Raw genomic sequence first — 55,951 nt, 5'->3', positions numbered from 1 at the left:
TCTGGCATCCGCTCAAACCGAGCACACTGGCCACCGCGGCGGCAACGCCGAGCCGGGGGATGAGGGAAATAGAGGCTGGCGAGGCCATGGCAAAGCTCCTGCGGGAGGGGGTGGCGGCAATAAAGGCGCTACGTTAGTGAGCAGGAAGGGGGCGCGCAAGCGGGGGCGAGGGTTATTTGTTGAATTGGCGACAAAACCCCGGCTCCGGGTAATCTCTCTCGCTCGAAGGCTTGCCTGTCGGGAGGCGGTGATGCTCAAGTGTGGAAACTCAATGACGCGCAAGAGGATACCGGTATGGGGCTACAGAACAACGCAGCGCTGATTCTCATCGATCAACAAAAAGGCATCCTTCACCCCAGGCTCGGCCCTCGCAACAACCCCGAGGCAGAACTGCGCATGCTCGAGCTTCTGGCTTTCTGGCGGCACACGGTGCGACCGGTGATCCATGTCCACCACTTGTCCCGCTCGCCGGATTCGGTGTTCTGGCCGGGGCAGTCGGGTGTGGAGGTCCAGCCACGGTTCGAGCCGATGGCCGGGGAGTGGTTGATTCAAAAACAGGTGCCGGATGCGTTCAGTGGCACGCCCCTGGAAGAAGACCTGCGCAGGGCAGGCATCGGGCAACTGGTGATCGTCGGCGTGGCGACGCACAACTCGGTGGAGTCCACGGCGCGTACGGCCGGCAATCTGGGGTTCGACACGTGGGTGGTCGAGGATGCCTGCTTTACCTTCGACAAGACCGACTACTTCGGCAATGCCCATTCGGCTGCCGAGGTGCATGCCATGTCCCTGGGCAACTTGCATGGCGAGTATGCGACGGTGGTCGGCGTGAAGCGGATTCTTGAGGCGGGCTGATAGACAGGCATTGAAAATGCCGGCCTCATCGCGAGCAGGCTCGCTCCCACACTGGATTCTGCACTGATCATGGAGTATCGCTTCACCGCAATGCCCTTGTGGGAGCGGGCTTGCTCGCGAAGAGGGTGTGTCAGGTTAATCAATGCCAACTGACCCGCCACATTCGCGAGCAGGCTTGCTCCCACAGAAGTCGGTGGTGAGCCCCGGCCTTACGAGCGCCGCAAACCCCTGTGGGAGCGAGCCTGCTCGCGATAGCGATTCAACAGGCGAAGATTATCTGCGCCCGGCCCCTCAAGCCCCGTGGCACTTCTTGAATTTCTTGCCGTTGCCGCATGGGCAAGGGTCGTTGCGGCCGACATCCTTCAGGGCGTTGCGCACCGGTTCGTGGTGGGCGTGGCCGCAGTTCGGGCCGTGGACGTGGCCGTGGTCATGATCGTGATGATGGTCGTGATCGTGGTTGCAATCAGGGCCGTGGACATGGGGTTGCTGGGTCATCGGGGTTACTCCGCAATAAAATCGGCGGCGATTATCACGCCATTGCGCTCAAGGTGCACGTAGTGGGCGATGAATAATCCGGTTTCCAGCTCACCTTCCAGACGATAGGGGATCTGTTCCCGGGGTTTCTCCAGCAACTTCACCACATCCCGCACCTGCGGCCACAGACAGGTTGGTGCGGATCGGCACCTTGAAGTAGGCGCTGTGTCTGGGGCGTACGGTGAACCAGTGTTCGTGCTCACCTTCGGTCAGCAACAGGTCGCCCAGGTGGATGCGATACGTCAGGCCGCGAACGGTCAGGTCGCTGTCACCGGGGTTGTCGACGCGAAAGTGCAGCATGAACTTCTGTTCCAGCAGCCGGGCCCGCACCACCTCGACCTTGACCAGATGCACTTGTGGCTCAGGGGCTTCTTCACCCCACCAGGACGCGCAGCCGCCGAGCCCGACGAACAGCAGCAGGCAGGTGATGCGCAGCAAGAGTGATGGTGGGGTCATGTCCGTGCCTCTGGTTTATCCCCAGTCTAGCCCTATGGGCCGATGGACGGGCGTCGGACGTTTGCGAAAAATCAGCGATTGAAGTAGCCGGCGCAGCACTTCTTGAATTTGTGCCCGCTGCCGCACGGGCAGTTGTCGTTGCGGCCAGTCTTGACCGGCACGGTCGGGTCGATGAAGTACCAGCGCCCGTTGTTCTGTACGAACGAAGATTGTTCACGGTGGCTGTGCTCCCCCTGGCCGTCGTGCCAGCGCGCCGTGAACGTGACAAAGGCGTGCTCCGGCTGCCCGCCGAACACTTCGCTGCTTTCCACCTGCAGCCCCAACCAGGTGCTGTTGGCGCTCCACTCGGCGATCGACTGGCGATCGAGCCCTTGCTGCTGGGCGGGCAGGGTGGTGGCGACCAGATAATCCACCAGGCCCAGCACGTAGGCGCTGTAGCGCGAGCGCATCAAGGCTTCGGCGCAAGGCGCCGGGTGACCGTCGTGGTAATGGCCGCAGCAGGCGTCCAGTGTGTTGCCACTGCCGCAGGGGCAAATGGGTGTGTGCGGGCTTGTGTTCACGGCTACCACCAATATTTTCCAAAGTTTTCCGGGTTGGCCCAAAAGCGCGAGTTGAGCCAGTCGGGGACTTGCTTGTATTCAAGCAGATCATAGGTAAACAGGGTCAGCACCTGGTCTTCGCGCTGGAATCGCTCGCTGGCTTGCAGGGCCAGGGAAAAAAAGTCGGTCTCTTGCCAGCCGCAGGCGTTGAGGTCTGCCAGCACGGCGATACGGCTGGCGTTGAGATTGCGGATGCCGCCCAACAGGTTCAGACCGTCGCGCTTGGGCAAATGCTCCAGGCAATCGAGCGCCAGGGCCAGGTCAAAACGTCGCGCCGCCACGTCCGCCGGCAGCGCGCCTGGGCCGGAATGGACCACTTCGGTGTCGGGGTGGGCCTGCTGGAACGCTTCGAGTGCGGGGAAGCCACTGGCACCGATCAACAGCAGTTTTTGCGGGGCATAACGGTCAAGCACGGCCGCCAGGGCTTGCTGGGGCGTACGCGAAGAAATGGCAACGGTCATCGAAGTTCCTCAGTCAGAAGCATCACGATAGCCTGCCTGGACATCATGGCCTAGAGCGGTTTGTCCCTGAACGTGCGGAATCTTCGCAAACATGGGGCGAAAACCCGCGATTGCTCAGGCTGGCGCAGATTCGAAGACGGGTCTTTACTCCCCTGAATCGGCGCAGAGCCGATCCCACAAGGAGAAACCCGATGAGCATAGTTCGGACAGCGTTACCCCTGGTTCTGCTAACCAGTGTGTTGACTGGTTGCGCAGGTTTGCAGAAAACCGACTGGCCGATCTGTGCGGCCACTGGTGGTGTGGTCGGCGCGGGATTGGGCGCCATCGAAAGCAGTTCCTGGATCGGCCCGGGAGCGCTGGTGGCCGGCACCGTGGCGGCGGGCTGGTGCTGGGCCCATGGCGATGGCGACGAAGACGGCGATGGTGTGCCGGACAGCCGCGACAAGTGCCCGGGCACACCGAAGGGCGTGCAGGTCGATGCCGACGGTTGCCCACCGCCCGCTCCAGCGCCGGTGGTTGAAGAACCCGCAGTGGTCAAGGAAGAAACCATCGTGATCCGCGATGTGCACTTTGAATTCAATAAAGCCACGTTGACCCCGGGCGACAAAGAGGTCCTGAGCACGGTCGCCACCCGGCTGAAACAGGAAACGTCCACCGCGCAATTGCGCGTCACCGGCCATACCGACAGCGTCGGCAGCGATGCCTATAACCAACGCCTGTCAGAGAAACGGGCCAATTCGGTGGTGAACTACCTGGTCGATCAAGGCGTGCCTCGCGCCAGTTTCGTCTCGGTGAGTGGTGCCGGGGAAAGCCAGCCAGTGGCCGACAACAAAACCGCCGACGGACGCGCCCAGAACCGTCGCACGGAAATTCGGATAAACCGCTAAAGCCCTTGCCATCCGCGGCTTGTAGAGTTGCGGATGGCAGTCTTTACTCCTGTGTGACCGGTATGGGCCGGTGACACAGGAGCCTTCACCATGAACGTTCTTATCAAGGCCGTCTTACCGGTGCTGCTGGCCAGCAGCGTGTTGTCCGGTTGTGCCACGCACAGCGACGGCAGCGCCCCCCTCAATCAACGCACTTGGCCAATCTGCAGCCTGATCGGCGGCCTTGTCGGCGGCGGGCTGGGAGCCATCGAAAGCAGCGGCTGGGCCGCCGGTGGCGCCGCGTTGGGGCTACTGAGCGGTGGCTTGATCTGCTACGCCCAGGATGGCGATGAAGACAGCGACGGTGTGTTCGACCGCCGCGACCGTTGTCCCGACACGCCGGCCAATACCCCCGTCGAGCATCACGGCTGCCCGCTGCCGCAATACCCGGCCAGCGCACCGCCGGTCGAGCCTGAAGCACCGGCTAGCGAGGTCATCACTCTCAACGACGCCGGCAAGGTGCTGTTCGATTTCGACAAGTCCGATCTCACCGCAGAAGCCCGAAGCCAGCTCGATGGGCTGATGGGCAAACTCAGCCATGCCAATGTCGCCAGCATCCGGGTGGTGGGGCACACCGACAGTGTCGGCACTGATGCCTATAACCAGGGGCTGTCCGAGCGTCGGGCCAGCAGCGTCGTCGAGTATTTGCTGACCCAGGGGCTGGCCCCCGACAAACTCACCAGTGAAGGCAAGGGCGAAAGCGAGCCGGTGGCTGACAATGAAACCGACGAAGGGCGGGCACAGAACCGTCGGGTCGAGCTGCATATCCAGCGTTGAGCCCTGAGCCAGAGCCGTCGGATCGCGAGGAGGGCGGTTCGACGGTCGCTGGCCGGCGGTAAATTAAATTTGCCTTGCCCTCTGGCTTATCCTGCGCGCAAGCCGTTACTGTGCGGCCAAAGAATAATACTCATCGGGGGGCGTATGAAGGTGTTTTGGGGGCTGGGGCGTTTACTGACCCTACTGTTCTGGTTGGTGGTGCTGGTCAACCTGATCATGCCGTTCGTCCATCCGTTGCATCTGCTGGTCAATTTCGCCGCAGCGTTTTTACTGGCGCTCCATCTATTGGAACTGCTGGTGTTCAGGGCCAGTTTTCGTGGCCGTCCCGCGCCTGGCCGCGATCGCCTCAGAGTGCTGCTGTTCGGCATCTTCCATCTGCAAACCCTCCCGACCGCGCCAGAGGCTTCCCATGCGTAAATTGTGTCTGCTCGCCGCACTCGTATGCCCATGGGCTTCGGCCCAGGTGGTCCAGGTCGAAAGCCATTCATTGATGCGTCTGCCCAACACCACCAGTACCCTGACCCTGGAGCGGCTGGACGTGGCCGACTACGGCACGCTGCTGGTGCCTTCCAATGTCACGGAACTGACCGTCGACCAATTGCACCTGGGACGTGAAGCACGGATCGCCATCGTGCCGGCGCAGCAAGTATTGGAAATGAAAGTGGCCCAGGCCGAGTTGGCCGAGGGCAGCCAGATCACTTCACGCGGCGCACCGGGTACCTACACCAAGGCGGCGCGGCCGGGGCGGGATCTGAACCTGCGCTTCAATGCCTTGAATGCGCCGCTGTTGTCGGTGGATGCCCGTGGTGGCACCGGTGCGCCGGGTTTCGTCGGCCTGGACGGCGCCAATGGCAAGGCTCCGGGTTGCACCTGGGGTTCGGCCGGTCGTGGGGCCGATGGCAGCAACGGCAGCGATGGCCAGCCGGGTGCGGCCGGTGCGCTGGTACGCCTTGAGCTGCCCCGCGCCTATCCTGCCGAGCAGATCAAGGTGACGGTGGACGGCGGCGCCGGTGGCGCGGCTGGGCCCGGTGGCAAACCCGGTGCCGGGGGCAAGGCCAAGGGTTGCCTGGTCTATACCGCTGACGGCGGCAAGAGCGGCCGTCCGGGCGCCGATGGCCAGCCGGGACCTGCCGGAGCGGCGGGGGCGGTGACGGTACAGCGGTTCTAAGCGTATGGCGGATCGAATGTGGGAGCGGGCTTGCTCGCGAAGAGGGCGTATCAGGTTAGTCAATGCTGACTGACCCACCGCCTTCGCGAGCAAGCCCGCTCCCACAGGTTTTGTGCCATTGCTTCAGAACATCGGCCGCGCCGCGCCAATCGCCACCACCAGCAGCCCGATCAGCAAATTGATCCCCACCAGTTTGCGAATTCTCCCCAGCACCGCCGCACCCGTCGGCCAATCCTGGGCAGTCACAGCGTTACGCAACGAAGGCAGTTGCAGGCCCTGGATGCGGATAAACAGCGCCGCCATCACCACATACAGGCCCATCATGACCTGCACGTAACGCGGCGCGGTTTCGAAGCCGGCGAAGCGCACGTGGATCAGGCCTACACCGCTGATCGGCAAAAGCACCACCGCCACCCAGACCCAGACGAAAAAACGTTGAAACACTTCTACCCACAATTTGAGCCGGGCAGGGCCCTCAAGTGCCGTCATTGCGGCGGGGCGCAGGATCATCCAGGCGAAGAACATGCCGCCGACCCAAACCAGGGCCGCCAGCAAATGCAGGGTGTAGATAAGGGCAAAGGGTGTCATTGGGTTACTCCGTTCTGCGCAGGATTCATTAGCGGGGTATGATAGCCGCCGATCCGAACCACTGAAAATTTATCCAGCGTTTTTAGCGCCCGACCATTCATGATCAGCACCGAACTCAAAACCACGATCCAGGGCGCCTATTCGCGTTTTCTCGAAGCCAAGAGCCTCAAGCCGCGATATGGCCAGCGCCTGATGATTGCCGAAGTGGCAAAAGTCCTGGGTGACATCGACACCGATGACGAAGGCCGGCGCAGTGGCGAGCCCGCCGTCGTGGCGGTGGAGGCCGGCACCGGTACCGGCAAGACCGTGGCCTACAGTCTTGCGGCGATCCCCACCGCCAAGGCCGCCGGCAAGCGCCTGGTGATTGCCACCGCGACCGTCGCCCTGCAGGAGCAGATCGTCTACAAGGACCTGCCCGACCTGATGCGCAATAGCGGCCTGAACTTCACGTTCGCGCTGGCCAAGGGCCGTGGGCGCTACATGTGCCTGTCCAAGCTCGACATGCTGCTCCAGGAAGGCCAGGCGCAGACCGCCACGGCCCAGCTGTTCGAGGAAGAAGGCTTCAAGATCGAAGTCGATGAGGCCAGCCAGAAGCTGTTTACCAGCATGATCGAGAAACTGGCCGGCAATAAGTGGGACGGCGACCGCGACAGCTGGTCCACGGCCCTGGAAGACGCCGACTGGTCGCGCCTGACCACTGACCATAGCCAATGCACCAACCGCCATTGCCCGAACTTCGGCCAGTGCGCCTTCTACAAGGCCCGCGAAGGCATGGGCAAGGTCGACGTGATCGTCACCAACCACGACATGGTCCTGGCCGACCTGGCCCTGGGCGGTGGCGCGGTGCTGCCGGACCCGCGCGACACGATCTACGTATTCGACGAAGGCCATCACCTGCCGGACAAGGCCATCGGCCATTTCGCCCATTACACCCGGCTACGCTCCACCGCCGACTGGCTGGAAACCACCGCCAAGAACCTCACCAAACTGCTGGCCCAGCATCCGTTGCCGGGTGACCTGGGCAAGTTCATCGAGCAAGTGCCGGAGCTGGCGCGGGAAATCAAGACGAACCAGCAGTTTATGTTCACCGCCTGCGAGCAAGTGGCCGACTTCAAGCCCGGCGAAGACGTCGAGGGCCGCGAGCGGCCACGCCATCGCTTCGTCGGCGGGGTGATTCCTGAACACATGCGCGAAATGGGCATCGAGCTCAAGAAAGGTTTCGCCCGCCTGACCGATCTGTTCACCCGCCTGACCGACCTGCTCAAGGAAGGCATGGACGGCGAGGTCAACATCGGCATCGCCAGCAACCAGGCCGAGGAATGGTATCCGCTGTTCGGCAGTCTGTTGTCCCGCTCCCAGGGCAACTGGGAACTGTGGACGGCCTTCACCGCCGAAGACCCGGAGGACAGCCCGCCGATGGCGCGCTGGCTGACCCTGGCCGAGAGCGGTTCGCTGTTCGACATCGAGGTCAATGCCAGCCCGATCCTGGCGGCGGAAATGCTGCGTCGCAACCTGTGGAACGTGGCCTACGGCGCGTTGGTGACATCCGCCACGCTGACCGCCCTGGGCACGTTCGACCGTTTCCGTATGCGCGCCGGCCTGCCGAAGAAAGCCGTGACCGCCGTGGTCCCGAGCCCCTTCCATCACGCCGACGCCGGTGTGCTGCGGGTGCCGGATCTCAAGGCCGACCCACGGGATGCCGCCGCCCACACCGCGGCGATCATTCGTGACTTGCCGGAACTGGTGGAAGGCTCGCGGGGCACCCTGGTGTTGTTTTCCTCGCGTAAACAGATGCAGGACGTGTTCGATGGGCTTGACCGTGACTGGCGCAAACAGGTGTTCATCCAGGGCAACCTGTCGAAGCAGGAAACCCTGAACAAGCACAAGGCGCGGGTCGACGGCGGGGACTCCAGCGTGCTGTTCGGCCTGGCGAGTTTTGCCGAAGGCGTGGATTTGCCGGGTGCCTATTGCGAGCACGTGGTGATCGCCAAGATCCCGTTCTCCGTCCCCGACGACCCGGTGGAAGCAGCGCTGGCCGAGTGGATCGAAGCCCGTGGCGGCAACCCGTTCATGGAGATCTCCGTGCCGGACGCGTCGCTGAAACTGGTCCAGGCCTGTGGCCGTTTGCTGCGTACCGAAGAGGACCGCGGCACTATCACCTTGCTTGACCGGCGGTTGGTGACCCAACGCTACGGCAAGGCGATCCTCAATGCGCTGCCACCGTTTCGGCGGGAGATTTCCTAGATTCCGATGATTTTTGCTTGACGGGGCCAGTGCCAGTCCGGTCAGCCGTCTTGCGACGGTTCCCAAAAGCCTGAATGGCTGAAACAATGCCAGCACTTTAAAAAGTGTTTGTTTCAAAGGAGTTGCGGGTGCAGATTCAAGGCCATTATGAACTTCAGTTCGAGGCGGTGCGTGAAGCCTTCGCGGCGCTGTTCGATGATCCCCAGGAGCGTGGCGCCGCGTTGTGCATTCAAGTGGGTGGCCGGACCGTGGTCGATCTGTGGGCCGGTACCGCCGACAAGGATGGCAGCGAAGCCTGGCACAGCGACACCATCGCCAATCTGTTTTCCTGCACCAAGACGTTTACCGCTGTCACCGCCCTGCAACTGGTGGCCGAGGGCAAGTTACAGCTGGATGCCCCGGTTGCTCGCTATTGGCCTGAGTTTGCCGCGGCTGGCAAGCAATCCATCACCCTGCGCCAGCTGCTTTGCCATCAGGCTGGATTGCCGGCGCTGCGTGAATTGCTGCCGCCGGCAGCGCTGTATGACTGGCAGGCCATGGTCGATGCCCTGGCCGCTGAAACCCCTTGGTGGACGCCGGGCGAAGGCCATGGCTACGCGGCGATCACCTACGGCTGGCTGATCGGCGAACTGCTGCGCCGGGCCGATGGACGTGGCCCGGGGGAGTCCATCGTGGCTCGGGTTGCCAAGCCATTGGGTCTGGATTTCCATGTCGGCCTGGCCGATGAGGAATTTCATCGCGTGGCCCACATTGCCCGTGGCAAAGGCAACGTTGGTGATGCAGCGGCCCAGCGCCTGCTGCAGGTGACGATGCGCGAGCCCACGGCCATGACCACCCGGGCCTTCACCAACCCGCCGTCGATCATGACCAGCACCAACAAGCCGGAGTGGCGACGCATGCAGCAACCGGCGGCCAACGGCCACGGCAATGCCCGTAGCCTGGCCGGGTTCTACGCCGGTCTGTTGGACGGCAGTTTGCTGGAAGGTGAAATGCTCGACGAACTGACTCGCCAGCACAGCCTCGGCGAGGACAAGACACTGTTGACCCGGACCCGTTTCGGCCTGGGTTGCATGCTCGACCAGCCGGACGTACCGAATGCGACCTATGGCCTCGGCCCACGGGCATTCGGTCATCCGGGGGCAGGAGGCTCCACCGGGTTTGCCGATCCGGAACAGGATGTGGCTTTCGGCTTCGTGACCAACACACTCGGGCCTTATGTGTTGATGGACCCGCGCGCGCAGAACCTGGCGAGGGTGCTCGCCACTTGTCTGTAAAACGCCATTGAAGGCAGCGGACACCGGAACCTCGTGTCCTTTTCAGTTTCCAAGCGTCTGTTTATGCGGCCCGAACATGGCCTTTTGTTTTTTCATTCAGATCATTTTGTGGATATCCAATGTCATCGAATAAAACCCTCGCTCTGGCGCTGTGCTTCGCTATCACCGGTTGCGCACAAACCCCACAAAATGATGCCGAAGGCGGCAGTAGCTGGTGGCCGTTCGGCTCTTCCGACAAGGTTGCGGCCAAGGACACGACACCGGCGGCGCCCCTGAAACCGGCGGCCGTCGCCCCGCAAGCCAAGGCCGAGAGTGCCACGCACTGGTGGTGGCCGTTCTCTTCCGATGACGCTGCTGACGTCGCGAAGAAAGATGATGTCAAGCTTCAAGACAAGCCTGAAGCCAAGGCACCGGCCGTTGCCAAGGCCGAAGCCGAAAGCAACGGCAAGTGGTGGTGGCCTTTCGGCGGCAAGGACCAGGAGACCGCCAAGGCGGTACCGATGCTCGACCCGAAAGTCACTCAGGCCTGGCTCGACGACTACGAACCGAAGCTGCGCACAGCCATCCAGGACAGCAAGCTCGAACTCGAACGTCGTGACAACGTGCTGGTGGTCATTGCGCCCGTGGACGGCTCCTTCAACCCGGATCGTCCGGCCATGCTGCTGCCCGTGACCCTCGGCCCGTTCACCCGCGTGGCGAAAATCCTTGAAGCCGACCCGAAGACCGCCGTGCTGATCCTCGGCCACGCCGATACTTCGGGCGCCGCGCCTGCGAACCTGAAGCTCAGCCAGGAGCGCGCCCAGTCCGTGGCGGCGATTTTCCGTCTCAGCGGCCTGCAACGTGATCGCCTGATGCTGCGTGGCATGGGCGCAGTGGCACCTCGCGCGGCTAACGACAGCGTGGAAGGCCGTGCCTTGAACCGTCGCGTGGAACTGCTGGTCACGCCGGCCAACACCATGGTTGCGCTGCTGAGCAAGTACAACATGCCGGCCCCTGCGCCGGTGACGCTGGTGGCGGCCCAGGACGTGAAGCCTGTGCCTCCGGCCCCGGCGCCTGCAGCTAAAAAAACCGTGACCTCCACTGCCAAGAAAGCCCCGGCCAAAAAAGCCGCGGCCAAGGCTCCAGCGAAAAAAGCTCCAGCCAAGGCCACTACGGCGGCGAAGAAACCCCAACCGGCCAAAGCCGCCACCGATACCAAGAAAGTCGCGGCCGCCGATACCCCCAAGCAGTGATGGGCTAACCACAAGGAACGCGCCATGACCCAACCGCTGGCTGATATGCGCCGCGACTACACCCGCGATGGCTTGACCGAGGCACAAGCCCCGGCCGAGCCATTTGCACTGTTCCACCAATGGTTCGCCGACGCGGTGAAAACCGAGCAGGCCCCGGTGGAGGCTAATGCCATGACCCTGGCGACGGTGGATGCACAAGGGCGACCGCACTGCCGGATCCTGCTGCTCAAGGGTCTGGATGCCTTGGGCTTCACGTTCTTCACCAACTACGACAGCGCCAAGGGCCAGCAACTGGCCGCGAATCCATTTGCGGCCATGACGTTTTTCTGGCCAGCCCTGGAGCGTCAGGTGCGCATCGAGGGGAAAGTGGTGAAGGTCACGGCGCAGGAATCGGACGCCTATTATCAGGTTCGCCCGCTGGGCAGCCGTCTCGGCGCCTGGGCTTCACCCCAGAGCCGGGTGATTTCAGGGCGCGCTGAGCTGGACGACTTGCTCAAGGCCACCGAACAACGTTTCAGCGACAGCCAACCGCACTGCCCGGAACATTGGGGTGGTTATCGTTTGTTGCCCGAGCGCATCGAGTTCTGGCAAGGCCGTCCGAGCCGCCTGCATGATCGCCTCAACTATCGCCTGCAAGAGGCGAACTGGATTCGCGAGCGCCTGGCGCCTTAGCCGCGATAACCTGCCGCAGCGGTTTGAAGCCATTGCGGCAAGTCCCGGCGCTTGATGCCTTGCTCCCGGGCGCGGGCCAGTTGTTGCAGCATGTAGGTCTTTTTCCGTTCATCCCGCCCCGCCAGGGACAGCGCCAGGTCGCGGTCCATCCAGCGTTTGATCCGCACGTACAACCACCAGTGGAAGTACAAGCCGGCCACGGTGATCGCGACGATAATGAAATAATCCATGAAAAATCCCCGGGTTGATGACGCAGGTTTCGGAAATTGGCGCTACTGTTGGGTGAATTTTTCGGGTGTGCCTGTATCCCACCTGAATGAAAACAATTTTATCCCGGCGAGACCGTGACAGGCGTCAAGTCGCGGAGTTTAATGAATCCCTGTCTTTTGGAGTTGATGCTATGCGTAAGTCTGTTTTGCTGGTTGCTTCCTTTTCCACGATGGCGATGTTGCTCACTGGCTGTCAGTCGAGCCTGACCGGTGACTCCTACTCCCGTGACGAAGCGCGTCGCGTGCAGACGATTCGCATGGGGACCATCGAAGCCCTGCGTCCGGTCAAGATCGAGGGCACCAAGACCCCAATCGGCGGTGCCGCCGGTGCCGTGGTCGGCGGTGTAGGCGGCAGCGCCATCGGTGGTGGCCGTGGCAGCATCGTCGCCGCGGTGATCGGCGCCGTGGCCGGTGGGCTGATCGGCTCCGCCACTGAAGAAGGCCTGACCCGTACCCAGGGCGTGGAAATCACCGTTCGTGAAGATGACGGCAGCATGCGCGCCTATGTGCAGCAGGTGCAGGAAAACGAGGTGTTCCGTGTGGGTGAGCGGGTTCGTATTTCCACTGTGGATGGTACGAGTCGCGTATCCCACTAAGCTGGAATTGTTTGAGAAAACGGCGCCTTGTCCTGGACGGAAGGCGCCGTTTTTTTATGGCTTTGTTTCCGGGGGCGGGGCGGTGTACATATCCGTTTCTTCGGTAACGGCTGCTTATGGTTCCGCTCTTACAGCGGGTCACTTTTGAGAAGCGCAAAAGTAACCAAAACGCTTTTGCCCCACCACTCGGTGCCTCGCCTGGGCTCGGCATGCCTGAACGAAGGCATTGCTCCGTGGGGCCGCCGCGAAGGGCCATCCATGGCCCAGCGCGGCTAACCCGGCATCCATGCCGGGTTGCCCACTGCGCAATGCCTTCGTTCAGCCAGCGTGGTTAACGGGGCGCCGAAATCTACGTCCAACGCGAGGCGGCCTGATAGCCGACCTGGTTCTTGGTGAGACCGCGTTTTTTCCTGTGGGAGCGAGCCTGCTCGCGAAAAATCAGAAGGCGAATAAAAAAATACCAATGAACACAGGGCCCTCTGTGGCGAGGGGATTTATCCCCGCTGGGCGCGAAGCGGCCCCAAAACCGAGCAACCCTGTTGTATCAGACAGATTGAGTTACCTGCCCAGGGGCTGCTGCGCAGCCCAACGGGGATAAATCCCCTTGCCACAGGACTGTGGATAGCTTGATGCAATGAGTGCCAGCCTCATCGCGAGCAGGCTCGCTCCCACAGTTGGATCGGAGTACGACCGGGAGAGCCAGGTCGGCTATCAGGCCGCCTCGCGTTGGACGTAGATTTCGGCGCCCCGTTAACCACGCTGGCCGAACGCAGGCATTGCGTAGTGGGCAACCCGGCATGGATGCCGGGATAGCCGCGCTGGGCCATGGATGGCCCTTCGCGGCGGGCCCACGGAGCAATGCCGGAGTGAGGGCATGCCGAGCCTAAGCGAGGCACCGAGTGGTGGGGCATAAAGCGTTTTGCTTACTTTTGCGCTCTTCAAAAGTGAGCCGCCGTAAGGGCGGAACCCTAAGTAGCCGTTACCGCAGCAATGGATATACGCACCCCTCAGGCAACCAGGAATCAGCCTGGCAATGCAGGCTGCTTGCGACTGGCCGCCGCCGTCACCGCATAACCCAGCACCGCCGCCAGAATCGACCCGGTGAGAATCCCCATCCGGTCCATGCCCGCGTAGTCGCTGACACCCGGCTCGAACGCAAGAGAGCCGACAAACAGGCTCATGGTGAACCCGATGCCACACAGGATCGCCACGCCCAGCACCTGGCCCCAATTGGCCCCGGCGGGCAGGCTGGCGATGCCGATTTTCACGGCCAGCCAGGTCAGGCCGAAGACACCGACGGTCTTGCCCAGCAGCAGGCCGATCGCGATACCCATCGGTACGTGATGAGTGAAGCTTTCGACGGTGACGCCGCTCAGGGACAGGCCGGCGTTGGCGAAGGCGAATAGCGGCAGGATGCCGTAGGCCACCCAGGGATGCAGTGCATGCTCCAGGCTCAGCAGCGGTGAAGATTCGGCATTCTTCGTGCGCAGCGGGATGCAGAACGCCAGGGTCACCCCGGCCAAGGTGGCATGGACACCGCTCTTGAGTACGCAGACCCAGAGGATCAGGCCCACGACCATGTAGGGCCCGAGCTTGACCACGCCCATCCGGTTCATTGCCACCAATGCGGCGATGCAGGCAGCTGCCAGCATGAGCGACAAGGTCGACAGTGCGCCGGAGTAGAAGATGGCGATGATGATGATGGCGCCCAGGTCGTCGATGATCGCCAGGGTCATCAGGAACAGCTTGAGCGACACCGGCACCCGCTTGCCGAGCAAGGCCAGCACGCCGAGGGCGAACGCGATGTCGGTGGCCGTCGGAATCGCCCAGCCGGCGAGAGCGGGGGGATTGTCGCGGTTGAGGAACCAGTAGATCAGCGCCGGCACCACCATGCCGCCAATCGCCGCCGCGCCCGGCAGGACGATTTGCGAAGGCTTCGACAGTTGCCCATCGAGGACCTCGCGCTTGACCTCCAGGCCAATGAGCAGGAAGAACATTGCCATCAGGCCGTCGTTGATCCATAGCAGCAAGGGCTTGGCGATCTTCAGCGCGCCGACCTGGGCCACCACCGGAGTGTCCAGCAGGCCGTTATACAGCCAGGACAGCGGCGAATTATTGATGGCCAGGGCCAGTACGGCGGCAGCGATCAGCAGCAGGCCACTGGCAGCCTCCAGCTGGAAAAAACGTGTCAGAGAATTACGTAGAGCCACGATCGCTCTCCATTCATCGAATCAAAAAGATGGCACACCCTAACCCGTACTGTTAGTTGTTAAAACAAAAGTTATATTCTTTTTTGTTATATGACGTTACAACGCCTGCACGTCGCGGTCGGGCAGTTACGGCGCATATTGGACCTTAGCTGTACCTGTGCGCGATGTCGGTTTTTTCCTAAGCTTGTGACTGGTTTTTCCGAGACCAAAGTCGCGCCTGCATGAACATCAGGTTTCCCCGCGTCGAACCGATCCAGCGAGAACACACCATGAACGACCACCGCCAGTGGGCGCGCGAAGCGATCCGCATCATCGAGGCTGACTTCCAGCGCAGCGCCGATACCCACCTGATTCCGCTACCGCTGCCTGGCCTGCCGGGCATCGAACTGTATTTCAAGGATGAGTCCAGCCATCCCACTGGTAGCCTCAAGCATCGGCTGGCCCGTTCGCTGTTTCTCTATGCGTTGTGTAACGGTTGGCTCAAGCCTGGGGCGCCGGTGATCGAAGCTTCCAGCGGTTCGACAGCCATTTCGGAGGCGTACTTTGCCCGGCTGCTGGGCCTGCCGTTCATTGCGGTGATGCCGGCGACTACCTCCAGGGAAAAAATCGCACAGATCGCCTTCTATGGCGGCCAGAGCCATCTGGTGGACGATCCGACGCAGATCTACGCCGAGTCCGAACGCCTGGCCCGTGAACATGACGGTCACTTCATCGACCAGTTCACCTATGCCGAGCGCGCCACGGACTGGCGGGCCAATAACAACATTGCCGAGTCGATCTTCCAGCAGATGCGCTTCGAGCGGCATCCGGAGCCAAGCTGGCTGATTTCCAGCCCCGGCACCGGCGGCACCACGGCCACCCTGGGGCGCTACGTGCGTTATCGCCAGCACGGCACCCGAGTGTTGTGCGCCGACGCCGAGCGTTCGGTGTTCTTCGACTACTACCGCAGCGGCGATGCCAACCTGCGCCTGGATTGTGGCTCGCGCATCGAGGGTATCGGCCGGCCACGGGTCGAGGCGTCGTTTTTGCCCAAAGTCATCGATGCGATGGTCAAGGTCCCGGACGCCCTGTCATTGGCGGCCATGCATTACCTGGCCGAGCGCTTGGGACGACGGGTCGGTGGTTCCAGCGGTACCAACCTGATCGGTGCGTTGATCGCCGCGAAGCAGATGATGCAGGCGGGGGAGTCAGGGTCGATCGTGGCGATCTTGTGTGACGGCGGCGAGCGCTATGCCACGACCTATTACGACCCGGCGTGGCTCAAGGCCCAGGGCTATGAGTTGAGTGGATTGATGGAGGCCGTGGCGGCGAGTGTAGAGCGGGGTGAGGCGCTGCCAGAGAGTGTGTTGCGGGCGAATATCTGAAAACGCTGAGACCCATTGTGGGAGCGAGCCTGCTCGCGATAGCGGTGGACCAGTCAACATCTGTGTTGAATGCCAAGCCGCCATCGCGAGCAGGCTCGCTCCCACAGGGTCATGCTATTCACTTAAGCAAATTCGGCCTTGAGTGAACAGCATTGCCCTCGCAAGGACGCTTCTGTCAGGCCTTCAGCCCCAGGATATCCCGCGCCACCGCCTCGGCAATCCGGATCCCGTCCACGCCCGCCGACAGGATCCCGCCCGCGTAACCGGCGCCTTCACCAGCGGGGAACAGCCCCTTGACGTTCAGGCTCTGCAGCGATTCGTTGCGGGTAATGCGCAGTGGCGACGAGGTGCGGGTTTCGATCCCGGTCAGCACGGCGTCGTGCAGCGAATAACCGCGAATCTGCTTCTCGAACGCCGGCAGGGCTTCGCGGATGGCTTCGATGGCGAAGTCCGGCAGGGCCAAGGCCAGGTCGCCCAAGGAGACGCCGGGCTTGTAGGACGGTTCGACGCTGCCCAGTGCCGTGGACGGCTTGCCGGCGATGAAATCGCCCACCAGTTGCGCCGGAGCCTCGTAGTTGCTGCCGCCGAGCACGAACGCGTGGGACTCCAGGCGCTCCTGCAACTCGATCCCGGCCAGAGGGCCACCCGGATAATCCACTTCCGGAGTAATGCCGACGACGATGCCGGAGTTGGCGTTGCGCTCGTTGCGGGAATACTGGCTCATGCCGTTGGTCACGACGCGGTTCGGCTCGGAGGTCGCGGCCACCACGGTACCGCCCGGGCACATGCAGAAGCTGTACACCGAGCGACCGTTCTTGGCGTGGTGCACCAGTTTGTAGTCGGCGGCCCCCAGTTTCGGGTGGCCGGCGTACTTGCCCAGGCGTGCGCTGTCGATCAGCGATTGCGGGTGTTCGATGCGGAAACCCACCGAGAACGGTTTGGCTTCCATGTACACGCCACGGCTGTGGAGCATGCGGAAGGTGTCCCGGGCGCTGTGGCCCAGGGCCAGGATCACATGCCTGGAATGAATCCGTTCACCGCTGGCCAGTTCGACGCCGACCAACTGGCCGTCCTCGATCAGCACATCGGTGACGCGCTGCTGGAAGCGCACTTCACCGCCCAGGGCGCGAATTTGCTCACGCATGTTTTCCACTACGCCTGTCAGGCGGAACGTACCGATGTGCGGCTTGCTGACGTAGAGGATTTCTTCCGGTGCGCCGGCCTTGACGAACTCGTGCAGGACCTTGCGACCGAGGAACTTCGGATCCTTGATCTGGCTGTAGAGCTTGCCATCGGAAAACGTCCCCGCGCCACCTTCACCGAACTGCACGTTGGATTCGGGATTGAGCACGCTTTTGCGCCACAGGCCCCAGGTGTCCTTGGTACGCTGGCGCACTTCCGGGCCGCGTTCGAGGATGATCGGCTTGAAGCCCATCTGTGCCAGCAACATGGCGGCGAAGATCCCGCACGGGCCAAAGCCGACCACGATCGGTCGTTCGCTCAGGTCTGCCGGTGCCTGGCCGACCATGTTGTAGCTGACATCCGGCGCTTCGTTGACGTTACGGTCATCGGCGAACTTGCGCAGCAGGCTGGCTTCATCGCGCACCGTCAGGTCGATGGTGTAGATGAAGCACAGTTCGGAGGATTTCTTGCGCGCGTCGTAGCTGCGCTTGAACAAGGTGAAGTCGAGCAGATCATCGCTGGCGATGCCCAGGCGCTGCACAATGGCCGGGCGCAGGTCTTCTTCGGGATGGTCGATTGGCAGCTTGAGTTCGGTGATTCGTAACATGAGGGGATCCGGTTCGCGGGACGCACAACTGCGTCAGGGCGTGAACCGGCGATTATAAGCCAAAACCTGTGAATCAGTCGTTGCGCGCACCGCCGAAGTAGGCGCAACCGCGCTGGACCTGACCGTTGACCCGCAGTTCGGCGCTCATGTGTTGCACGCTGCCGTTCACGTTGTCGACGCAGCGCTGGGGGGTGACCCAGAGCTCGACCTTCTGGCCATTGGCTTCGGTGCTGAGGTTGAAGCGGCCGTCACCCAGTTGCTCCTCCATGTAAGGCACAGCCAGGGGCGGCTGGCCCTCACGTTCGAGCACCAGGCCCTTGCCGCTTGCCTTGAGGTTCCACTCGGGGCCATGGCCGGCGGCGCGCAGGATCAACAGTCTGAAATTTTCGTCATTGCATGCGGCGCCTGAGCGCTCCAGGCGATACAACTGTTCCACGTCCAGCTGGCTGTCGGTGCCGGCCGCTGCGCTGGAGACGATACGGCCACGCACATCGGCGAACAGCTTGCCCTGTTCATCGGCCAGGCTGGCGGCCTGTTGCAGCACGCTGGTGCCACCGCTGTCGTTGACGATGTAGCGGCGCTGTTCCTGGCACGGCTGGAACACCAGCTTGCCATCGGCCGCCGTGAGTTCGCCCTGCATGCGCGTCTGGCCGGCGTGAGAGGCGCTCTGACGCGGGGCGTCGAGCAATTGGCAGCCGGCAAAGAGCGGCAGGAGGGCGACAAACAGCAGGGAGCGGGCGGCACGCATCATTGGGTCTCCAGACAAGTGCCGCCACGTTACTCAGACTGTTCCTGCATCACAAGGGGTGTCAGCCCACGTGAAAGGTCTGACCGGTTTGTAGGCCTTCGACGCTCTTGGCGTAAGCCAATGCCACATCGGCGGCTGGTACCGGTTTGTAGCCACGGAAGTAGGGGGCGTATTTGTCCATGGCTTCCACCAACACGTTCGGGCTCACCGAGTTGACTCGCAAGCCCCGTGGCAACTCGATTGCCGCGGCGCGCACGAAACTGTCCAGGGCACCGTTGACCAGGGCCGCCGACGCACCGCTCTTGATCGGATCGTGGCTGAGCACGCCGGTGGTGAAGGTGAAGGATGCGCCGTCGTTGGCGAATTCGCGGCCGATCAGCAGCAGGTTGACCTGGCCCATCAGCTTGTCTTTCAAGCCCAGGGCGAAGCTGTCTTCGGTCATCTCGCCCAGGGGGGCAAAGGTGACATTGCCCGCTGCGCAGACCAGGGCATCAAAACGGCCGGTTTTTTCGAACAGAGCGCGGATCGAGGCGCTGTCACTGATATCCACGTGCAATTCACCGCTGTGGCGGCCAATCCGCACGATTTCGTGGCGGGGCGACAGTTCGTTATCGATGGCCGAACCGATGGTGCCGTGGGCGCCGATCAACAGGATTTTCATGGCTGTTCCTCAATGGGTTGAACGAGTTTTCAGTCTAGAGGGGATCTTTGCGCTGATAATCGTGCTAATAGGCAACCTTTGGTTTTCATTTGGAAACAATCCGATGAGTGAGATGGATGACCTGGCGGCGTTTGCCGTGTTGATGGAGGCCGGCAGTTTCACCCTGGCGGCCCAGCAGTTGGGCTGCAGCAAGGGCCAATTGTCCAAGCGCATCAGCTTGTTGGAGAGTCGGTTCAGCGTGGTATTGCTGCAGCGCACCACACGCCGCTTGAGCCTCACGGCGGCCGGCGCGGCGTTGTTGCCCCAGGCCCAGGCGCTACTGGTTCAGGTGGAAAGGGCGCGTCAGGCATTGGCTCGATTGAAGGATGATGTTTCTGGACCGGTGCGTATGACGGTTCCGGTTTCATTGGGCGAAACCTTCTTCGAAGGCTTGCTGATGGAATTCGCGCGCACCTATCCCAATGTGCAGATCGAACTGGAGCTCAACAACGGTTACCGCGATCTGACTCGCGATGGCTTCGACCTGGCGATCCGCTCCGACGCCGCCCTCGATGAGCGATTGGTGGCTCGGCCGTTGCTGGCGTGGCACGAAATGACCTGCGCCAGCCCGGCCTACCTCGAACACTATGGCGAACCCGAGACGCCCCAGGCCCTGGCCGAACACCGCTGCCTGCTCAACAGCCACTACAGCGGCCGGGAAGAATGGCTTTATCACCAGCAACACGAACTGCTGCGGGTCCGGGTGTCGGGGCCGTTCGCCAGCAATCACTACAGTCTGTTGAAAAAAGCCGCCCTGGCCGGTGCCGGAATCGCCCGGTTGCCGTCATACCTGCTGCATGAAGAACTGGCTGACGGACGCCTGCGCTGGGTGCTGCGCGATTACCAGACCCGGCGTATGCCGATGTACCTGGTGCATCCGTACCAGGGCGGATTGCCCAAGCGCACCCAGGTACTGGCCGATTACTTGATCGATTGGTTCAAGCGCAGTGGCGAGGCGTTGGATCGGCTCAAGTGATAATGGTCTAAACCCATTGGATAACCCTTGTGGGAGCGAGCCTGCTCGCGATAGCGGTGGGTCAGCCAACAACTGTATTGAAGCGAGTATTGCTATCGCGAGCAGGCTCGCTCCCACAGGTGTTCTGGGTTTAGTCAGTGGGTATAACGCCTGGCGATCAAGTGGTCGATGGACAGCAACCCCGGTCCGCGCGCCATCAGGTAGAGCAATACCGCCGCCCAGGTGCCGTGGGTCGGGTAGGCGTCCGGGTAGACGAACAGCTGAATGGTCAAGGTCATGCCCAGCAGGGCCATCGCCGAGAAACGTGTCGCCAGGCCAAACAGAATCAACACCGGGAACACATGCTCGGCAGAGGCCGCCAGATGCGCCGCCAGTTCCGGTGACAGCAACGGCAGGGCATATTCGCTTTTGAACAGGGGAATGGTCGAGTCCGCCAGATGCGGTAGGCCGATCTGGAAGGTGCCCTCGAACAGGTCGATGGCCAGGCCTTCGATTTTGGTCTGGCCGGATTTCCAGAACACCGCAGCGATGGAGAAACGCGCAATAAAGGCGATCAGGCTGTGGGGGATTTTCTCCAGCCATTGAATGAAACCAGTAATCAGGGCGTTCATTGGGTTACCTGTTCAGATAGGAGGCCAGTGATGGCCTGGTGGCGGATGAGCCTCCCCAGGAGGTGCTCCAGGTCGAGGTCGGTGTAGCGCTCGATTGCCGCTGTCAGGGGTAGGCCTTGCTGCAGGGAGGTGATGAAGGCATGGGCACCATGGCTGATCGCGAGCACTTCCACGTCGAGGCCATTGCGCAGTACCAGGGCGTTTTGTGCGGCGCGCGGCTCGAACGCTACGAGAGGCTTTTGTTGATGGGCAGCCCAGATCGTGACCACGGCGAAAGGTGATTTCAGCAGACGCAGCGATGGGTGGAAGGCGATCTTCAGATGCGCTGCGAGGGTGGGGCAGGACAGTAATTCCACGACTCGTTCCGCGCTCATGGGCTGGGCGTCGGCTGCATGCCCGGCCTCGATTTGCAGCCGTTCCAGGCGAGCCACGTCCGCGAGATAGGGCACGCCGGCGGCGGGTTCGAAACGTTCGATGAAACCGGAAAAATCGGCACCGTAGTCGCTCATGATCGGGCTCCGTGGTGCCGCCGACTGGACATAGACACCGGCCATGCCCCGGAAGAATTCCTCGCCCACCAGTTGTGTCACCACTGGATAGTTGTCGGCCAGGGCGTTGATCAATGAGCTGAGCACGTTGTTGCGGTACACCGCGAAGCGGCTCTCGGAATCGGCGCCATTGGCGCTGATCAGGCCCGGCGGACAGGCCTGGCGCGGATCGAGCAGGGCCGCGGCAAATTCGCTCTGGCGGCTCATGGCCGGGCTTCGGCGGCGCTTAGCAGTCGCTCGGCCTGGCGCGCTTCGGCCAGCAGCACCTCGAATGCAGGGACGTGGTTGTCTCGCTCGATCAGGGTGGCTACCGGCCCGGTTCGCGCCAGTGCCTTGCGATACAGCTGCCAGACTTCGTTGGCGATGGGCGCCCCGTGATCGTCTATCAGCAGGCGCTCGCCAAGGCTGTCGGCGTCTTCGGCAAACCCGGCCAGATGAATCTCGCCGGTGGCTTGCAAGGGCAGGGCGTCGAGGTAGACCTGTGGATCGCGGCTGTGGTTGATGCACGAAACGTAGACGTTGTTCACATCCAATAGCAGGCCGCAGCCGGTGCGACGAATGACTTCGCCAATGAAGTGAGGTTCGTCGAGGGTCGATTCCTCGAACGTCAGATAAGTGGCCGGGTTTTCCAGCAACAGCCGGCATTTGAGGCTGGACTGCACCTGATCGACGTGTTCGCAGACACGGTCGAGGCTCGCCTGGTCGTAGGCCAGGGGCAGCAGGTCATTGAGGAACACCGGGCCATGGCTGGACCAGGCCAGGTGTTCGGAAAAGGACTGGGGCTGATAGCGTTCGATCAGTGTGGCCAGGCGCCGCAAATGCGTGACATCCAGCGGCCCTTCGCCACCGATCGACAGGCCGACGCCGTGCAGCGACAGCGGGTACTGTTCGCGTATCCGCCCCAGGTAGTGATGAAACGGCCCACCAGCCACCATGTAGTTTTCCGCATGCACTTCGAAGAAGCCCAGATCCGGTTGGGTCTGGAGTACTTCATGGAAATGCTCGGCCTTGAGCCCCAGACCCGCCCTTGGCGGCAATCGGGTATCAGTGGCGAGGAAAAGCGCAGTGGACATGGCAGTGAGCCTCAGGCAGATGTGATCAGGACTTGGCTTTGAACGCTTGGAGTTGGCCGAAGCCGGTGGGGGAGGTCTTGCTTTCAAGGGTGGTGCAAGTGCCTTTAGGGACCGATTTCCACGCGTTGCCTTGATAGTCCATTTTCGCGGTGCCGGCGCAGGTGGTGCCGGCACCGGCGGCGCAGTTGTTCATGCCTTTGAGGGCGACGCCGAAGCATTTTTCCATGTTGTCGTCGGCTGCGTGGGCGGACGAGACGGCCGTCATGCTCAGGGCAGAACCCAGGGCCAGGATCAGGGCGGTGGCGGACAGGGTGCGAGTCGAAGCAGTCATGGTGATTCTCCAGTTCTTCAGGGAAATGAACCGGCGTTAGCGCCGGTCTGCTGAACTAGAGAAGGGGCGTGGGGAAGTGTTACAGCGGTTCTCGATTTTTTATTTCGAAACCCAATGGGGTGAGGGTAGGTTTTTGTGGGAGCAAGGCTTGCCCCCAAAAAAAACGGCCCGAAGGCCGTTTTTTCATTGCGACAGACTCAACCGCCCAAGTACGCCTCGCGCACTTTCGGATCGGTCAGCAGCGCTTCACCGGTGCCTTGCATCACCACGCGACCGTTCTCCAGCACGTACGCCCGGTCGGCGATTTTCAGCGCCTGGTTGGCGTTCTGCTCCACCAGGAACACCGTCACGCCATCCTTGCGCAGCTGTTCGATGATGTCGAAGATCTGCTGGATGATGATCGGCGCCAGGCCCAACGAAGGCTCGTCGAGCAGCAGCAGCTTGGGCTTGCTCATCAGCGCACGGCCGATGGCGAGCATTTGCTGTTCGCCGCCGGACATGGTGCCGCCGCGCTGGGTAAAGCGTTCTTTCAGGCGGGGGAAAAGGTGCAGCACCTTGTCCATTTGTTCCTGATAGTCGCCCTTGTCGGTGAAGAATCCGCCCATGGCGAGGTTTTCTTCCACGGTCAGTCGAGCGAAGACCCGACGGCCTTCCGGCACCACCGCGATGCTCTTGCGCATGATCTGCGACGAGTCCTGGCCCACGAGTTCCTCACCCATGTAGCGGATGCTGCCGCTGTGGGCCTGGGGCGAACCGCAGAGCGTCATCAGCAGGGTGGACTTGCCGGCGCCGTTGGCACCGATCAGCGTCACGATCTCGCCCTGGCGGACTTCGACGTTGACGCTGTGCAGGGCCTGGATCTTGCCGTAGAAGGTGGAAACGTTTTCGAACTGCAGCATTTACGCTTCCCCCAGGTAGGCTTTGATCACTTCAGGATTGTCGCGGATCTGTTCCGGCGAGCCGTTGGCCAGGGGCGTGCCCTGGTTGATCACGACGATGTGGTCGGAAATGCTCATGACCAGCTTCATGTCGTGCTCGATCAGCAGCACGGTGACATTGTGCTCTTCACGCAACACGCCGATCAGGGCTTTGAGGTCTTCGGTTTCCTTGGGGTTCAGGCCGGCGGCCGGCTCGTCGAGCATGAGGATCCGCGGACGGGTCATCATGCAGCGGGCGATTTCCAGGCGTCGTTGCTGACCGTAGGCCAGGGTCCCGGCGGTACGGTTGGCGAACTCCTTGAGGTTGACCTTCTCCAGCCAGTACTCGGCGTACTCCATGGCCTCGCGTTCGCTCTTGCGGAACGCCGGGGTCTTGAACAGGCCGGCAAAAAAGTTGGTGTTCAGGTGACGATGCTGGGCGATCAACAGGTTCTCGACCGCCGTCATGTCCTTGAACAGCCGCACGTTCTGGAAGGTGCGCACCACACCCTTGCGGGCGATCTGGTGGCCGGGCAGGCCCTGGATCGGCTCGCCGTCCAGCATGATGGTGCCGCCGGTGGGCTGGTAGAAGCCGGTCAGGCAGTTGAACACGGTGGTCTTGCCCGCGCCGTTCGGTCCGATCAGCGCAACCACCTGTTTCTCTTTCACGGTCAGGGCCACGCCGTTGACCGCCAGCAAGCCGCCGAAGCGCATGCTCAAGTTTTCGACTTTGAGGATCTCGCGGCTCATTTGCGCAGCTCCATGTGGGGGCGTTGCATAGGCAGCAGACCTTGAGGACGCCAAATCATCATCAGCACCATCAAGGCGCCGAACATCAACATGCGGTATTCACTGAATTCACGCATCATTTCGGGCAGCAGGATCATCACGATGGCTGCCAGGATCACGCCCAGCTGCGAGCCCATCCCACCCAGTACCACGATGGCGAGGATGATCGCCGATTCGATGAAGGTGAAGGATTCCGGCGTCACCAGACCCTGGCGGGCGGCGAAGAAGCTACCGGCAAAACCAGCGAAGGCGGCACCGAGGGTGAAGGCCGACAGCTTGATCACGGTGGGGTTGAGACCCAGGGCACGGCAGGCGATTTCGTCTTCACGCAACGCTTCCCACGCACGGCCGATCGGCATGCGCAGCAGGCGGTTGATGACGAACAGCGCGGCCAGGGCCAGCAACAGCGCGACCAGGTAGAGGAACACCACCTTGCTGACGGGGTTGTAGGTCAGCCCGAAGAACTGGTGGAAGGTCTGCATGCCCTCGGCCGCGGTGCGGTCGAAGCTCAGTCCGAAGAACGTCGGCTTGGGAATGTTGCTGATACCATTGGGGCCGCCGGTGAGGTCGGTGAGGTTACGCAGGAACAACCGGATGATCTCGCCGAAGCCCAGGGTCACGATGGCCAGGTAGTCGCCCCGTAGCCGCAGCACCGGGAAGCCCAGCAGGAAGCCGAAGGTGGCCGCCATCATCCCGGCGATGGGCAGGCAGATCCAGAAGCTCAGGCCAAAGTAATGGGACAGCAGCGCATAGCTGTAGGCACCGACAGCGTAGAAGCCCACATAACCCAGGTCGAGCAGGCCGGCCAGGCCGACCACGATGTTCAGGCCCAGTCCCAGCAGGACATAGATCAGGATCAGCGTGGCGATGTCCACCGCGCCGCGGGAGCCGAAGAACGGCCAGACCAGCGCAACCACGATCAACGCGATGATGATCTGGCGCTGGGTGCGAGGCAGGGACAGGAACTGGCTGACCTTGGGCGAAACCAGCGGGCCACGGTTGGAGCGCAACAGCGTGCCGACCTGTTGGCTGAACAGCACCCGCAGGAACATCAGCACCGAGCACAGGGCAATCACGCTCAATGTCAGGGGACCGGTGCCATGCACTTCAAGGTTGACCCCGACGATGCTCAGCTTGAGGCCCAGCACAGGGAAGGCCACGGCCCAGACCAGCGCGGCGCTGAACAGCGCCTGTTTAAGATATTTGTTCATACTTTCTCAACCTCCGGACGGCCGAGGATGCCGGTCGGCCGGAACAACAGGACCAGGACCAGGAGACCGAACGCCACGACGTCCTTGTACTGGTCGCCAAAGATATCGGCACCGAACGCTTCGGCCACCCCAAGCACCAGCCCACCGAGCATCGCGCCCGGAATGCTGCCGATGCCACCCAGTACCGCTGCGGTAAAGGCCTTCAGGCCCACCAGGAAACCGGCGTTCGGGTTGATCACGCCGTACTGCATGCTCAGCAGCACCGCGGCGACAGCCGCCAGCGCGGCACCGATGACGAAGGTGAGGGCGATGATGTTGTTGGTGTTGATACCCAGCAGGTTGGCCATCTTGATGTCCTCGGCGCAGGCGCGGCAGGCGCGGCCAAGGCGGGAACGGGAGATGAACAGGGTCAGCCCGAGCATGGCGACCAGGGTCACGACGAATACCAGGATCTGCATGTAGGAAACCAGTACTTCTTCGGCGCCGCCCGGGCCGAAGGAGAAGCTCCCCGGGATCAGGTTGGGAATCGACTTGTCCTTGGAGTCCTGGGACAGCAATACGGTGTTCTGCAGGAAGATCGACATGCCGATGGCGGAAATCAGCGGGATCAATCGGTTGCTGCTACGCAAGGGGCGGTAGGCAACGCGCTCGATACTGTAGCCATAGGCACTGGTTACGATGATCGACGCCACGAACGCGGCGGTCATTAACAGCGGCAGTGAATCGATACCCATCATGGCCAGCCCGGCAAGGGCGATGAAAGCCACGTAGGAACCGATCATGTAGACCTCGCCATGGGCGAAGTTAATCATTCCAATGATGCCGTAAACCATTGTGTAGCCAATGGCTATCAAGGCATAGGTGCTGCCAATGGTCAGGCCATTAACCAGCTGTTGGAAAAAATGATAGATCTCAGGCATTACAGCGCTCCTAAAAACCCGATACGCATTTCACTGGTGGAGTCATGTTCCGGCCCGGTGCTGTGTTCTCTGATCACATTCGCCCCGAGCGTTTGCCAGCGAACCGCTGGTGACGGTTTTAAGATTTTCAGGTGAACCAGCTCCCGGATCGCGGGTGCCTGGCCCATAAACCTCGTAAAACAAAGCCCACTGCTCGCACAGTGGGCTTGTTGACCAGTAATGCCTGGCTTACTGAGGGGAGACTTCAGTCTTCGGTTTGTTGAAGTGCCATTCGTAGACCACGAACTGGAAGTCCTTCAGGTCGCCCTTCGCGTCGAACGACAGGTCGCCGGTCGGGGTCTTGAAGGTGCCTTTGTGGATGGCCTCGGCGACCTTGGCGGTGTCTTCGCTCTTGGCGGCCTTGATGCCTTCGGCGATCAGTTGGACCGCGGAGTAGGCCGGGAACACGAACGGACCGCTCGGATCCTTGCCGTCGGCCTTGATGGCGTCGACGACGGCCTTGTTCGCCGGATCGGCATCGAAGGACTTCGGCAGGGTCACCAGCAGGCCTTCGGAAGCGTCCTGGGCGATTTGCGAGATGGAGTCGTTGCCGACGCCTTCCGGGCCCATGAACTTGGCTTTCAGGCCTTTTTCCTTGGACTGACGCAGGATCAGACCCAGTTCAGGGTGGTAGCCGCCGTAGTAGACGAAGTCGACGTTGCTTTGCTTGAGGCGCTGGATGATCGAGGAGAAGTCCTTGTCGCCAGCGTTCAGGCCTTCGAATACGGCCACCTTGACGCCTTTGGCTTCGAGGGTTTTCTTCACGGCGCTGGCGATGCCTTCACCGTACTGCTGTTTGTCGTGCAGTACAGCGACGACTTTCGGCTTGACGTGGTCGGCGATGTAGTTGCCGGCGGCAGGGCCTTGGGCGCTGTCCAGGCCGATGGTACGGAAAATCATCTTGTAGCCACGAGTGGTGATGTCCGGGCTGGTGGCTGCCGGAGTGATCATGATCACGCCTTCGTCTTCATAGATGTCCGAAGCTGGCTGGGTGGAGCTGGAGCACAGGTGGCCGACGACGAACTTGACGCCATCGTTGACCACTTTGTTGGCCACGGCAACGGCCTGTTTAGGGTCGCAAGCGTCATCGTATTCCTTGGCTTCGAGCATCTTGCCGTCGACGCCGCCCTTGGCGTTGATGTCTTTGATGGCTTGTTTCGCGCCAATGAATTGCATGTCGCCGTACTGGGTGACCGGACCGGTTTTCGGACCGGCAATGCCGATAGTGATGGTGTCGGCGGCGAACGAATGGCTGGCAACCCCGGCCAGAACCATAGCGGCAAACAGTTTGGAAATCTGCTTAGTAGCCTTAGTCATAGTGCTCCACTCATGCTGTTGTAGTTTTTATAGTCCTGGCGCCGTAGCAGCAGAACCGGGTCAGATATTTTGGATACCCTCGCGGAAATGCCCCCGGCAACTGTACCGGTACAGTGTAGAGCGCCGATTGTTGGCAAGGGAAGCTGGCGCTTGGGGGCAAAACCTGAGGGTGTCGCTTAATTGAAAGAAAAAGACAGAATGGCGGCGGGGGTTGTCCGGTTATATCGGCAATCCTTGGCTTTCCTGCGCTTTTCAATCGGTGCTGCAATTACTACCGGGTTTTTCTGCCAGACCACCGACGTTATCATTCGCGCCGATTTCTTTTCCGGACAGGTCCCATGAATCAAGAACCTAGCACCCTCTATGCCAAGCTGCTTGGTGAAACCGCATCCATCACCTGGAAAGAGCTGGAGCCGTTCTTTGCCAAGGGTGCCCTATTGTGGGTCGATCCGGCACTGGATTTGATCGCCGCCGCCGAAGCCGTGGCCCAGGACGAAGGGACCAAAGTCGCTGCCTGGCTGGCCGCCGACCAGCTCGCCAAGCTGTCTGAAACGCGGGCGCTGGATTTTCTGGAGCGTGATCCGCAGCTTTGGGCCGTGGTGGTTTCGCCCTGGATTATGATCCAGGAAAGGGCGTCGAACTGATCGGTGCACCAACTTGGTTCGTGATTTTTGTCGGATGAAAGTGTGTAGGTGAGTAGCGTGATGGCGTCCTGCCGTGGCGAAACGCCACAGGAGAGGGTGACGTATACGTAACGGGAACAGTTTATTGAGCAGCCTTCGGGCTGCTCAATTGTTTCTGGATGTTGTTGTGTAGTGTATTTGAGATCGCCATCGCGAGCAGGCTCGCTCCCACAGTAGACCGAGTTTCTTCAGGAAGAACGCGATCAAATGTGGGAGCGAGCCTGCTCGCGATTCGGGGCAACGCGCTCTTGCGCCTGCCTCAGTAAGTCCTGCCAGTATGGTTATTAAGGGAAATAACCTTGGTCTTGCCAATGCGATGACGGTAGATCTCGCGCAGGTACTTGATGGCTTTCTTCACGCAGTCACGGGACAGGCGGATGTCGTTGATCGAGACGAACTTGTCCTTGTCGCTGATCAGCTCGCGGTATTTCTTCTCGTACATCGGCTTGATCGCGTACCAGTTGGTGTCGAGGATCTTCGCCGGGTTTTCGAATTCGTTGAGCAGATCGTCGATCCGTTCTTCGTCGAAGTCTTCATTGATGATGAAGTCCAGGATCGAGTTGTCCAGGGTGTCGTCGAAACGGTACGGGGTGCGGGCGAAGCAGCGTTTGATGAAGGCCACGATCAGGGTCAGGAAGTCGTCCGACAGGCACGGGCTCTTGGCGATCAGGGTGGTCAGCGACAGGTTGGCCGAGGCGCCGATCACCAACGCGTAACGCTTGAGGGTGGTGTTGGGGAACAGGCTGTTGAGGTGGGTCTTGAGCCGGTTCAGGTCCATATAGGACAGCTTGTAGTCCTTGGGCAACGAGACGATGGACACCACCGACGAGCAATTCTTGAAGAAGTGCAGGTCATGCAACGCCGCCGCGTCGTAGCCGGAATTCTTGTACTGCTCCAGCGAGGCGCGGTAGCGCTTGGATTCGATCGGCAACAGGCTGATGCCTTCGATGGCCTGGGTGACTTTGTTGAAGTGCGGCAGGTCGATGGAGCGGAAAAACAAGTCGTCGATGTTCAGGCGCGGCGGCTCTTTCTCGAACACCTTGAACTTGTCGCCGCTGGGCGCCGGGGTTTCCGGGACCACGGATTCGGCGTAGGCAATCGCCACCGGGCCGGCCAGGCTCATGAACAGGTCGTTGGCGTCCAGGCGAATGGTTTCGCCGATGTCGATGCCGGCACGCCGGAAGTAGTTCTGGTCATAGTCGGTCGTGACGGCCTGGGCTGTCAGGATGTTGAAGATCTGCTGGGAGATGTACTGGTTGGCGTGCTTCTCCATGGCATTGACATCAATGTTCTGAATGTTGCCGTCATCGCTTTCTTCGGCGTAGCGCATGATGTCGTTGGAGATCAGCATCATCGCGTTCCACGGGCGAATACGGCCCATGACGCTGGCTTCGCTGCTGTCTTCGTTGGCGAAGTTGTACGAGAAATCCCATTCTTCCGACAGGTACTTGCACAGCAGGCGTCCGGCGTTGATGTGCAGGGCCTCGGACATTTCGCTGCGGTGATCGGAAATGTTTGGCAGCACGCAGATGCCGCTGGTGAAGATCGGTTCGAAGACGAAGGAATGACCGCTCTTGCCGTCATGTTCGTCCATCGGCTTGGTGTCGAACGTCTTGTTCATGTACGAGTACTGCTGGGCCAGGCCGAACTCCGAGGCCATGCCCGAACCGGTACCGCCGCCGGCACTGAAGATCGAGAAGTACAGGCGCGACTGGTTGGCCTTGATGCCGCAGCTGTCGATCAGGTACGAGTGGATCATTTTCCAGTCGGGGCTGGAGAAGCGCTGGGTGTCCTTGTTCAGGATGATCTTGGCCAGGTATTGGCCCAGGATCGGCGCGTTACCGGCGCCACCGGCGTGGACTTCCGACAGGTCCATGATTTTCATTTTGCTGTAGTCGCGCAAAAAGCCGCTTTTCTCACCCTTGCGCGAGAAGCGGATGCGCCCGGCGATGTCCTTGTCCAGGTCGCCGAGCATCACCAGCGGCTCCACCAGGAACACCGGTTTGCTGGCCTTGCTGGTGCCCAGGCGCAGATTGTTGCGGATCCACTGCGCGGGGCTGTAGCCCTTGTCGCTGTAGGCCTTGTCTTCGGCGTTGAATTCGTTGAGGTAGAACTTGCGGGCGTTGTACACCAGCTCGGCCACGTCCAGGGCGATGTTGGAGCCACAGCGCCCCAGGCCGATCAGGCACACCGACGGGAATTCCTGCTGGGCGCGGTCGCTCTCGTCCTCTATCAGATGGGGCGGGCGTGGGAACACCGCGTCGCGCAGACCATCGAGGTTGTCGAGGATCCGATCGGTGTTGGTTTCGGTGAAATACAGATACTGCTGAGTCGACAGGGAACGTGAGCGCCTCGGCGGCTTCGGGGCTTCAGGACCGTTGGCGGCCGGGCTCAGGGTCAGATCGGATACCGCAGTGGCTGTTTTTTTGGAAGTCATTGTGCGCCATATGCCTGAACTGGTTGGTTCGACGAGCGCTGTCATCGAACCATCGAGGATGGGAGCTCGCGTCCTTGGGTGGAGCGAAGGTCGGCCCGAGCGTTCAGGGCTGTAGCCTGAGCGCCGCTCGGGAGATTCTTTCCTGATAGGTTGAATCGGCCACCTGGTGATGATCTTTAATCAAGAACGGGCAAAATGATGGCAATTGTTACAGGAAATTGACCGCTATCAATAAACACGCCGCTCGCCATGGTCGGGTATCAGCCTTGCGAATGATTGGAGACAGTCCGCGCGGTGCTGTCTAGATTGCAGACTTCGGGCTCGGATGCCTCGCCGTTGCCCCCATAACAATAAAGAGACGGACCCATGCAGAACTCGACCCAAGCGGCGAATGCCTGGCGCATTCTGTTCCTGCTGTTTCTGGCCAACCTGTTCAACTTCTTCGACCGCACCATTCCGGCGATCATCATCGAGCCGATCCGTATGGAATGGAGCCTCAGCGACTTCCAGATCGGCATCATCGGCACCGCCTTCACCATCGTCTACGCCATTGCCGGGTTGCCGTTGGGGCGCCTGGCCGATACCGGTTCGCGCAGCAAGTTGATGGGCTGGGGCCTGGCGACGTGGAGCGCGCTGACGGCGGTCAATGGCCTGGTGGGCAGTTTCTGGGCGTTCCTGATGGTGCGCATGGGCGTGGGGATCGGTGAAGCGAGTTATGCACCGGCGGCCAACTCGCTGATCGGCGATCTGTTTCCGGCCCATCGGCGGGCGCGGGCCATGGGCATCTTCATGTTGGGGCTGCCGATCGGGTTGCTGCTGGCGTTCTTCACTATAGGGGCGATGGTCAAGGCGTTCGACAGTTGGCGCGCGCCATTCTTTATCGCGGCGGTGCCGGGCTTGGTGTTGGCCCTGTTCATGTTCTTCATCAAGGAACCCAAGCGCGGCGCGGCGGAAACCGTGCAAGTGTCCCAGGAAAAGATCGACCGGCCGATCCGTCGGGTGTTGGCGATTCCCACCTTCCTCTGGCTGGTGCTGGCCGGGCTGTGCTTCAACTTCGCCACCTATGCCTGCAATTCGTTCCTGGTGCCAATGCTGCAACGTTATTTCCTGATGCCGCTGCACGAGGCGGCCGTGGCGACCGGGATCATGGTGGGCGTGACGGGGCTGTTCGGGCTCACCTTGGGCGGCTGGGTCGCGGACAAGATCCACCAGCGCGTGCCCAACGGCCGCCTGCTGTTCGCAGCGTTCAGCCTGGCGATTTCGACGGTCACCACGGCGTGGGCCCTGCATGCCGGGCGCATTGAAATCGGCGTGTTCGTGGCGGTGTTCAGCATCGGGTGGCTGTTTGCCTATAACTTCTACACCTGCGTCTATACCGCGATCCAGGACGTGGTGGAGCCGCGTCTGCGCGCCACGGCGATGGCGCTGTATTTTGCCGGGCTGTATTTGCTCGGTGGTGGTTTGGGGCCGGTGGTGGTGGGCGGCTTGTCCGACTACTTTGCCCGCACGGCCATGGCCGTCGCAGGTGTCGACCAGATGACCGAAGCGTTCAAGGCCATCGGCCTGCATGACGCGATGTACCTGATCCCGGTGGCGCTGTTTCTGACCATGGTGTTCCTGTTCCTGGCGTCACGCTGTTTCGTGCGCGATGCCAAGCGGATGAAGGAGGGGATGAGCGCGGTGGTGGTGCCGGAGGGTGTCGCGGCGACGGCCTGATCGCGCCAGACTGAGGCCTTGTGACGAGCGAGCTTTTGTGGCGAGGGGATTTAGCCCCGCTGGGCTGCGCAGCAGCCCTAAAGCTTGCGCCACGATGTGTCGGGTTAAATGGAGTGCTTTTCTGGGGGCTGCTTCACGCCCAGCGGGGATAAATCCCCTCGCCACAGGATTGTGGTTACCCCAGGTTTTGTGTTCAACCGTATTTTGCGTTCGTCGCTTACCGAACCTTTTCGTCCCGCCCACGCAGCAGGCGATTGGGCATCGCCAAAGCCGCCGCCAACCCCAGCAACGACACCGCCGCGCTGATCAGCAGCAAATGTCGGAACGTGGCCTGCAATTCCTGGCGCAAGGCACTCTGCGCCTCGCCCGGGGCGGCGTTCAGGCCGTCCAGCAAGACGTTGCCGGAATGCCCTTCGCCGATCAGCGACGAGCCGGCGATCTGGGCGAAGCTTGAATCCTGCAGCAAGGCCAGCAGCAACGCCGACATCAGCGCCACGCCCACCGCACCGCCGAGGGAACGGAACAGGTTGGTGGTGCTGGTGGCGACGCCGATGTCCTGTTGCTCTACGGAGTTTTGCGAACCCACCAACGAAGTGGGGAACTGCATGCCAGAGGCGATGCCACTGAGCAGCATGAACAGGCTGCTGAGCCAGAACGCGGCGGGCGGGGTGAAGGCCATGCCGAGGATGGTGAGCGGGAAGAGCAGGGCACCGCTCAGGATCATGGGTTTGTAGCGCCCTGTGATTGAGGTCCGGCGTCCAGCGAAGTACGCACCTATCGGCAGCCCTATCGCCAGCGGCAACAAGTGCAACGCCGCGCTGTCGGCGCCCGCGCCGGTCACGCTCTGGAAGCGCAACGGCACCAGCACGGTCAGGGAAATCGCCTGGAAACTGGTGAAAAACACCGTGCACCAACACAGCACCGCGCTGCGGTTGGCGAACAGGTGCATTGGCAGCAACGGTTCCCGAGCCCGGCGCTCGTGCCAGGCGAACACCCCCAGCGTTACCCCCGCACAACCGAGTAACCCCAGTACTTCCTGGCTGTGCCAGGCATGGCCCTGGCCGACCTGGGTGATCCCCAGCAACAGAGCCGTGAGGCCGATGATCAGCAACACGGTGCCCAAGTAGTCGATGATCGGCGTGCGTTGCGGCACCGGCAGCCCGACCAGGGTGCGCCGGGCCACCCACCAGGCCGCGAGCCCCAGCGGCAGGTTGATCCAGAACACCCAGCGCCACGACAGGTATTCGGTCATGTAGCCGCCGAGTACCGGCCCGGCCACGCTGGCCACTGCGTACATGCTGCTGAAATACCCCTGGTAGCGACCCCGTTCGCGGGGCGGGATGATGTCGCCGATGATCGCCTGGCTCACCGAAATCATCCCGCCGGCGCCGATGCCCTGGAAAATCCGCGCCAGCACCAGTTGCTCCATGTTTTGTGCCAGGCCACAGAACAGCGAGGCCAGGGTGAACAGGCCCATGCCGAACAGCATCAGCGGCCGGCGTCCATAGAGGTCACCGAGCTTGCCGTAGATCGGCACCGCCACGGTCATGGCGACCATGTAGCCGGAAATCACCCAGGCCAGCAGGCTGACGTCGGCAAACTGGGCGGAGATGGCCGGCATCGAGACGGCGACGATGGTCTGGTCCAGCGCACCCAGGAAAATCGCCAGCATCAGCGCCACCAGCACGCTGCGGATGGCCGGCTTCGGGGCTTGGAGCGTATTGAACTGAGTCACGGCAGAACCTGCGGGCCGTAGAGGCGAATGAGACAAGGTCCGCAGTTTAAATCGGTAGCCGGCTATTCGATAGCCTCGTAAGGAAGGCCGACGTAATTTTCCGCAATGGTTTTGCGACCGGCTTCGGAGTCGACGAAATATTCCAGCTCGGCTTCGCTGATGCGTTGGTTGAAGGCATCGTCGTCGAAGCGGTGCAGCATCGAGGTCATCCACCAGGAGAATCGCTCGGCCTTCCAGACGCGCCGCAGGCAGATGGCCGAATACTTTTCCAGCAAATCCACCCGCCCGTCGCGATAGACCTTGAGCAGGATGTTGAACAGCGTACTGACATCGCTGGCCGCCAGGTTCAGCCCCTTGGCGCCGGTGGGCGGGACTATGTGGGCCGCATCGCCCACCAGGAACATACGCCCGTATTGCATCGGCTCGACCACGAAGCTGCGCAGCGGCGCGATGCTTTTCTCGATGGAAGGGCCGGTCACCAGGGCTTCGGCCAGATCAAAGGGCAGGCGGTTTTTCAGCTCCTGCCAGAAGCGCTCGTCCGGCCAGTCGGCCACTTGCTCCTCGGCGGGTACTTGCAGGTAATAACGGGTGCGGGTCTTGGAGCGCATGCTGCACAGGGCAAAACCGCGTGCGTGACGAGCGTAGACCAGTTCTTCGTGGACCGGCGGGGTGTCGGCCAGGACGCCGAGCCAGCCAAACGGGTAGACCCGTTCGAAGACTTTCAGTTTTTCCGCCGGAATCGACTGTCGCGCCACTCCGTGGAAACCGTCACATCCGGCGATGTAGTCGCAGTCCAGGCGCCAGGTTTCGCCCTGGTGCTCGAAGGTCACGAACGGCTGGTCGGTCTGCATGTCCTGGGGCTGGGCGTTACTGACCTGATACAGCGTGCGGGCGCCGGCCGCTTCACGGGCGGCCATCAAGTCACGGGTCACTTCGGTCTGGCCGTAGACCATGACGTTTTTACCACCAGTCAGGCCCTTGAGGTCGATGTGTACTCGCCGATCGTTGAGCACCAGCTCAAAGCCGTCATGGGGCAAGCCTTCGGCGTCCATGCGTTGGCCAACGCCGGCCTGGCGCAGCAGTTCGACCATGCCTTGCTCCAGCACTCCGGCGCGGATGCGGCTCAGCACATATTCCGGGGTTTGGCGTTCGAGGATGACAGTGTCGATCCCGGCGTTGTGCAGCAACTGGCCGAGCAGCAGGCCAGAGGGGCCTGCGCCGATAATAGCGACTTGGGTCTTGAGAGTTTTCATTGTTCTTATGACTCGCACGAAGCACGCGACCAGGGTCGGTGTTGATTATTAGAAATCGAGTGCCTACATTTTTCGCTTGCGGACCTGTCAGTTGAAGGGGAAAACTGAGCCGATACCTGTTCTTTTCGCCAATTGGTGCGATTATCGCCCGCTACCCCCAGGCCCGGATCCACGTTATGAAAAAACCTGACCTGCCTTCGATCCCGGTGTTCAAGCTCTATGGTGAAAGCCAGGAATGGCCGACGCCGGACCTGCTGCACTGCGAAACCATCTCCAAGCGCAGCCGCGAGCATCAATGGGAAATCAAACCCCATCGGCATGCGGATCTGTGCCAGTTGTTGTTTGTCTTCAGGGGCCAGGCGGAACTGGAAATCGAAGGCCGGCGCACGCTACTCACCGAACCGGCGGTGCAGATCCTGCCGCCGCTGTCGGTGCATGGCTTTCGTTTTTCCGAGGATGTGGAAGGTTACGTGGTGACCCTGGCGGCACCGCTGGTCACGCACCTGCAAGGGCAACTGGGGCATTCGGTCAACGTCCTGGCCCAGGCCGAAAGCTACCCCGCCCTTGAGAATGCCGAGTACCTCAATAGCCTGTTCAGCGCCTTGCAGAATGAGTATGTGGGGCACCAACCGGCCCGGGAAATGCTGATGCACGCGCTGGTCAGCGTGATCATGGTCTGGGTCAGCCGCCAGGTGATGCAGCGCCACACCCAGGCCCAGCGCCCGCAACGGGCCCGGGAATACCTCAACGGGTTCATTCAGCTGGTGGAAGAAACCTATCGCGAGCACGTCAAGGTCGAAGACCTGGCCCATCGCCTGGGCATTTCCGTGTCGCACCTCAATGGCACCTGCCGGGAACTGGCGGGGCAACCGGCGTTGCAGATCATGCACGAGCGCCAGTTGCTGGAAGCCAAGCGCCTGCTGACCTACACCGGCATGACCATCTACGAGATTTCCGAAATGCTCGGGTTTTCCGACCCGACCAACTTCACCCGGCTATTCCGCCGGCGCGTCGGCATCTCGCCCAAGGCGTTCCGGGACCGGCTCAAGACCGATCAACAGGACGACTGACCACGCCTCAGCGCAGGGCGTTCAGGGTCGCACTGTGGGGGATGCAACGTTCGAAGTTGCAACTGGCGTATTCACGGGGCAGTTGCCTGGCCTGCTCGACCCGGTAGGCCGCAGTGCCATATAGCGCAAGCGTGGCGGCGCAGGTGACGAAGATGGCGAGGCGTCTTCTTGTTTTGATGTTCATGGCGGTGACCTCTGAACGAATACCCGGGGGTACTACATTCAGCATAGGTCAGCCGTGGTGGGTTGCCAGCCTGGTAAGCCTCGCATTTAACCCGACATTCAGAATGCTGATATCCCCTGTGGGAGCGGGCTTGCTCGCGAAAGCGGTGTGTCAGTCACCATCAATATCGACTGTTGCTCCGTCTTCGCGAGCAAGCCCGCTCCCACAGGGATAGAGGTGTTTTCGGGCGAGTTATGCCAGGTGCTCAGGCTTCATCGGATCCCCCGGCTTGACGTCCAGTTGCTTGCGCACGTCTTCGAACATTTCGTCGTAATACTTGTGCATCGAGCCGATGCTGGCGGTCTTGGGCAAGCCGTATTTCTGGGCGATGCGCGTGGCATGGCGGGCGAAGTCGAAGGCCTGGTCCTTGGCCAGGAAAAAGGCCTCGTCCAGGTGCTTGTCTTCAACGGTGCCATGCACCCGGAACGACATGCCCGTGCCTTCCTTTTCGTCCTGGGCGACCTTGTAGTCGATGCACAGGTTGTAGCTGAAATCATCCTTGTTCAGTGCATGGCGTTCCATGTGCAGGTGACCGGGTTCGAACATGGCCATAAGCGACTCTCCTTCGAAGGCATGGGAGTAGGGCAGACCCTGGATCTGCCCCACAAGTTTCCTGTTATCGATAAGCGATGCCCGGTGTCGCTGTGCTGATGCGGGTGCCGGCCTTGCCCTGGACGATCGCGTCGATGTCCGAGAGTGAACCGATCACCGCGACCTTGCCAGTGTTGCGCGCGAACTCGCAGGCCGCTTGCACCTTCGGCCCCATGGAACCGGCGGCGAAGCCGAGTTTTTCCATTTCGTCGGGGTGGGCCTGGGCGATGGCTTTCTGGGTTGGCTTGCCGAAGTCGATGAACGCGGCATTGACGTCGGTGGCGATCACCAGCAGATCGCTTTCCAGCTGTTCGGCCAGCAGCGCCGAGCACAGGTCCTTGTCGATCACCGCCTCCACGCCTTGCAACTTGCCGTCGGCGCCGTACATCGTCGGGATGCCGCCACCGCCAGCGCAGATCACGATGCTGCCCTTTTCCAGCAGCCATTTGATCGGGCGGATTTCAAAGATACGCTTGGGCCTGGGGCTTGCGACCACGCGGCGGAATTTCTCGCCATCCGGGGCGATGGCCCAGCCTTTCTCGGCGGCCAGTTTTTCGGCTTCGACCTTGTCGTAGACTGGGCCGATCGGTTTGGTCGGCTTCTTGAAAGCCGGATCGTTGGCGTCGACTTCGACTTGGGTCAGCAGCGTTGCGAAGGGCACTTCGAAGTCCAGCAGGTTGCCCAATTCCTGTTCGATGATGTAGCCGATCATGCCTTCGGTTTCGGCGCCGAGCACGTCCAGCGGATACGGCGTGACCGAGGTGTAGGCTGCCGCCTGCAATGACAGCAGGCCCACCTGCGGGCCGTTGCCGTGGGCGATGACCAGTTGGTTGCCGGGGTGGATCTTCGCGATCTGTTCGGTCGCGGTACGGATATTGATGCGTTGGTTGTCTGCGGTCATGGGTTCACCCCGACGCAGGAGGGCGTTACCGCCCAGGGCAACGACGATACGCATGATGCTGTCCTTTCAAAAATGGAACGAACAATGCGGTCCCCTGTGGGAGCGAGCCTGCTCGCGATGGCGGCGTGTCTGTCGAATGCAATGTCGCCTGTGACTCCGCTATCGCGAGCAGGCTCGCTCCCACAGTGAAGAGCACTTCAGCATGGGAGCGGGCAGTGTTCAGATATCCGCCAGCGCCGACACCAGGATCGCCTTGATGGTGTGCATGCGGTTTTCCGCTTGCTCGAAGGCGATGTTGGCCGGGGATTCGAAGACCTCTTCGGTCACTTCCACGCCATTGGCCAGGTTCGGATAGCGGGCGGCGATGTCCTTGCCGACCTTGGTTTCGCTGTTATGGAACGCTGGCAGGCAGTGCATGAATTTCACCCGCGGGTTGCCCGAGGCCTTCATCATTTGCGCGTTGACCTGGTAGGGCAGCAATTGCTCGATGCGCTCATCCCAGGCTTCCACTGGCTCACCCATGGATACCCAGATGTCGGTGTGGATGAAGTCCACGCCCTTGACCGCTTCCTTCGGGTCCTCGGTGATGGTGATGCGCGCGCCACTTTCGGCGGCGAAGGCCTGGCACTGGTCGATGAAGTCCTGATGCGGCCAGAGTGCTTTCGGTGCGCCGATGCGTACGTCCATGCCCAGCTTGGCGCCGATCATCAGCAGCGAATTGCCCATGTTGTAGCGCGCGTCGCCCAGGTACGCGTAGCTGATGTCATGCAGCGGCTTGTCGCTGTGCTCGCGCATGGTCAGGGTGTCGGCGATCATTTGGGTGGGGTGGAATTCGGCGGTCAGGCCGTTGAACACTGGCACCCCGGCGAACTTGGCCAGTTCTTCGACGATCTCTTGCTCGAAGCCACGGTATTCGATGGCGTCGAACATCCGCCCCAGCACCCGGGCGGTGTCTTTCATGCTTTCCTTGTGGCCGATCTGCGATGACACCGGGTCGATGTAGGTGACGTGGGCGCCCTGGTCATGGGCCGCGACTTCGAAGGCACAGCGGGTGCGGGTCGAGGTTTTCTCGAAGATCAGCGCGATGTTCTTGCCCTTGAGGTGCGGTTGTTCGGTGCCGGTGTACTTGGCACGCTTGAGGTCGCGGGACAGGTCCAGCAGATAGTGCAGCTCGCGGTTGGTGTGATGCATCAAGCTCAGCAGGCTGCGGTTGCGCATGTTGAAAGCCATGATTTGGATCTCCTTGGGTTCGGTTATCCCCTGGGCCGGTCTCTGCCGTGGGATGGAGAGCGGTGCCGGCCCAGGCTCAAAGGTCAGTAGTCGATTGGGTCGCGGATGATCGGGCAGGTCATGCAGTGACCACCGCCCCGGCCCCGGCCCAGTTCGCTGGCGCTGATGGTGATGACTTCCACACCGGCCTTGCGCAGCAGGGTGTTGGTGTAGGTGTTGCGGTCGTAGCCGATCACCACGCCCGGCTCCACGGCCACCACGTTGTTGCCGTCGTCCCATTGCTCGCGCTCGGCAGCGAAGCTGTTGCCGCCGGTTTCCACCACCCGCAGCGCTGGCAGCTTGAGGGCCGAGGCCACGGTGTCGAGGAAGCTGCCTTCTTCACGACGCACATCGATGCCGCCGGGCTTGCTTTCGTCGGGGCGCAGGGAGAAGGCGACGATCTGGCTCACCACTTCCGGGAAAACCGTCACCAGGTCGCGGTCGCAGAAGCTGAACACGGTGTCCAGGTGCATGGCGGCGCGGGATTTCGGCAAGCCGGCGACGATCACCCGTTCCACGGCCTTGTGCTTGAACAGGTTCAGCGCCAGTTGGCCGATGGCTTGGCGGGACGAACGTTCGCCCATGCCGATCAGCACCACGCCGTTGCCGATGGGCATCACGTCGCCGCCTTCGAGGGTCGCGTTGCCGTGATCCTGGTCCGGGTCGCCGTACCAGATCTGGAAGTCAGCCTGGGTGAACTCGGGGTGGAATTTGTAGATGGCGCTGGCCAGCAGGGTTTCCTGGCGGCGCGCCGGCCAGTACATCGGGTTCAGCGTCACGCCGCCGTAGATCCAGCAAGTGGTGTCGCGGGTGAACTGGGTGTTGGGCAGCGGCGGCAGGATGAAGCTGGAGTGCCCGAGGAAGTCGCGGAACATCTGGATGGTCTTGCCACCGAAGCTGTCCGGCAGGTCATCGGCCGAGACGCCACCGATCAGGAACTCGGCAATGTGGCGCGGTTCCAGGCTGCGCAGCCACGAACCGACTTCATTCACCAGGCCCAGGCCCACCGAGTTGGCGGTGATCTTGCGCTCCAGGATCCAGTCGAGCGCTTCGGGGATGGCGACGATGTCGGTCAGCAGGTTATGCATTTCCAGCACGTCGATGTCACGCTCGCGCATCTTGGTGACGAAATCGAAATGGTCGCGCTTGGCCTGGTTGACCCAGATCACGTCGTCGAAAAGCAGTTCGTCGCAGTTGTTCGGGGTCAGCCGCTGATGAGCCAGGCCTGGGGAACACACCATGACTTTACGTAATTTACCGGCTTCGGAATGAACGCCGTATTTCACTTTTTCCGTGGTCATTACAAATCCTCCAGTTAAATCAATCAGCCATCTACAGGGTCAGGAAGCCGTCGTAGAGTCCGTAGGCGGCCACCAGGGCGCCTGCGATCACTGCGGCGAAAATCAGCTTCTCGACAGAGGTGAAAACCGGTTTGCCCACCTCGCGCTTGGCCTTAGCGAACAGGATCGCGCCGGGGGCGTAGAGCAGGGCGGAGAGCAGCAGGTACTTGACCCCACCGGCATACAGCAACCACATCGCGTAAATCAGGGCGATGGCGCCGATGATCAGGTCCTTGCGGCGTTCGGCCAGGGCGTTTTCGTAGGTCTCGCCGCGCACCGCCAGCAGCACTGCGTAGGCCGCCGACCACAGGTAGGGCACCAGGATCATCGAGGTGGCGAGATAGATCAGAGACAGGTAAGTGCTGGCCGAGAACAGGGTGATGACCAAAAACAGCTGGACCATCGCATTGGTCAGCCACAGGGCGTTGGCCGGTACGTGGTTGGCGTTCTCCCGGCGCAGGAACTCGGGCATGGTGTGGTCCTTGGCGGCGGCGAACATGATCTCGGCACATAGCAACACCCAGGACAGCAGGGCGCCCAGTAGCGAGATGATCAGGCCGACGCTGATCAGCACCGCCCCCCAGTGCCCCACCACATGCTCCAGCACGGCAGCCATCGACGGGTTCTGCAGTTTCGCCAGTTCCGGCTGGGTCATGATCCCCAACGACAACACGTTCACCAGCACCAGGAACAACAGCACGGTGACGAACCCGATGACAGTGGCCTTGCCCACGTCCGTGCGTTTTTCAGCGCGGGCGGAAAAAATGCTTGCACCTTCGATGCCGATGAACACCCACACGGTGACCAGCATCATGTTGCGAACCTGGTTCAGCACGCTGCCCAGGTCCGGGTTCTTCAGGCCCCAGATGTCGGCGGTAAAAATATCGAGCTTGAAGGCGAACACGGCGATCAGCACGAACAGCACCAGCGGCACGACCTTGGCGATGGTGGTCACCAGGTTGATGAACGCCGCCTCCCTGATGCCTCGCAGTACCAGAAAGTGCACAGCCCAGAGCAACACCGATGAACCGATCACCGCCGCGAAGGTATTGCCCTCACCAAAAATCGGAAAGAAATAGCCCAAGGTGCTGAACAACAGGACGAAGTAACCGACGTTGCCCAACCAGGCGCTGATCCAGTACCCCCAGGCCGACGAGAAACCCATGTAGTCGCCAAAACCGGCCTTGGCATAGGCATACACACCGCTGTCCAGATCGGGTTTGCGGTTAGCCAGGGTCTGGAACACGAAAGCCAGGGTCAGCATGCCGACGGCGGTAATGGCCCAGCCGATCAGCACCGCACCGACATCGGCACTGGCCGCCATGTTTTGTGGCAAGGAAAAGATCCCGCCACCGATCATCGAGCCGACCACCAGTGCAACCAATGCACCCAATCGAAGTTTTGCGGGGGTATCAGACATTTGCGAGACTCCAGCGCAGGAGAAGAGAGTCAACAGACTAAGTCGATTTGAAAGTTGAATAGCTGATCTGGATCAGTGCATGGCAACATTCCATTGTTAATGAAGAAGTTAACAGCGTCCGTGGGTGTCTGTAGTGCTTGGAAGGCCCGTTTCGTGCGGCTTCGGCGAGGGTGTTGGAAGTTTTCCTCGCCTTGGGATTATTCACGCTAGTTGATTTTCACTGAGTCGCAACTATTTTGTAGGATGCCTGCATGACAAAAATAATCGTGCCTCATGGTCTTTTTAATTAGTGTCTTGGACAATGGCCGGGCCATAAGCATTCGGACTTTGCGTGGATGACGTTATTCAAAAACGTTATGTCGCTTTATTTACTTATTTAATAGTGAGAAAACATGCCGCAGCCGATTGAAAAGTTACCCCTTGGCGCTCTGATCGCATTAGTGGTGGGGTCGATGATCGGTGGCGGGATCTTTTCCTTGCCGCAAAACATGGCGGCTCGGGCCGATGTCGGTGCGGTGCTGATCGGCTGGGCCATCACCGCCGTCGGCATGCTGACCCTGGCCTTCGTGTTCCAGACCCTGGCCAATCGCAAGCCGGAATTGGACTCGGGCGTGTATGCCTACGCCAAGGCCGGGTTCGGTGACTACATGGGCTTTTCGTCCGCCTGGGGCTACTGGATCAGTGCCTGGATGGGCAACGTCGGTTACTTCGTCTTGTTGTTCAGCACGTTGGGGTATTTTTTCCCGGTGTTCGGCCAGGGCAATACGCCGGTGGCCATCGGCTGTGCATCGTTGCTGTTGTGGGCCGTGCATTTCCTGGTGCTGCGGGGCATCAGGGAAGCGGCGTTCATCAACCTGGTGACCACCGTGGCCAAGGTCGTGCCGCTGCTGATGTTCGTCGTCATGGCCGGCGTGGCCTTCGAGGCCGAGATTTTCACCCGCGATATCTGGGGCACGCTGAGCCCGGACCTGGGCAGTGTGATGGACCAGGTGCGGCACATGATGCTGGTCACGGTGTTCGTGTTCATCGGTATCGAAGGCGCCAGTGTGTATTCGGCGCGGGCAGAAAAGCGCGCGGACGTAGGGCGTGCGACGGTGATCGGGTTCCTCGGGGTGTTGGCGTTGCTGGTGCTGGTGAATGTGTTGTCCCTGGGGGTCATGAGCCAGCCTGAACTGGCGCAGTTGCAGAACCCGTCCTTGGCCGGTGTCCTGGAGCACATTGTCGGGCCGTGGGGCGCCTTGCTGATCAGTGTGGGGTTGGCGGTGTCACTGCTCGGCGCGCTGCTGTCCTGGGCGTTGCTGTGCGCGGAGATTCTCTACGCCACCGCCCGGGACAAGACCATGCCCGCATTCCTGACCAAGGAGAATGCCAACCATGCGCCGGTCAACGCGCTGTGGCTGACCAATGGCATGATCCAGCTGTTTTTGTTGATCACCCTGTTTTCCGCAGGCACCTACACCAGCCTGATCTATCTCGCCTCGTCGATGATCCTGGTGCCGTACCTGTGGTCGGCGGCCTATGCGGTGCTGCTGTGCGCCCGCGGAGAAACTTACGAACAGGCCTCGGCCCGGCGCATGAAAGACCTGTGCATCGGTGGCGTCGCGCTGTGCTACGCGGTGTGGCTGCTGTATGCCGGTGGGGTGAAATACCTGCTGCTGTCAGCGCTGTTGTATGCGCCGGGGGTGATCCTGTTTGCCCAGGCCAAGCGTGAGCAGGGGCAGTCGTTGTTCACCCATGTGGAAAAAGGCGTTTTTGCCTGCGTGATGGCCGGGGCGGGTATGGCGGCTTATGGGTTGTACAGTGGGTTTTTGGCGCTGTGAGGCGAAGGTCACCTTTGCGGCGGATTAGAGGTGGCCGTTGTGGTGAGGGGATTTATCCCCGTTGGGGCGCGAAGCGGCCCTGAAACCTGGCGCCTCGGTGTGCCAGGAAAATCACTAACCTGCTCTTGGGGGGCCGCTTCGCGCCCCAGCGGGGATAAATCCCCTCGCCAGAACGTCTTGCTCGCATTGGCGGCCATCACCACTGCGCGCGATGAGCACCCAGTTCAGCCGCCGGCAAGGTCCATTGCAGCGGTGTCCCGGTGATTTTCAAGGGCACCTGCAGGCGATGGGCCGGTCCCCAGGGTGTCTGCTCGACCAGCAGTCCCTGATCATCGGCGGCCTCGGCGCGCAATGGGGTCGAGTCCCCCGCGCCGCGCTCGATCAACAGCTTCGCCGTACGCGCCAGTGACAAGCGTGCCGAGCCGCCGTGACCGCCCGCCAGGCGCCGGGACAACAACACCAGGACGCTGGCCGCCAGCAGATAGCCGGTGCCGTGATCCAGCGCTTGCACCGGCAGTGGTGTCGGTTTGTCGGTGTGTTTCCAGCCCATGCCGGCTTCGGCAATGCCGCTGCTCATCTGCACCAGGCTGTCGAAGCCGCGCCGGTTCTGCCACGGGCCGCTCCAGCCGTAGGCGTTGAGGCTGACGTCGATCAGGCCCGGGGCCATCTGCTGGCGCTGCGCGGCGCCGTAGCCCAGGCGCTCCAGGGCGTCGGCACGGTAGCCGTGCAGGAGGATGTCGGTGTCCTTGAGCAGAGCCTCGAATGCCACGCGATCTTCAGCTCGGTGCAAATCCAGGCGGGCGCAGCGTTTGCCCAGGGTGACTTCCGGCACTACGCCGGGTTCGTTCCAGGTTGGCGGGTCGATGCGCAGCACGTCGGCCCCCAGGCCGGCGAGAAAGCGGCTGGCGACGGGGCCGGCGAGTACGCGGGTCAGGTCCAGCACCTTGAGGCCCGCCAGTGGCTGGCTCACGGAGCCAAGCCAGGGCTTGCGCTGCTCTCCAGGCGTTTCACTCAGGTGCGCCAGCGGCTCGGCATTGACTGCCAGGCCTTGAGGGTGGGTTTGCCATGCTTGCCATGAACGCATCTCGGCGGCGCAACCGCCAGCGTCGACCACCGCCTGTTCCAGCTCGGCCTTGTTCCAGCGGGCCACCCTGACCGCCATGTCGGCGCGGTCGGCGCAGGTGCCGAGGACTTTTTCCGCGGCAAGGCGATGATGCGGCGCGTTGGTGTGCAGGCGAATCCAGCCGTCGGCGCAGGCATAGTCGCCGGCCACCGGGTCCCACATCGGCGGCACGCTCCAACCGATCGGGCGCAGGGAGGTGGAGAACCAGAACGACGCCAGACGCCGGTCGACCTCGACAGGGGGCAGGCGGCCGGTTTGCTGGTGGATGAGTTCGGCGGTGGCCTGGCCGGCCGCGGCGATGCTGGCGCAGGCCAGTTCCGTGACGGCGAACGCCGAGGGCAAGGCGCCTTCGCCGGTGAAGGTGATCGGGGTCGTGGGCAAACCAAGCGCGGCTTGCATGGACGTGAGCAGATCTGACATCGAAAGCCCTCCAGTACGAGAGGGCGATCATAGTTCAAAATCGAGTTTGGGGCCGCTTTGCGGCCCAGCGGGAGCAAGCGCCCTGCACCTGTTCCGGCCGCGACCAGATCCACAGGTTACCCAGGCCCATACCCATGAGTGCCAGGTAAACCGGCCAGCCATGGTCGAGCACCACCAGCATCAACCCGGTGCAGAACAGCATGCTGGCGGTGGCACCGACCTTGGCCTTGCGCGGGATGACCTTGCCGTTGCGCCAGTTGTGCAGCATCGGCCCGAACAACCGATGGTTTTCCAGCCAGGCACTCAGGCGCGGCGAACTGCGGGTCGCGGCCCAGGCGGCCAACAGGATGAACTCGGTCGTCGGCAGGCCGGGCACGACGATGGCGACCAGGCCGATGGCCAGGCTGGTGTAGGCGAGCAGGGCGAAGAGCAGTCGGGCGAGTTTCGAGGGACGGTTCATCAGTATCTTTCGCGCATACGCATTTCCCAGTGGGAGCGAGCCTGCTCGCGATAGCGGTGTGTCAGGCGCCGTCATTGGAGCTGACACACTGCAATCGCGAGCAGGCTCGCTCCCACAAGGGATAGTGGTGAATTTTCAGGCCAATTCAGCTGCATAGGCATGCTCTAGCAACACCGTAAAGCGGTTAAAGGCATCCAGCGCGCCTTGGTCCGCCTCGGCTTCCTGCTGCTCGGAGAAAGCCAGGCCGTCGAGGGTGCGGGTGAAGGTTTTCCAGCCTTCGGCGCGTCCACCGGCAGGTTCCGCCAAGTGCCGGGCGCCGAAGGTTTCGCTCAGCCCCAGGCCCACGGCACGCTTGATCAAGAATGCGGCGCCGAGCTTGGAGCCTTCGGAGACGAACAGCCAGCCCAGGGCTTCGGCCTTGGTCGGGTTTTTCACCGCTCCGGCCACTGGCGCGGGGACTTCGGTGTCCAGGTCTGCCAGATCCGTCTTGGCCGCTTCTGCCCGGCAACGGGCCGGCAGGTCGGGGATCAGGGTGGACAGTTCGGCATCGTTGTACAGCGCCACCAGTTCCGATTGGAACAGGTACTGGGCCACGACGAAGCGGGCGAAGCTGGCCGGGGTTTCGAACGGGGCGTGGGCCTTGACCAGTGCATCGAGCCTGCTGTGGGGCTCGTGGGTGATCTGGTTCAGGCGTTGGGAGCGTGAAGCGGTACGTTGTGGGGTCATGGAAAACTCCTTCGAGTTAGAATGGTGTGGCGAGGGGCTGTGGGAGCAGAGCTTGCTCGCGAAACAGGCGCCTCGATCTCTGGAAAGACAGCATCGCCTTTATCGCGGGCAAGCCTTGCTCTCACATGACCCTCCTCACTACGGGTATTTGTTTGGCCTGGGCAACCGAGTCAGATATCCCAGATCAGGTTCACCGCGAAGTTACGCCCAGGCGCCGTCAGGCGATCGAGGTTGGCGGGGTTCAGTACCGCCGCTTCGCCGACGCTGTCGTAGCCGCGCACGTCATCCCACAGCCAGTACTTCTTGTCGGTGAGGTTGTAGAGACCGCCGCTGACGGTGACGTCGTCGGTCACCTTGTAGAAGCCGCTCAGGTCGAGAATGCCGAAACCCGGGGTCTTGAACTGGCTGCTGACGCCGTCCGGCGAGTTGAAGTTGCTGTCGTCGACGCGGTCCTTTTTCTTGACCAGGGTCCAACTGAGCAAGGTGCCGTAGTGCTCCTGTTCGTAACCCAGGCCGAACACGCCGGTCAGCGGGTTGACGCTGTTGAGCGGCTCGCCGGTGTCAGCGTTGCGCCCGTAGGCGTAGGCCACCGAACCTTGGGTGTACAGGCCCTGGGGCGCGCCAAACAGATCAAGGTTCAGGCGGCCCCGGACCTCGGCACCCTTGATGGTCGCGTGCTTGATGTTGTTGCTTTGGAAGGTCACCTGGTTGGCGCCGGGGGTGATTGCGTCTTCGTTGATGAAATCGCGGTACTTGTTGTAGAACACCGCCACATCGAACGACCCAGAGTCGAAACGGCCCTTGAGGCCCGTCTCATAGCTTTTGCTTTTTTCCGGTTCCAGATCTGGGTTGGGCTCGACGCTGTAGCCAGCGTCAGGGTTTTCAAAGCGGCCATACAAGGCCTTGGCGGTCGGCGTGCGGAAGCCTTCGGCGTACTGGCCGTACCAGGTGTACTCGTCGCTCAGGGCATAGGTCAGGCCGAACTTGGGGGAGACGCGATGCCAGGTCTTGTTCTCGCCGCTGACGTCACCGCCGCCGGTCGGGTCCACGGCGTTGAGGAATTCCTGGGTCAGGTGCGGCTTGAGCCGGGTGTAGTCGTAGCGCAGGCCCGGGGTGAAGGTCCAACGCTCCCAACTGACCTGGTCCTGGGCGAACACGCTGTAGGTGTTGATGGTCGGGTCCGGGAAATCACTGACCTTTGCCAACACATCTCGGGTGCTGATGGCACCCACTGTGGAGCAACCCACGCCAACCGCCAGGCACACGCCATTGCCACTGCGCGAACCGGTGACTTTCTGCTGCTTGATCGTGGTGCCGTAGGTCAGCGCGTGATCGGTGGCGGCAATGCTGAAGGCCTTGTCCAGTTGCGCGTCGAAGACCCACTGTTTTTCTTCGTAGAGGGTTTCCCGGGTGCGCAGCACCTGGCGGGTGATCGGGAAGTAGAACTCGGCGGTGCTCTGGTCGGTCTTGGCGATCTGGTGGTTCAGGCTCCACTTGACGTGATCGGCCAGCAGGCTGTCGAGGGCGAAGCTGTGCTCCAGGCCGAAACGCTCGCGGCTGATGGTGTCGTTGCCGGTGCGCCACTGGTACATGCCGCCGGGCAGCATGGAGGTGGGGATCGTGGGGCGGCCGTTGGAGTAGGGGCCGCCATAGGCGCTTTTCAGATCGGTGTCGCGGTCGTCCTTGTATTTCTCGTAGACCAGGCCCAGGCGCGCGTCATCGTTGTAGTTCCAACCGAGCTTGGCCAACACGTTGTTGGCGCGCACGTCTTCCGGGTTGGCGGCGGTACGGTCCAGGCCGGTGCCGTTGTCGCTGCCGTAGGATTCGGTTTCATGGCCGTCGCGTTGGCTGTAGTGCAACAGGGCGTCGAATTGCCCGTTGCGACCGGCGACCGTGGCGGACTTGAGCCAGCTCTCGTCGGCGGAGCTGTAGCCGGTCTTCAGCCGAGCACCGACGTCCTCGCCCGGCTTGATGATGTCATCCGGGTCCAGGGTGAAGTAACTGACAGCGCCGCCGATGGCGTTGCTGCCGTAGAGCACCGAGGCCGGACCGCGCAAAATCTCCACACGCTTGATGATTTCCGGGTCGACGTAATTGCGTTGGGTCTTGGCATAGGGGCCGTTGAAGAAGCCGCCGGGGATCTCCACACCGTCGACCTGGGTCAGGATCCGGTTACCGTCGATGCCGCGAATGTTATAGCCGCTGATGCCGCCGCGCTGGCCTGCGCCACCCACCGAAACGCCAGGCTCGTAGCGCACCAGGTCCTTGAGGTTGTTGACGTTGTTGCGGTTCAGTTCCTGGCGGTCGTGGACGGTGACCGTGCTCGGTACGCTGGTGATGTCCTGTTCCTGGCGGGTGGCGCTGATGGTCACCTGCTGCAACTCCAGCGCACTGCCGGTACTGCGCTTTTGCAGGATGATGCTGTTGTCGCCCAGCTTGTGGTAGCTCAGGTTGGTCCCCACCAACAGGCGCTCCAGGGCTTTGTCTGGTGGCAGCGAGCCGCTCACCCCCGGCGAGGCGACGCCTTCGGCCAGCTCCGCCGACATGCCGACTTGCCAGCCTGTGACAGCGGTGAATGCATTCAGGGCCGAGACCAATGGCTGCCGGGCAATGGCAAAGGTGTAGTCGCCCATGTTGCGCGAAGGGGGTTGCACCGTGGTGGCGGCCAGGGCGAGCGGCGCGGTGCCGGCCATCAGGATGGCGGCGGTCAGCAGTGACAGCGTGCAAGAGGGGGCAAGAAACCGGCAAGTAAGGCGAGAAGACATCGATAGCGCTCCGTGTCGCATCTGTTATAGGTGCAGACTCACATCTGTGGATGCGAATCAATTGCATTGGCTATAACGAGACGAACCAGCGGAGGCTATCGAGTAAAAATAATTCTCATTCAGTTCAGGATCACCAGCGCCGGGAACTCCTGGAGCCGCGCCGAGGTGATGTGGGCCAGCGAGCGCACCACGTCCAACGGCTGGTCGAGGCGGTAATTTCCGGTCACGGCAACGTTGGCCAACTGTTCGTTGCTGTTGATGATCCAGCCGGGGTAGTAACGGCGCAGCTCGGCCAGTACCTGGCTCAGTGGCCGATTCTCGAACACCAGCCGACCCTGGACCCAGGCCAGGTCAGTGTTGGCATCGAGTCGGGCCGGGCGATCGAAGCCGTTGGGACCGATGCGGATGCTTTCGCCAGCGGACAGCCGTACATGGGTGTCGTTGCGGTTGGCTCGCAGGTCCACGTCGCCGCGCTGCACCTGGACCTGGGCCACGCCGTCGAGGTAACGCACGGCGAACGTGGTGTCGCTGACGCTGGCCGTGACCGGGCCGGCATCGATTTGCAGCGGCAGGTTGCGGTTGCCCGGTACTTCGAAAAACGCCTCGCCCTTGTACAGGCGCGCCACGTGCCGTCGTTCATTGAACGTGCTGGAGAAGGCCGAATCGGTGTTGAGCAGGACCTTGGAGCCGTCCTCCAATTGCAGGCGCTGGCGCTCACCGACCACGGTCAGGTGGTCGGCCTGCAAGCGCAGGGGCAGGTCGCTGAAATTGAACAGGCCGAGAAACAGCACGGCGGCGGTGGCCAGGGGTTTCCAGTGGGTGCGCAGGCGCGACAGCGCGGTGACCTTGGGCGCGGCGTCGAGTCGACGGGCACTTTCCATCACCTGCGGGCCGTTCCAGATCGCCTGGGCCCGGGCGAACGCTTCGCCATGGCGTGGATCGGCCGCCAGCCAGGCGTGGAACTGCCGCGTCTGTTCCTCGCTGGGGTTGTCCAGCAGGATCAGCCAGTCCAGCGCCTGTTCCATGGCATGGGCGGTTTCCGGCGTTGGCGCAGGAGAAGGGGAGATGTCCGTCACGGTGGGTTCTCGTTCCTCGGTTCAGCGGCAAGTTACAAGCTTCAAGATTCAAGTCGCAAGCACAAGCCCGCATACAACTTGCAGCTTGAATCTTATCGCTGCAGTTGTCCCACACAGATCGCCATGATCAGTTTCAGTTCCTTCTGCACGGTGCTCAGGGACACGCCCAGCCGTTCGGCGATTTCCTGGTAACTGTGGCCATGCAGGCGGCTGAGGATGAAGATCTGCTGCTGCCGCGCGCTCAAGGCCTGCAGACTGACATTCAGGCGCTCGAGCAGTTGTTGGGCATGGGCGGCGTCTTCGGCACTGCTCTGGGGGGCGACGACGTTGTGGACGACCTCCAGCGGCACGTCATCGAGCAAGGTCCGCGATTGGATTCGCCGGGCACGCAGATGGTCCAGCGCCAGGTTGCGGGCGGTCTGGAAAACAAAGGGTTCGAGGTGTTCGACCGTGCGTTCGCGCAGTGCGCGGGTCACACGCAGGTAGGTTTCCTGAAGCAGGTCTTCGGCGGTGCTGGGGTTGCTGACCATGCGCTCGAGGGTGCGCAGCAGCGGCGTGCGCTGGGCGAGGAAGACGTGATGAAAGCGCGATTGACTCACGGTAGGGCCCGGTCCGGTGCGAGCAGATGATAATGCTTATCATCTGCCGGATGGGTCAAGCCTTCATTTATTTCACGAGTGTGCACCCCTGTGGGAGCGGGCTTGCTCGCGAAAGCGGTGGATCAGCCAACTTTTTATCGACTGACACTCCGCTTTCGCGAGCAAGCCCGCTCCCACAAAAAGCCTATCTACCGTGTCCGGTTACTCGGCGTTACACAACGCCAGGCAGTTATCGAGCATGCGGTTGGAGAAGCCCCATTCGTTGTCATACCAGGCCAGTACCTTGAGCAGCTTGCCGCTGACCTTGGTGTGGTTGGCGTCGAAGATCGACGATAGCGGGTTGTGGTTGAAATCACTGGAGACCAGCGGCAGGGTGTTGTAGCCGAGGATCTTCGAATGCTGGCTGGCATGGCGCAGCAGCTCGTTGACTTCTTCGGCCGACGCTTCGCGCTTGAGTTGCACGGTCAGGTCGACCAGGGACACGTTGATCACCGGTACACGCACCGCCATGCCGGTCAGCTTGCCCGCCAGTTCCGGCAGCACCAGGCCCACCGCTTCGGCGGCGCCGGTCTTGCTCGGGATCATGTTCTGGGTGGCCGAACGGGCGCGGTACGGGTCGGTGTGGTAGACGTCGGTCAGGTTCTGGTCGTTGGTGTAGGCATGGATGGTGGTCATCAGGCCGCTTTCGATGCCCAGCTCGCGGTGCAGCACCTGGGCCACCGGGGCCAGGCAGTTGGTGGTGCACGAAGCATTGGAGATGATCTGGTGGGACTGGCGCAGGATGTCGTGGTTCACGCCATACACCACGGTGGCATCGGCACCCTTGGCCGGCGCCGAGATGATCACCTTGCGCGCGCCGGCGCTGATATGGGCCGCGGCCTTGGCACGGTCGGTGAACAGGCCGGTGCATTCGAACACGACGTCGATTTTCTCAGCGGCCCAAGGCAGTTCGGCCGGGTTGCGGATGGCACTGACCGAGATGCGGTCGCCATTGACCGTCAGGCTCTCGTGGTCATGCTGTACCTCGGCATCGAAGGTGCCGTGGACGGTGTCGAACTTGAGCAGATGGGCATTGATTGCGCTGTCGCCCAGGTCATTGATGGCGACGATCTGCAAGTCGCGACGATAGCCTTGGGTATACAGTGCTCGGAGGACGTTGCGGCCGATGCGGCCAAAACCATTGATTGCGATTCGAAGAGTCATTAACTGCGCCGCCGTCGATTTGTTGTTGGAATTACAAGATTATTCGCATAAAAATAGAAAACAAGCCTTTTTAGTGGCAATATTTTGTTTTATCTACAACGAGTGACCTGAATCAACTGGTCCGAACGGTCAATAAATCGTCTGCTGCCTCGCTTTTCACACAGCGTGCAGCGGGCTTTTGACCAGCATAGACAATCAGGTCGCCACACCCGTTAGCCTGGAGTTCTACACATGCATCCCCGCGTTCTTGAGGTCACCGAACGGCTTATCGCCCGCAGCCGCGCCACGCGTCAGGCTTACCTTGCATTGATCCACGGTGCAGCCAGCGATGGTCCGATGCGCGGCAAGCTGCAGTGCGCCAACTTCGCTCACGGTGTGGCCGGTTGCGGCACCGAAGACAAACACCACCTGCGGATGATGAACGCCGCCAACATCGCCATCGTGTCGTCCTATAACGACATGCTCTCGGCCCACCAGCCCTACGAAACCTTCCCGGAACAGATCAAGAAAGCCCTGCGCGAAATCGGCTCGGTCGGCCAGTTCGCCGGCGGTACGCCCGCGATGTGCGACGGCGTGACCCAGGGCGAGGCGGGGATGGAACTGAGCCTGCCGAGCCGCGAGGTGATCGCGCTGTCCACGGCGGTGGCGCTGTCCCACAACATGTTCGACGGCGCACTGATGCTCGGCATCTGCGACAAGATCGTCCCGGGCCTGATGATGGGCGCGCTGCGCTTCGGTCACTTGCCGACGATCTTCGTGCCGGGCGGGCCGATGGTCTCGGGCATTTCCAACAAGGAAAAAGCCGACGTGCGCCAGCGCTATGCCGAAGGCAAGGCCACCCGCGAAGAGCTGCTGGAATCGGAGATGAAGTCCTATCACAGCCCTGGCACCTGCACCTTCTACGGCACCGCCAACACCAACCAGTTGTTGATGGAAGTGATGGGCCTGCACTTGCCGGGCGCCTCGTTCGTCAACCCGAACACGCCATTGCGCGATGCCCTGACCCGTGAAGCGGCGTTCCAGGTCACGCGGATGACCAAGCAAAGCGGCAACTTCATGCCCATCGGCGAGATCGTCGACGAACGGTCGCTGGTCAACTCCATCGTTGCGCTGCACGCCACCGGCGGCTCCACCAACCACACGCTGCACATGCCGGCCATCGCCATGGCGGCAGGCATCCAGCTGACCTGGCAGGACATGGCCGACCTCTCCGAGGTGGTGCCGACCCTGAGCCACGTCTACCCGAACGGCAAGGCCGACATCAACCACTTCCAGGCGGCGGGCGGCATGTCGTTCCTGATCCGTGAATTGCTGGAAGCCGGTTTGCTCCACGAAAACGTCAACACCGTGCTCGGTCATGGCCTGAGCCGCTACACCCAGGAACCGTTCCTGGAGGATGGCGAATTGGTGTGGCGCGACGGCCCGATCGAAAGCCTCGACGAAAACATCCTGCGCCCGGTGGCCCGCGCGTTCTCGCCTGAAGGCGGCCTGCGGGTGATGGAAGGCAACCTGGGGCGCGGGGTGATGAAGGTCTCCGCCGTGGCCCTGGAAAACCAGATTGTCGAGGCGCCGGCGATGGTGTTCCAGGATCAGCAGGACCTGGCCGATGCATTCAAGGCCGGTCTGCTGGAGAAAGATTTCGTCGCGGTGATGCGCTTCCAGGGGCCGCGCTCCAACGGCATGCCCGAGCTGCACAAGATGACGCCGTTCCTCGGCGTATTGCAGGACCGTGGCTTCAAAGTGGCGTTGGTGACCGACGGGCGCATGTCCGGCGCGTCGGGGAAAATCCCGGCGGCCATCCATGTCAGCCCTGAAGCTTATGTCGGCGGTGCGTTGGCCCGGGTGCAGGAGGGCGATATCATCCGCGTCGATGGCGTCAAAGGCACCTTGGAATTGAAGGTGGACGCCGAAGAATTCGCCGCGCGCACGCCGGCCAAGGGCCTGTTGGGCAACAACATCGGCACCGGTCGTGAGCTGTTCGGTTTCATGCGCATGGCCTTCAGCTCGGCGGAGCAGGGCGCCAGCGCCTTCACTTCTGCCCTGGAGACGCTTAATTGAAACTGGCTTTGGTCGGTGATATCGGTGGGACCAACGCACGTTTCGCGTTGTGGAAGAACCACAACCTGGAAAACATCCAGGTGCTGGCGACGGCGGATTACGCCTGCCCGGAAGATGCCATCCAGGTTTACTTGAGTGGCTTGGGCTTGAAACCGGGCGCTATCGGTTCGGTGTGCCTGTCGGTGGCCGGTCCCGTGAGCGGCGATGAGTTTCGTTTCACCAACAATCACTGGCGCCTGAGCAACCTGGCGTTCTGCGAGACCCTGCAGGTCGAGAAGCTGTTGCTGGTCAACGACTTCTCGGCCATGGCCCTGGGCATGACCCGTTTGCGTCCCGATGAATACCGGGTCGTCTGCGAAGGCACCCCGGAACCCATGCGCCCGGCGGTGGTGATCGGCCCGGGCACCGGGCTGGGCGTCGGTACACTGTTGGATCTTGGGGAGGGCCGTTTCGCGGCGCTGCCGGGGGAGGGCGGTCATGTCGACCTGCCCATGAGCAGCCCGCGGGAAACCCAGCTGTGGCAGCACATCTACAACGAGATCGGCCACGTCAGCGCCGAAACCGCCCTGAGCGGCAGCGGTCTGCCGCGGGTGTACCGGGCCATTTGCGCGGTGGACGGGCATGTGCCGGTGCTCGACACGCCCGAGTCCATCACCGCAGCCGGCCTGGCTGGCGATCCCATTGCCCTGGAAGTGCTCGAGCAGTTCTGCCGCTGGCTGGGGCGCGTGGCCGGCAACAATGTGTTGACGCTGGGCGGGCGCGGCGGCGTCTACATCGTCGGTGGTGTGGTCCCGCGGTTCGCCGATTTCTTCCTCGAAAGCGGCTTCGCCCGCTGCTTCGCCGACAAGGGCTGCATGAGCGATTACTTCAAG

At 61.8% G+C, this 55,951-nt stretch carries 54 protein-coding genes and 1 pseudogene (2 of these 55 only partly in view); 19 read left to right on the top strand and 36 right to left on the bottom strand.

Annotated elements, in window-relative coordinates:
• Positions 1-88 carry the start of a penicillin acylase family protein gene (locus tag AC30D9_RS11140; protein WP_490144041.1) on the bottom strand. Its footprint begins 2,363 nt before the window's first position, so the window shows 88 of its 2,451 coding nt (coding positions 1-88); the start codon lies at positions 86-88; the stop codon falls past the left edge of the window.
• Positions 89-294: 206 nt separating this feature from the next.
• On the opposite strand from AC30D9_RS11140, the gene AC30D9_RS11135 reads away from it, so the two are divergent.
• Positions 295-852, top strand: a complete 558-nt coding sequence (locus AC30D9_RS11135; RefSeq protein WP_490144040.1) for a cysteine hydrolase family protein — start codon at positions 295-297, stop codon at positions 850-852.
• 291 nt (positions 853-1,143) lie between these two features.
• Here the strand turns inward: AC30D9_RS11135 and AC30D9_RS11130 are convergent, their stop codons facing one another.
• From AC30D9_RS11130 to AC30D9_RS11115, 4 genes and pseudogenes are all read right to left on the bottom strand, one after another.
• Positions 1,144-1,347: an SEC-C metal-binding domain-containing protein gene (locus AC30D9_RS11130; protein ID WP_490144039.1), complete on the bottom strand. Its 204-nt coding sequence runs from the start codon at positions 1,345-1,347 to the stop codon at positions 1,144-1,146.
• A 5-nt stretch (positions 1,348-1,352) separates the two neighbouring features.
• Positions 1,353-1,842: pseudogene (locus AC30D9_RS11125) on the bottom strand (LEA/WHy family protein).
• A 71-nt stretch (positions 1,843-1,913) separates the two neighbouring features.
• Positions 1,914-2,402, bottom strand: coding sequence for a YchJ family protein (locus tag AC30D9_RS11120; protein WP_134923056.1), 489 nt, complete (start codon positions 2,400-2,402; stop codon positions 1,914-1,916).
• Positions 2,403-2,404: 2 nt separating this feature from the next.
• Positions 2,405-2,902, bottom strand: coding sequence for a DUF6231 family protein (locus tag AC30D9_RS11115; protein ID WP_490144038.1), 498 nt, complete (start codon positions 2,900-2,902; stop codon positions 2,405-2,407).
• A 191-nt stretch (positions 2,903-3,093) separates the two neighbouring features.
• On the opposite strand from AC30D9_RS11115, the gene AC30D9_RS11110 reads away from it, so the two are divergent.
• The 4 genes from AC30D9_RS11110 to AC30D9_RS11095 all read left to right on the top strand — a co-directional run bounded on the left by AC30D9_RS11110 (position 3,094) and on the right by AC30D9_RS11095 (position 5,773).
• A complete protein-coding gene (locus AC30D9_RS11110; RefSeq protein WP_109755700.1) occupies positions 3,094-3,789 on the top strand; it encodes a PA1041 family peptidoglycan-binding anchor lipoprotein in 696 nt (231 codons plus the stop codon).
• Positions 3,790-3,879: 90 nt separating this feature from the next.
• Complete coding sequence (locus AC30D9_RS11105; RefSeq protein WP_134923058.1) at positions 3,880-4,605, top strand: PA1041 family peptidoglycan-binding anchor lipoprotein; 726 nt, start codon at positions 3,880-3,882, stop codon at positions 4,603-4,605.
• Between the two features lie 144 nt (positions 4,606-4,749).
• Positions 4,750-5,022 carry a DUF1145 domain-containing protein gene (locus AC30D9_RS11100; RefSeq protein WP_134923059.1) on the top strand — a complete coding sequence of 91 codons (273 nt, stop codon included), beginning with the start codon at positions 4,750-4,752 and terminating at the stop codon, positions 5,020-5,022.
• The gene (locus AC30D9_RS11095; protein ID WP_307574900.1) at positions 5,015-5,773 is read left to right on the top strand and encodes a collagen-like triple helix repeat-containing protein; all 759 of its coding nucleotides are present in this window, start codon (positions 5,015-5,017) and stop codon (positions 5,771-5,773) included. Before AC30D9_RS11100 ends, AC30D9_RS11095 begins: the two co-directional genes overlap by 8 nt.
• A gap of 123 nt (positions 5,774-5,896) precedes the next feature.
• Here AC30D9_RS11095 and AC30D9_RS11090 read toward each other — a convergent pair whose 3' ends face one another.
• Positions 5,897-6,361 (bottom strand): CopD family protein, encoded by a 465-nt coding sequence (locus AC30D9_RS11090; RefSeq protein ID WP_490144037.1) that lies wholly within the window; start codon positions 6,359-6,361, stop codon positions 5,897-5,899.
• Positions 6,362-6,460: 99 nt separating this feature from the next.
• On the opposite strand from AC30D9_RS11090, the gene dinG reads away from it, so the two are divergent.
• The 4 genes from dinG to pdxH all read left to right on the top strand — a co-directional run bounded on the left by dinG (position 6,461) and on the right by pdxH (position 11,783).
• Entirely contained in the window at positions 6,461-8,605 is a 2,145-nt protein-coding gene (gene dinG / locus AC30D9_RS11085) for an ATP-dependent DNA helicase DinG (RefSeq protein ID WP_134923062.1), read from the top strand.
• A gap of 128 nt (positions 8,606-8,733) precedes the next feature.
• Positions 8,734-9,879, top strand: coding sequence for a serine hydrolase domain-containing protein (locus AC30D9_RS11080; protein WP_134923063.1), 1,146 nt, complete (start codon positions 8,734-8,736; stop codon positions 9,877-9,879).
• 119 nt (positions 9,880-9,998) lie between these two features.
• Positions 9,999-11,111, top strand: a complete 1,113-nt coding sequence (locus AC30D9_RS11075; protein WP_490144036.1) for an OmpA family protein — start codon at positions 9,999-10,001, stop codon at positions 11,109-11,111.
• A 24-nt stretch (positions 11,112-11,135) separates the two neighbouring features.
• The gene (pdxH, locus tag AC30D9_RS11070; RefSeq protein WP_134923065.1) at positions 11,136-11,783 is read left to right on the top strand and encodes a pyridoxamine 5'-phosphate oxidase; all 648 of its coding nucleotides are present in this window, start codon (positions 11,136-11,138) and stop codon (positions 11,781-11,783) included.
• Here the strand turns inward: pdxH and AC30D9_RS11065 are convergent.
• Positions 11,780-12,013, bottom strand: coding sequence for a hypothetical protein (locus AC30D9_RS11065; RefSeq protein ID WP_490144035.1), 234 nt, complete (start codon positions 12,011-12,013; stop codon positions 11,780-11,782). The two genes, pdxH and AC30D9_RS11065, sit on opposite strands and share 4 nt — an antisense overlap.
• Before the next feature lie 170 nt (positions 12,014-12,183).
• Here AC30D9_RS11065 and AC30D9_RS11060 point away from each other — a divergent pair, with 170 nt between their 5' ends.
• Positions 12,184-12,648, top strand: coding sequence for an outer membrane lipoprotein (locus AC30D9_RS11060; protein ID WP_047228399.1), 465 nt, complete (start codon positions 12,184-12,186; stop codon positions 12,646-12,648).
• A 1,022-nt stretch (positions 12,649-13,670) separates the two neighbouring features.
• Here the strand turns inward: AC30D9_RS11060 and nhaA are convergent.
• Positions 13,671-14,858: a Na+/H+ antiporter NhaA gene (nhaA, locus tag AC30D9_RS11055; RefSeq protein ID WP_134923066.1), complete on the bottom strand. Its 1,188-nt coding sequence runs from the start codon at positions 14,856-14,858 to the stop codon at positions 13,671-13,673.
• A 269-nt stretch (positions 14,859-15,127) separates the two neighbouring features.
• Here nhaA and AC30D9_RS11050 point away from each other — a divergent pair, with 269 nt between their 5' ends.
• Entirely contained in the window at positions 15,128-16,222 is a 1,095-nt protein-coding gene (locus tag AC30D9_RS11050; protein ID WP_134926585.1) for a PLP-dependent cysteine synthase family protein, read from the top strand.
• Between the two features lie 175 nt (positions 16,223-16,397).
• On the opposite strand, the gene AC30D9_RS11045 is transcribed toward AC30D9_RS11050, so the two are convergent.
• From AC30D9_RS11045 to AC30D9_RS11035, 3 genes are all read right to left on the bottom strand, one after another.
• Complete coding sequence (locus AC30D9_RS11045) at positions 16,398-18,011, bottom strand: NAD(P)/FAD-dependent oxidoreductase (RefSeq protein WP_307574884.1); 1,614 nt, start codon at positions 18,009-18,011, stop codon at positions 16,398-16,400.
• A 73-nt stretch (positions 18,012-18,084) separates the two neighbouring features.
• The gene (locus tag AC30D9_RS11040; RefSeq protein ID WP_490144199.1) at positions 18,085-18,759 is read right to left on the bottom strand and encodes a COG3650 family protein; all 675 of its coding nucleotides are present in this window, start codon (positions 18,757-18,759) and stop codon (positions 18,085-18,087) included.
• Between the two features lie 61 nt (positions 18,760-18,820).
• On the bottom strand, positions 18,821-19,420 hold the full coding sequence (locus AC30D9_RS11035; RefSeq protein ID WP_134923068.1) for a short chain dehydrogenase: 600 nt from the start codon (positions 19,418-19,420) through the stop codon (positions 18,821-18,823).
• 103 nt (positions 19,421-19,523) lie between these two features.
• On the opposite strand from AC30D9_RS11035, the gene AC30D9_RS11030 reads away from it, so the two are divergent.
• A complete protein-coding gene (locus AC30D9_RS11030) occupies positions 19,524-20,435 on the top strand; it encodes a LysR family transcriptional regulator (protein ID WP_490144034.1) in 912 nt (303 codons plus the stop codon).
• A 134-nt stretch (positions 20,436-20,569) separates the two neighbouring features.
• Here the strand turns inward: AC30D9_RS11030 and AC30D9_RS11025 are convergent, their stop codons facing one another.
• The 9 genes from AC30D9_RS11025 to AC30D9_RS10985 form a co-directional block, all read right to left on the bottom strand.
• Positions 20,570-21,046, bottom strand: a complete 477-nt coding sequence (locus AC30D9_RS11025) for a DoxX family protein (RefSeq protein WP_490144033.1) — start codon at positions 21,044-21,046, stop codon at positions 20,570-20,572.
• On the bottom strand, positions 21,043-21,801 hold the full coding sequence (locus AC30D9_RS11020) for an HvfC/BufC N-terminal domain-containing protein (RefSeq protein WP_116831609.1): 759 nt from the start codon (positions 21,799-21,801) through the stop codon (positions 21,043-21,045). Before AC30D9_RS11020 ends, AC30D9_RS11025 begins: the two co-directional genes overlap by 4 nt.
• Complete coding sequence (bufB, locus tag AC30D9_RS11015) at positions 21,798-22,667, bottom strand: MNIO family bufferin maturase (RefSeq protein ID WP_490144032.1); 870 nt, start codon at positions 22,665-22,667, stop codon at positions 21,798-21,800. The genes AC30D9_RS11020 and bufB overlap by 4 nt, the downstream gene beginning before the upstream one ends.
• A gap of 25 nt (positions 22,668-22,692) precedes the next feature.
• Positions 22,693-22,998 carry a BufA1 family periplasmic bufferin-type metallophore gene (locus AC30D9_RS11010; protein WP_109755717.1) on the bottom strand — a complete coding sequence of 102 codons (306 nt, stop codon included), beginning with the start codon at positions 22,996-22,998 and terminating at the stop codon, positions 22,693-22,695.
• Between the two features lie 197 nt (positions 22,999-23,195).
• The gene (locus AC30D9_RS11005) at positions 23,196-23,897 is read right to left on the bottom strand and encodes an ABC transporter ATP-binding protein (protein WP_123342436.1); all 702 of its coding nucleotides are present in this window, start codon (positions 23,895-23,897) and stop codon (positions 23,196-23,198) included.
• Positions 23,898-24,665 carry a high-affinity branched-chain amino acid ABC transporter ATP-binding protein LivG gene (gene livG / locus AC30D9_RS11000; RefSeq protein ID WP_134923074.1) on the bottom strand — a complete coding sequence of 256 codons (768 nt, stop codon included), beginning with the start codon at positions 24,663-24,665 and terminating at the stop codon, positions 23,898-23,900.
• Positions 24,662-25,915, bottom strand: coding sequence for a high-affinity branched-chain amino acid ABC transporter permease LivM (locus tag AC30D9_RS10995; protein ID WP_109755719.1), 1,254 nt, complete (start codon positions 25,913-25,915; stop codon positions 24,662-24,664). Before AC30D9_RS10995 ends, livG begins: the two co-directional genes overlap by 4 nt.
• A complete protein-coding gene (livH, locus tag AC30D9_RS10990) occupies positions 25,912-26,835 on the bottom strand; it encodes a high-affinity branched-chain amino acid ABC transporter permease LivH (RefSeq protein ID WP_053153077.1) in 924 nt (307 codons plus the stop codon). Before livH ends, AC30D9_RS10995 begins: the two co-directional genes overlap by 4 nt.
• Before the next feature lie 228 nt (positions 26,836-27,063).
• Positions 27,064-28,191 (bottom strand): branched-chain amino acid ABC transporter substrate-binding protein, encoded by a 1,128-nt coding sequence (locus tag AC30D9_RS10985; RefSeq protein ID WP_134923076.1) that lies wholly within the window; start codon positions 28,189-28,191, stop codon positions 27,064-27,066.
• Positions 28,192-28,371: 180 nt separating this feature from the next.
• On the opposite strand from AC30D9_RS10985, the gene AC30D9_RS10980 reads away from it, so the two are divergent.
• Together AC30D9_RS10980 and AC30D9_RS10975 are read left to right on the top strand one after the other, a co-directional pair.
• Positions 28,372-28,533: a hypothetical protein gene (locus tag AC30D9_RS10980; RefSeq protein WP_167659282.1), complete on the top strand. Its 162-nt coding sequence runs from the start codon at positions 28,372-28,374 to the stop codon at positions 28,531-28,533.
• Positions 28,530-28,835, top strand: a complete 306-nt coding sequence (locus AC30D9_RS10975) for a DUF2288 domain-containing protein (protein ID WP_053119051.1) — start codon at positions 28,530-28,532, stop codon at positions 28,833-28,835. Before AC30D9_RS10980 ends, AC30D9_RS10975 begins: the two co-directional genes overlap by 4 nt.
• Before the next feature lie 298 nt (positions 28,836-29,133).
• Here the strand turns inward: AC30D9_RS10975 and AC30D9_RS10970 are convergent, their stop codons facing one another.
• Positions 29,134-31,311 (bottom strand): hypothetical protein, encoded by a 2,178-nt coding sequence (locus AC30D9_RS10970; RefSeq protein ID WP_134923077.1) that lies wholly within the window; start codon positions 31,309-31,311, stop codon positions 29,134-29,136.
• 366 nt (positions 31,312-31,677) lie between these two features.
• Here AC30D9_RS10970 and AC30D9_RS10965 point away from each other — a divergent pair, with 366 nt between their 5' ends.
• Complete coding sequence (locus AC30D9_RS10965) at positions 31,678-33,027, top strand: spinster family MFS transporter (RefSeq protein WP_490144031.1); 1,350 nt, start codon at positions 31,678-31,680, stop codon at positions 33,025-33,027.
• Between the two features lie 217 nt (positions 33,028-33,244).
• Here AC30D9_RS10965 and AC30D9_RS10960 read toward each other — a convergent pair whose 3' ends face one another.
• Positions 33,245-34,762 carry an MDR family MFS transporter gene (locus AC30D9_RS10960; protein ID WP_134923079.1) on the bottom strand — a complete coding sequence of 506 codons (1,518 nt, stop codon included), beginning with the start codon at positions 34,760-34,762 and terminating at the stop codon, positions 33,245-33,247.
• Between the two features lie 62 nt (positions 34,763-34,824).
• On the bottom strand, positions 34,825-36,015 hold the full coding sequence (pobA, locus tag AC30D9_RS10955; RefSeq protein ID WP_490144030.1) for a 4-hydroxybenzoate 3-monooxygenase: 1,191 nt from the start codon (positions 36,013-36,015) through the stop codon (positions 34,825-34,827).
• 176 nt (positions 36,016-36,191) lie between these two features.
• Between pobA and AC30D9_RS10950 the strand changes: the two genes are divergently transcribed.
• On the top strand, positions 36,192-37,085 hold the full coding sequence (locus AC30D9_RS10950; RefSeq protein WP_134923081.1) for a helix-turn-helix domain-containing protein: 894 nt from the start codon (positions 36,192-36,194) through the stop codon (positions 37,083-37,085).
• 7 nt (positions 37,086-37,092) lie between these two features.
• Here the strand turns inward: AC30D9_RS10950 and AC30D9_RS10945 are convergent, their stop codons facing one another.
• From AC30D9_RS10945 to arcD (AC30D9_RS10920), 6 genes are all read right to left on the bottom strand, one after another.
• Positions 37,093-37,269 carry a hypothetical protein gene (locus AC30D9_RS10945; protein ID WP_162843733.1) on the bottom strand — a complete coding sequence of 59 codons (177 nt, stop codon included), beginning with the start codon at positions 37,267-37,269 and terminating at the stop codon, positions 37,093-37,095.
• A 231-nt stretch (positions 37,270-37,500) separates the two neighbouring features.
• Positions 37,501-37,860 (bottom strand): DUF5064 family protein, encoded by a 360-nt coding sequence (locus AC30D9_RS10940; RefSeq protein WP_490144029.1) that lies wholly within the window; start codon positions 37,858-37,860, stop codon positions 37,501-37,503.
• Positions 37,861-37,924: 64 nt separating this feature from the next.
• Complete coding sequence (gene arcC, locus AC30D9_RS10935) at positions 37,925-38,854, bottom strand: carbamate kinase (RefSeq protein ID WP_134923083.1); 930 nt, start codon at positions 38,852-38,854, stop codon at positions 37,925-37,927.
• 165 nt (positions 38,855-39,019) lie between these two features.
• Positions 39,020-40,030, bottom strand: coding sequence for an ornithine carbamoyltransferase (locus AC30D9_RS10930; protein WP_047228378.1), 1,011 nt, complete (start codon positions 40,028-40,030; stop codon positions 39,020-39,022).
• A gap of 83 nt (positions 40,031-40,113) precedes the next feature.
• Positions 40,114-41,370, bottom strand: coding sequence for an arginine deiminase (arcA, locus tag AC30D9_RS10925; protein WP_134923084.1), 1,257 nt, complete (start codon positions 41,368-41,370; stop codon positions 40,114-40,116).
• 31 nt (positions 41,371-41,401) lie between these two features.
• Positions 41,402-42,829: an arginine-ornithine antiporter gene (arcD, locus tag AC30D9_RS10920; protein ID WP_490144028.1), complete on the bottom strand. Its 1,428-nt coding sequence runs from the start codon at positions 42,827-42,829 to the stop codon at positions 41,402-41,404.
• 392 nt (positions 42,830-43,221) lie between these two features.
• On the opposite strand from arcD (AC30D9_RS10920), the gene arcD (AC30D9_RS10915) reads away from it, so the two are divergent.
• Positions 43,222-44,649, top strand: a complete 1,428-nt coding sequence (arcD, locus tag AC30D9_RS10915; RefSeq protein ID WP_307574859.1) for an arginine-ornithine antiporter — start codon at positions 43,222-43,224, stop codon at positions 44,647-44,649.
• Between the two features lie 196 nt (positions 44,650-44,845).
• Here arcD (AC30D9_RS10915) and AC30D9_RS10910 read toward each other — a convergent pair whose 3' ends face one another.
• From AC30D9_RS10910 to gap, 7 genes are all read right to left on the bottom strand, one after another.
• The gene (locus tag AC30D9_RS10910; RefSeq protein ID WP_490144027.1) at positions 44,846-46,192 is read right to left on the bottom strand and encodes a CoA transferase; all 1,347 of its coding nucleotides are present in this window, start codon (positions 46,190-46,192) and stop codon (positions 44,846-44,848) included.
• Between the two features lie 34 nt (positions 46,193-46,226).
• A complete protein-coding gene (locus AC30D9_RS10905; protein WP_490144026.1) occupies positions 46,227-46,652 on the bottom strand; it encodes a YbaN family protein in 426 nt (141 codons plus the stop codon).
• 135 nt (positions 46,653-46,787) lie between these two features.
• Positions 46,788-47,378 carry a biliverdin-producing heme oxygenase gene (locus AC30D9_RS10900; RefSeq protein ID WP_490144025.1) on the bottom strand — a complete coding sequence of 197 codons (591 nt, stop codon included), beginning with the start codon at positions 47,376-47,378 and terminating at the stop codon, positions 46,788-46,790.
• A gap of 170 nt (positions 47,379-47,548) precedes the next feature.
• Entirely contained in the window at positions 47,549-50,143 is a 2,595-nt protein-coding gene (locus AC30D9_RS10895; protein ID WP_490144024.1) for a TonB-dependent receptor, read from the bottom strand.
• A gap of 119 nt (positions 50,144-50,262) precedes the next feature.
• Positions 50,263-51,168, bottom strand: coding sequence for a FecR family protein (locus tag AC30D9_RS10890; RefSeq protein WP_490144198.1), 906 nt, complete (start codon positions 51,166-51,168; stop codon positions 50,263-50,265).
• A 143-nt stretch (positions 51,169-51,311) separates the two neighbouring features.
• Entirely contained in the window at positions 51,312-51,818 is a 507-nt protein-coding gene (locus AC30D9_RS10885) for an RNA polymerase sigma factor (protein ID WP_490144023.1), read from the bottom strand.
• Positions 51,819-52,019: 201 nt separating this feature from the next.
• Positions 52,020-53,021 (bottom strand): type I glyceraldehyde-3-phosphate dehydrogenase, encoded by a 1,002-nt coding sequence (gap, locus tag AC30D9_RS10880; RefSeq protein WP_307574847.1) that lies wholly within the window; start codon positions 53,019-53,021, stop codon positions 52,020-52,022.
• Positions 53,022-53,252: 231 nt separating this feature from the next.
• On the opposite strand from gap, the gene edd reads away from it, so the two are divergent.
• Together edd and AC30D9_RS10870 are read left to right on the top strand one after the other, a co-directional pair.
• The gene (gene edd, locus AC30D9_RS10875) at positions 53,253-55,079 is read left to right on the top strand and encodes a phosphogluconate dehydratase (protein ID WP_109755740.1); all 1,827 of its coding nucleotides are present in this window, start codon (positions 53,253-53,255) and stop codon (positions 55,077-55,079) included.
• Positions 55,076-55,951, top strand: the 5' portion of a protein-coding gene (locus AC30D9_RS10870; RefSeq protein WP_490144022.1) for a glucokinase. The gene runs 84 nt beyond the window's last position; the window shows 876 of its 960 coding nt (coding positions 1-876); its start codon is at positions 55,076-55,078; its stop codon lies beyond the right edge, outside the window. The genes edd and AC30D9_RS10870 overlap by 4 nt, the downstream gene beginning before the upstream one ends.

Source organism: Pseudomonas sp. DF11 (assembly GCF_058148565.1).
This window is presented reverse-complemented; position numbering and strand designations above follow the sequence as displayed.

What these genes read in the sequence shown, in the direction of transcription:
- AC30D9_RS11135 (WP_490144040.1), top strand. Translation starts at nt 295, where the DNA reads ATGGGGCTACAGAACAACGCAGCGCTGATTCTCATCGATCAACAAAAA.
- AC30D9_RS11130 (WP_490144039.1), bottom strand. Translation starts at nt 1,347, where the DNA reads ATGACCCAGCAACCCCATGTCCACGGCCCTGATTGCAACCACGATCAC.
- AC30D9_RS11115 (WP_490144038.1), bottom strand. Translation starts at nt 2,902, where the DNA reads ATGACCGTTGCCATTTCTTCGCGTACGCCCCAGCAAGCCCTGGCGGCC.
- AC30D9_RS11110 (WP_109755700.1), top strand. Translation starts at nt 3,094, where the DNA reads ATGAGCATAGTTCGGACAGCGTTACCCCTGGTTCTGCTAACCAGTGTG.
- AC30D9_RS11105 (WP_134923058.1), top strand. Translation starts at nt 3,880, where the DNA reads ATGAACGTTCTTATCAAGGCCGTCTTACCGGTGCTGCTGGCCAGCAGC.
- AC30D9_RS11100 (WP_134923059.1), top strand. Translation starts at nt 4,750, where the DNA reads ATGAAGGTGTTTTGGGGGCTGGGGCGTTTACTGACCCTACTGTTCTGG.
- AC30D9_RS11095 (WP_307574900.1), top strand. Translation starts at nt 5,015, where the DNA reads ATGCGTAAATTGTGTCTGCTCGCCGCACTCGTATGCCCATGGGCTTCG.
- AC30D9_RS11090 (WP_490144037.1), bottom strand. Translation starts at nt 6,361, where the DNA reads ATGACACCCTTTGCCCTTATCTACACCCTGCATTTGCTGGCGGCCCTG.
- dinG (WP_134923062.1), top strand. Translation starts at nt 6,461, where the DNA reads ATGATCAGCACCGAACTCAAAACCACGATCCAGGGCGCCTATTCGCGT.
- AC30D9_RS11075 (WP_490144036.1), top strand. Translation starts at nt 9,999, where the DNA reads ATGTCATCGAATAAAACCCTCGCTCTGGCGCTGTGCTTCGCTATCACC.
- pdxH (WP_134923065.1), top strand. Translation starts at nt 11,136, where the DNA reads ATGACCCAACCGCTGGCTGATATGCGCCGCGACTACACCCGCGATGGC.
- AC30D9_RS11065 (WP_490144035.1), bottom strand. Translation starts at nt 12,013, where the DNA reads ATGGATTATTTCATTATCGTCGCGATCACCGTGGCCGGCTTGTACTTC.
- AC30D9_RS11060 (WP_047228399.1), top strand. Translation starts at nt 12,184, where the DNA reads ATGCGTAAGTCTGTTTTGCTGGTTGCTTCCTTTTCCACGATGGCGATG.
- AC30D9_RS11050 (WP_134926585.1), top strand. Translation starts at nt 15,128, where the DNA reads ATGAACGACCACCGCCAGTGGGCGCGCGAAGCGATCCGCATCATCGAG.
- AC30D9_RS11045 (WP_307574884.1), bottom strand. Translation starts at nt 18,011, where the DNA reads ATGTTACGAATCACCGAACTCAAGCTGCCAATCGACCATCCCGAAGAA.
- AC30D9_RS11040 (WP_490144199.1), bottom strand. Translation starts at nt 18,759, where the DNA reads ATGCGTGCCGCCCGCTCCCTGCTGTTTGTCGCCCTCCTGCCGCTCTTT.
- AC30D9_RS11035 (WP_134923068.1), bottom strand. Translation starts at nt 19,420, where the DNA reads ATGAAAATCCTGTTGATCGGCGCCCACGGCACCATCGGTTCGGCCATC.
- AC30D9_RS11030 (WP_490144034.1), top strand. Translation starts at nt 19,524, where the DNA reads ATGAGTGAGATGGATGACCTGGCGGCGTTTGCCGTGTTGATGGAGGCC.
- AC30D9_RS11025 (WP_490144033.1), bottom strand. Translation starts at nt 21,046, where the DNA reads ATGAACGCCCTGATTACTGGTTTCATTCAATGGCTGGAGAAAATCCCC.
- AC30D9_RS11020 (WP_116831609.1), bottom strand. Translation starts at nt 21,801, where the DNA reads ATGAGCCGCCAGAGCGAATTTGCCGCGGCCCTGCTCGATCCGCGCCAG.
- bufB (WP_490144032.1), bottom strand. Translation starts at nt 22,667, where the DNA reads ATGTCCACTGCGCTTTTCCTCGCCACTGATACCCGATTGCCGCCAAGG.
- AC30D9_RS11010 (WP_109755717.1), bottom strand. Translation starts at nt 22,998, where the DNA reads ATGACTGCTTCGACTCGCACCCTGTCCGCCACCGCCCTGATCCTGGCC.
- AC30D9_RS11005 (WP_123342436.1), bottom strand. Translation starts at nt 23,897, where the DNA reads ATGCTGCAGTTCGAAAACGTTTCCACCTTCTACGGCAAGATCCAGGCC.
- livG (WP_134923074.1), bottom strand. Translation starts at nt 24,665, where the DNA reads ATGAGCCGCGAGATCCTCAAAGTCGAAAACTTGAGCATGCGCTTCGGC.
- AC30D9_RS10995 (WP_109755719.1), bottom strand. Translation starts at nt 25,915, where the DNA reads ATGAACAAATATCTTAAACAGGCGCTGTTCAGCGCCGCGCTGGTCTGG.
- livH (WP_053153077.1), bottom strand. Translation starts at nt 26,835, where the DNA reads ATGCCTGAGATCTATCATTTTTTCCAACAGCTGGTTAATGGCCTGACC.
- AC30D9_RS10985 (WP_134923076.1), bottom strand. Translation starts at nt 28,191, where the DNA reads ATGACTAAGGCTACTAAGCAGATTTCCAAACTGTTTGCCGCTATGGTT.
- AC30D9_RS10975 (WP_053119051.1), top strand. Translation starts at nt 28,530, where the DNA reads ATGAATCAAGAACCTAGCACCCTCTATGCCAAGCTGCTTGGTGAAACC.
- AC30D9_RS10970 (WP_134923077.1), bottom strand. Translation starts at nt 31,311, where the DNA reads ATGACTTCCAAAAAAACAGCCACTGCGGTATCCGATCTGACCCTGAGC.
- AC30D9_RS10965 (WP_490144031.1), top strand. Translation starts at nt 31,678, where the DNA reads ATGCAGAACTCGACCCAAGCGGCGAATGCCTGGCGCATTCTGTTCCTG.
- pobA (WP_490144030.1), bottom strand. Translation starts at nt 36,015, where the DNA reads ATGAAAACTCTCAAGACCCAAGTCGCTATTATCGGCGCAGGCCCCTCT.
- AC30D9_RS10950 (WP_134923081.1), top strand. Translation starts at nt 36,192, where the DNA reads ATGAAAAAACCTGACCTGCCTTCGATCCCGGTGTTCAAGCTCTATGGT.
- AC30D9_RS10945 (WP_162843733.1), bottom strand. Translation starts at nt 37,269, where the DNA reads ATGAACATCAAAACAAGAAGACGCCTCGCCATCTTCGTCACCTGCGCC.
- AC30D9_RS10940 (WP_490144029.1), bottom strand. Translation starts at nt 37,860, where the DNA reads ATGGCCATGTTCGAACCCGGTCACCTGCACATGGAACGCCATGCACTG.
- arcC (WP_134923083.1), bottom strand. Translation starts at nt 38,854, where the DNA reads ATGCGTATCGTCGTTGCCCTGGGCGGTAACGCCCTCCTGCGTCGGGGT.
- AC30D9_RS10930 (WP_047228378.1), bottom strand. Translation starts at nt 40,030, where the DNA reads ATGGCTTTCAACATGCGCAACCGCAGCCTGCTGAGCTTGATGCATCAC.
- arcA (WP_134923084.1), bottom strand. Translation starts at nt 41,370, where the DNA reads ATGACCACGGAAAAAGTGAAATACGGCGTTCATTCCGAAGCCGGTAAA.
- arcD (WP_490144028.1), bottom strand. Translation starts at nt 42,829, where the DNA reads ATGTCTGATACCCCCGCAAAACTTCGATTGGGTGCATTGGTTGCACTG.
- arcD (WP_307574859.1), top strand. Translation starts at nt 43,222, where the DNA reads ATGCCGCAGCCGATTGAAAAGTTACCCCTTGGCGCTCTGATCGCATTA.
- AC30D9_RS10910 (WP_490144027.1), bottom strand. Translation starts at nt 46,192, where the DNA reads ATGTCAGATCTGCTCACGTCCATGCAAGCCGCGCTTGGTTTGCCCACG.
- AC30D9_RS10905 (WP_490144026.1), bottom strand. Translation starts at nt 46,652, where the DNA reads ATGAACCGTCCCTCGAAACTCGCCCGACTGCTCTTCGCCCTGCTCGCC.
- AC30D9_RS10900 (WP_490144025.1), bottom strand. Translation starts at nt 47,378, where the DNA reads ATGACCCCACAACGTACCGCTTCACGCTCCCAACGCCTGAACCAGATC.
- AC30D9_RS10895 (WP_490144024.1), bottom strand. Translation starts at nt 50,143, where the DNA reads ATGTCTTCTCGCCTTACTTGCCGGTTTCTTGCCCCCTCTTGCACGCTG.
- AC30D9_RS10890 (WP_490144198.1), bottom strand. Translation starts at nt 51,168, where the DNA reads ATGGAACAGGCGCTGGACTGGCTGATCCTGCTGGACAACCCCAGCGAG.
- gap (WP_307574847.1), bottom strand. Translation starts at nt 53,021, where the DNA reads ATGACTCTTCGAATCGCAATCAATGGTTTTGGCCGCATCGGCCGCAAC.
- edd (WP_109755740.1), top strand. Translation starts at nt 53,253, where the DNA reads ATGCATCCCCGCGTTCTTGAGGTCACCGAACGGCTTATCGCCCGCAGC.